The 53,474-nt window shown below is 58.3% G+C and carries 64 protein-coding genes (2 of these 64 running past the window's edge); 22 read left to right on the forward strand and 42 right to left on the reverse strand.

The genetic code is table 11. The features are described from left to right. Positions 1-365: the 5' portion of a 16S rRNA (uracil(1498)-N(3))-methyltransferase gene (locus tag ACXYMP_RS11505; protein WP_458906400.1), read on the reverse strand. 361 nt of this gene lie to the left of the window's left edge; 365 of the gene's 726 nt are visible here — the first part of the coding sequence; it begins with the start codon at positions 363-365; the stop codon falls past the left edge of the window. An 11-nt stretch (positions 366-376) separates the two neighbouring features. On the opposite strand from ACXYMP_RS11505, the gene ubiA reads away from it, so the two are divergent. The 3 genes from ubiA to ACXYMP_RS11520 all read left to right on the forward strand — a co-directional run bounded on the left by ubiA (position 377) and on the right by ACXYMP_RS11520 (position 3,825). Next, positions 377-1,345 (forward strand): 4-hydroxybenzoate octaprenyltransferase, encoded by a 969-nt coding sequence (gene ubiA, locus ACXYMP_RS11510; protein WP_458906402.1) that lies wholly within the window; start codon positions 377-379, stop codon positions 1,343-1,345. A gap of 63 nt (positions 1,346-1,408) precedes the next feature. Further along, positions 1,409-3,472: an OmpA family protein gene (locus ACXYMP_RS11515; protein ID WP_458906404.1), complete on the forward strand. Its 2,064-nt coding sequence runs from the start codon at positions 1,409-1,411 to the stop codon at positions 3,470-3,472. Positions 3,473-3,495: 23 nt separating this feature from the next. Beyond that, positions 3,496-3,825: a hypothetical protein gene (locus ACXYMP_RS11520; protein WP_298568999.1), complete on the forward strand. Its 330-nt coding sequence runs from the start codon at positions 3,496-3,498 to the stop codon at positions 3,823-3,825. Between the two features lie 7 nt (positions 3,826-3,832). Here ACXYMP_RS11520 and ACXYMP_RS11525 read toward each other — a convergent pair whose 3' ends face one another. After that, a complete protein-coding gene (locus ACXYMP_RS11525; RefSeq protein ID WP_458906407.1) occupies positions 3,833-5,875 on the reverse strand; it encodes an FAD-dependent oxidoreductase in 2,043 nt (680 codons plus the stop codon). Between the two features lie 24 nt (positions 5,876-5,899). Next, on the reverse strand, positions 5,900-7,453 hold the full coding sequence (locus ACXYMP_RS11530; protein WP_298568996.1) for a trimethylamine methyltransferase family protein: 1,554 nt from the start codon (positions 7,451-7,453) through the stop codon (positions 5,900-5,902). An 84-nt stretch (positions 7,454-7,537) separates the two neighbouring features. On the opposite strand from ACXYMP_RS11530, the gene ACXYMP_RS11535 reads away from it, so the two are divergent. The 3 genes from ACXYMP_RS11535 to ACXYMP_RS11545 all read left to right on the forward strand — a co-directional run bounded on the left by ACXYMP_RS11535 (position 7,538) and on the right by ACXYMP_RS11545 (position 12,045). Next, positions 7,538-8,155, forward strand: coding sequence for a TetR/AcrR family transcriptional regulator (locus ACXYMP_RS11535; protein WP_298569494.1), 618 nt, complete (start codon positions 7,538-7,540; stop codon positions 8,153-8,155). A 163-nt stretch (positions 8,156-8,318) separates the two neighbouring features. Further along, entirely contained in the window at positions 8,319-11,525 is a 3,207-nt protein-coding gene (locus tag ACXYMP_RS11540) for a 2Fe-2S iron-sulfur cluster-binding protein (protein ID WP_458906410.1), read from the forward strand. Positions 11,526-11,571: 46 nt separating this feature from the next. Further along, positions 11,572-12,045 carry a GNAT family N-acetyltransferase gene (locus ACXYMP_RS11545; RefSeq protein WP_298568993.1) on the forward strand — a complete coding sequence of 158 codons (474 nt, stop codon included), beginning with the start codon at positions 11,572-11,574 and terminating at the stop codon, positions 12,043-12,045. Between the two features lie 23 nt (positions 12,046-12,068). On the opposite strand, the gene ACXYMP_RS11550 is transcribed toward ACXYMP_RS11545, so the two are convergent. From ACXYMP_RS11550 to ACXYMP_RS11560, 3 genes are read right to left on the reverse strand one after another with little or no spacing between them, the layout of a single operon-like run. Beyond that, a complete protein-coding gene (locus ACXYMP_RS11550; RefSeq protein WP_458906412.1) occupies positions 12,069-13,457 on the reverse strand; it encodes a sensor histidine kinase in 1,389 nt (462 codons plus the stop codon). Between the two features lie 24 nt (positions 13,458-13,481). Continuing rightward, positions 13,482-14,852, reverse strand: a complete 1,371-nt coding sequence (locus tag ACXYMP_RS11555; protein WP_458906414.1) for a dihydrolipoyl dehydrogenase family protein — start codon at positions 14,850-14,852, stop codon at positions 13,482-13,484. Between the two features lies 1 nt (position 14,853). Further along, a complete protein-coding gene (locus ACXYMP_RS11560; RefSeq protein WP_458906524.1) occupies positions 14,854-15,597 on the reverse strand; it encodes a TVP38/TMEM64 family protein in 744 nt (247 codons plus the stop codon). Positions 15,598-15,857: 260 nt separating this feature from the next. Between ACXYMP_RS11560 and rpmH the strand changes: the two genes are divergently transcribed. The 3 genes from rpmH (at position 15,858) to yidD (ending at position 16,701) form a co-directional block, all read left to right on the forward strand. Further along, complete coding sequence (gene rpmH, locus ACXYMP_RS11565) at positions 15,858-15,992, forward strand: 50S ribosomal protein L34 (protein WP_248367959.1); 135 nt, start codon at positions 15,858-15,860, stop codon at positions 15,990-15,992. 98 nt (positions 15,993-16,090) lie between these two features. Continuing rightward, positions 16,091-16,450, forward strand: a complete 360-nt coding sequence (gene rnpA, locus ACXYMP_RS11570; RefSeq protein WP_458906417.1) for a ribonuclease P protein component — start codon at positions 16,091-16,093, stop codon at positions 16,448-16,450. Then, positions 16,447-16,701: a membrane protein insertion efficiency factor YidD gene (gene yidD / locus ACXYMP_RS11575; RefSeq protein WP_298568983.1), complete on the forward strand. Its 255-nt coding sequence runs from the start codon at positions 16,447-16,449 to the stop codon at positions 16,699-16,701. The genes rnpA and yidD overlap by 4 nt, the downstream gene beginning before the upstream one ends. 321 nt (positions 16,702-17,022) lie before the next feature. Here the strand turns inward: yidD and ACXYMP_RS11580 are convergent, their stop codons facing one another. After that, on the reverse strand, positions 17,023-17,187 hold the full coding sequence (locus ACXYMP_RS11580; RefSeq protein ID WP_458906419.1) for a hypothetical protein: 165 nt from the start codon (positions 17,185-17,187) through the stop codon (positions 17,023-17,025). A gap of 204 nt (positions 17,188-17,391) precedes the next feature. On the opposite strand from ACXYMP_RS11580, the gene ACXYMP_RS11585 reads away from it, so the two are divergent. The 6 genes from ACXYMP_RS11585 (at position 17,392) to yihA (ending at position 23,567) form a co-directional block, all read left to right on the forward strand. Further along, entirely contained in the window at positions 17,392-17,622 is a 231-nt protein-coding gene (locus ACXYMP_RS11585) for a hypothetical protein (RefSeq protein ID WP_298568979.1), read from the forward strand. A gap of 141 nt (positions 17,623-17,763) precedes the next feature. Further along, positions 17,764-18,609 carry a tRNA 2-thiocytidine(32) synthetase TtcA gene (gene ttcA / locus ACXYMP_RS11590; RefSeq protein ID WP_298569488.1) on the forward strand — a complete coding sequence of 282 codons (846 nt, stop codon included), beginning with the start codon at positions 17,764-17,766 and terminating at the stop codon, positions 18,607-18,609. A 110-nt stretch (positions 18,610-18,719) separates the two neighbouring features. Then, complete coding sequence (locus tag ACXYMP_RS11595) at positions 18,720-20,252, forward strand: putative bifunctional diguanylate cyclase/phosphodiesterase (protein WP_458906422.1); 1,533 nt, start codon at positions 18,720-18,722, stop codon at positions 20,250-20,252. A 107-nt stretch (positions 20,253-20,359) separates the two neighbouring features. Further along, positions 20,360-22,165: a membrane protein insertase YidC gene (gene yidC / locus ACXYMP_RS11600; protein WP_458906424.1), complete on the forward strand. Its 1,806-nt coding sequence runs from the start codon at positions 20,360-20,362 to the stop codon at positions 22,163-22,165. Next, positions 22,165-22,917: an MOSC domain-containing protein gene (locus ACXYMP_RS11605; protein WP_458906426.1), complete on the forward strand. Its 753-nt coding sequence runs from the start codon at positions 22,165-22,167 to the stop codon at positions 22,915-22,917. Before yidC ends, ACXYMP_RS11605 begins: the two co-directional genes overlap by 1 nt. After that, entirely contained in the window at positions 22,914-23,567 is a 654-nt protein-coding gene (gene yihA / locus ACXYMP_RS11610) for a ribosome biogenesis GTP-binding protein YihA/YsxC (protein WP_458906428.1), read from the forward strand. The genes ACXYMP_RS11605 and yihA overlap by 4 nt, the downstream gene beginning before the upstream one ends. A gap of 12 nt (positions 23,568-23,579) precedes the next feature. On the opposite strand, the gene ACXYMP_RS11615 is transcribed toward yihA, so the two are convergent. Then, positions 23,580-24,323, reverse strand: a complete 744-nt coding sequence (locus ACXYMP_RS11615; protein WP_458906526.1) for an SDR family NAD(P)-dependent oxidoreductase — start codon at positions 24,321-24,323, stop codon at positions 23,580-23,582. A gap of 108 nt (positions 24,324-24,431) precedes the next feature. On the opposite strand from ACXYMP_RS11615, the gene argB reads away from it, so the two are divergent. The 4 genes from argB to ACXYMP_RS11635 all read left to right on the forward strand — a co-directional run bounded on the left by argB (position 24,432) and on the right by ACXYMP_RS11635 (position 27,277). Further along, positions 24,432-25,292 (forward strand): acetylglutamate kinase, encoded by an 861-nt coding sequence (gene argB / locus ACXYMP_RS11620; RefSeq protein ID WP_298568969.1) that lies wholly within the window; start codon positions 24,432-24,434, stop codon positions 25,290-25,292. 67 nt (positions 25,293-25,359) lie between these two features. Further along, a complete protein-coding gene (locus ACXYMP_RS11625) occupies positions 25,360-26,154 on the forward strand; it encodes a sterol desaturase family protein (protein WP_458906430.1) in 795 nt (264 codons plus the stop codon). Next, complete coding sequence (locus ACXYMP_RS11630) at positions 26,091-26,777, forward strand: ferredoxin (RefSeq protein ID WP_458906432.1); 687 nt, start codon at positions 26,091-26,093, stop codon at positions 26,775-26,777. The genes ACXYMP_RS11625 and ACXYMP_RS11630 overlap by 64 nt, the downstream gene beginning before the upstream one ends. Further along, complete coding sequence (locus ACXYMP_RS11635) at positions 26,774-27,277, forward strand: SixA phosphatase family protein (RefSeq protein WP_458906434.1); 504 nt, start codon at positions 26,774-26,776, stop codon at positions 27,275-27,277. Before ACXYMP_RS11630 ends, ACXYMP_RS11635 begins: the two co-directional genes overlap by 4 nt. A gap of 91 nt (positions 27,278-27,368) precedes the next feature. Here ACXYMP_RS11635 and ACXYMP_RS11640 read toward each other — a convergent pair whose 3' ends face one another. The 30 genes from ACXYMP_RS11640 to ACXYMP_RS11785 all read right to left on the reverse strand — a co-directional run bounded on the left by ACXYMP_RS11640 (position 27,369) and on the right by ACXYMP_RS11785 (position 49,113). Then, entirely contained in the window at positions 27,369-28,154 is a 786-nt protein-coding gene (locus ACXYMP_RS11640; protein ID WP_298568961.1) for an amino acid ABC transporter ATP-binding protein, read from the reverse strand. Positions 28,155-28,165: 11 nt separating this feature from the next. Then, positions 28,166-29,644 carry an amino acid ABC transporter permease gene (locus ACXYMP_RS11645; protein WP_298568959.1) on the reverse strand — a complete coding sequence of 493 codons (1,479 nt, stop codon included), beginning with the start codon at positions 29,642-29,644 and terminating at the stop codon, positions 28,166-28,168. Position 29,645: 1 nt separating this feature from the next. Continuing rightward, a complete protein-coding gene (locus ACXYMP_RS11650; RefSeq protein ID WP_298568957.1) occupies positions 29,646-30,908 on the reverse strand; it encodes an amino acid ABC transporter permease in 1,263 nt (420 codons plus the stop codon). A gap of 120 nt (positions 30,909-31,028) precedes the next feature. Further along, positions 31,029-32,048 carry an amino acid ABC transporter substrate-binding protein gene (locus tag ACXYMP_RS11655; protein WP_298568956.1) on the reverse strand — a complete coding sequence of 340 codons (1,020 nt, stop codon included), beginning with the start codon at positions 32,046-32,048 and terminating at the stop codon, positions 31,029-31,031. A 210-nt stretch (positions 32,049-32,258) separates the two neighbouring features. Beyond that, entirely contained in the window at positions 32,259-32,975 is a 717-nt protein-coding gene (locus tag ACXYMP_RS11660) for an ATP12 family chaperone protein (RefSeq protein WP_458906438.1), read from the reverse strand. Further along, positions 32,972-33,661 carry an HAD-IA family hydrolase gene (locus tag ACXYMP_RS11665; RefSeq protein ID WP_458906440.1) on the reverse strand — a complete coding sequence of 230 codons (690 nt, stop codon included), beginning with the start codon at positions 33,659-33,661 and terminating at the stop codon, positions 32,972-32,974. The genes ACXYMP_RS11660 and ACXYMP_RS11665 overlap by 4 nt, the downstream gene beginning before the upstream one ends. After that, entirely contained in the window at positions 33,658-34,707 is a 1,050-nt protein-coding gene (locus tag ACXYMP_RS11670) for an RluA family pseudouridine synthase (RefSeq protein WP_298568952.1), read from the reverse strand. Before ACXYMP_RS11670 ends, ACXYMP_RS11665 begins: the two co-directional genes overlap by 4 nt. Next, entirely contained in the window at positions 34,704-35,081 is a 378-nt protein-coding gene (gene crcB, locus ACXYMP_RS11675) for a fluoride efflux transporter CrcB (RefSeq protein ID WP_298568951.1), read from the reverse strand. Before crcB ends, ACXYMP_RS11670 begins: the two co-directional genes overlap by 4 nt. A 54-nt stretch (positions 35,082-35,135) precedes the next feature. Further along, complete coding sequence (locus ACXYMP_RS11680) at positions 35,136-35,729, reverse strand: cytochrome b/b6 domain-containing protein (RefSeq protein WP_458906442.1); 594 nt, start codon at positions 35,727-35,729, stop codon at positions 35,136-35,138. Positions 35,730-35,773: 44 nt separating this feature from the next. Further along, the gene (locus ACXYMP_RS11685) at positions 35,774-37,096 is read right to left on the reverse strand and encodes a replication-associated recombination protein A (RefSeq protein ID WP_458906444.1); all 1,323 of its coding nucleotides are present in this window, start codon (positions 37,094-37,096) and stop codon (positions 35,774-35,776) included. A gap of 60 nt (positions 37,097-37,156) precedes the next feature. Next, positions 37,157-37,768, reverse strand: coding sequence for an autoinducer binding domain-containing protein (locus ACXYMP_RS11690; RefSeq protein WP_298568945.1), 612 nt, complete (start codon positions 37,766-37,768; stop codon positions 37,157-37,159). A 211-nt stretch (positions 37,769-37,979) separates the two neighbouring features. Next, positions 37,980-38,402 carry a 50S ribosomal protein L17 gene (rplQ, locus tag ACXYMP_RS11695; protein ID WP_298568943.1) on the reverse strand — a complete coding sequence of 141 codons (423 nt, stop codon included), beginning with the start codon at positions 38,400-38,402 and terminating at the stop codon, positions 37,980-37,982. Positions 38,403-38,559: 157 nt separating this feature from the next. Then, the gene (locus tag ACXYMP_RS11700) at positions 38,560-39,576 is read right to left on the reverse strand and encodes a DNA-directed RNA polymerase subunit alpha (RefSeq protein WP_298568941.1); all 1,017 of its coding nucleotides are present in this window, start codon (positions 39,574-39,576) and stop codon (positions 38,560-38,562) included. A 105-nt stretch (positions 39,577-39,681) separates the two neighbouring features. Then, entirely contained in the window at positions 39,682-40,071 is a 390-nt protein-coding gene (gene rpsK, locus ACXYMP_RS11705) for a 30S ribosomal protein S11 (RefSeq protein ID WP_298568939.1), read from the reverse strand. Between the two features lie 15 nt (positions 40,072-40,086). Then, positions 40,087-40,455: a 30S ribosomal protein S13 gene (rpsM, locus tag ACXYMP_RS11710; protein ID WP_298568936.1), complete on the reverse strand. Its 369-nt coding sequence runs from the start codon at positions 40,453-40,455 to the stop codon at positions 40,087-40,089. A gap of 287 nt (positions 40,456-40,742) precedes the next feature. Beyond that, on the reverse strand, positions 40,743-41,387 hold the full coding sequence (locus ACXYMP_RS11715) for an adenylate kinase (RefSeq protein WP_458906448.1): 645 nt from the start codon (positions 41,385-41,387) through the stop codon (positions 40,743-40,745). Continuing rightward, positions 41,384-42,739 carry a preprotein translocase subunit SecY gene (secY, locus tag ACXYMP_RS11720; RefSeq protein WP_298568932.1) on the reverse strand — a complete coding sequence of 452 codons (1,356 nt, stop codon included), beginning with the start codon at positions 42,737-42,739 and terminating at the stop codon, positions 41,384-41,386. Before secY ends, ACXYMP_RS11715 begins: the two co-directional genes overlap by 4 nt. 106 nt (positions 42,740-42,845) lie before the next feature. After that, positions 42,846-43,316: a 50S ribosomal protein L15 gene (gene rplO, locus ACXYMP_RS11725; RefSeq protein WP_298568930.1), complete on the reverse strand. Its 471-nt coding sequence runs from the start codon at positions 43,314-43,316 to the stop codon at positions 42,846-42,848. Between the two features lie 826 nt (positions 43,317-44,142). Then, entirely contained in the window at positions 44,143-44,331 is a 189-nt protein-coding gene (rpmD, locus tag ACXYMP_RS11730; RefSeq protein WP_458906451.1) for a 50S ribosomal protein L30, read from the reverse strand. A gap of 12 nt (positions 44,332-44,343) precedes the next feature. Next, positions 44,344-44,913: a 30S ribosomal protein S5 gene (rpsE, locus tag ACXYMP_RS11735; RefSeq protein ID WP_298568926.1), complete on the reverse strand. Its 570-nt coding sequence runs from the start codon at positions 44,911-44,913 to the stop codon at positions 44,344-44,346. A gap of 119 nt (positions 44,914-45,032) precedes the next feature. Then, positions 45,033-45,392, reverse strand: coding sequence for a 50S ribosomal protein L18 (gene rplR / locus ACXYMP_RS11740; protein WP_298568924.1), 360 nt, complete (start codon positions 45,390-45,392; stop codon positions 45,033-45,035). Positions 45,393-45,403: 11 nt separating this feature from the next. After that, on the reverse strand, positions 45,404-45,937 hold the full coding sequence (gene rplF, locus ACXYMP_RS11745) for a 50S ribosomal protein L6 (protein WP_298568922.1): 534 nt from the start codon (positions 45,935-45,937) through the stop codon (positions 45,404-45,406). Between the two features lie 10 nt (positions 45,938-45,947). Continuing rightward, on the reverse strand, positions 45,948-46,340 hold the full coding sequence (gene rpsH / locus ACXYMP_RS11750; protein WP_275394163.1) for a 30S ribosomal protein S8: 393 nt from the start codon (positions 46,338-46,340) through the stop codon (positions 45,948-45,950). Between the two features lie 13 nt (positions 46,341-46,353). Next, positions 46,354-46,659, reverse strand: a complete 306-nt coding sequence (gene rpsN, locus ACXYMP_RS11755; RefSeq protein ID WP_260518123.1) for a 30S ribosomal protein S14 — start codon at positions 46,657-46,659, stop codon at positions 46,354-46,356. Between the two features lie 19 nt (positions 46,660-46,678). After that, the gene (gene rplE / locus ACXYMP_RS11760) at positions 46,679-47,242 is read right to left on the reverse strand and encodes a 50S ribosomal protein L5 (RefSeq protein ID WP_298568917.1); all 564 of its coding nucleotides are present in this window, start codon (positions 47,240-47,242) and stop codon (positions 46,679-46,681) included. After that, positions 47,242-47,547 carry a 50S ribosomal protein L24 gene (rplX, locus tag ACXYMP_RS11765; RefSeq protein WP_298568915.1) on the reverse strand — a complete coding sequence of 102 codons (306 nt, stop codon included), beginning with the start codon at positions 47,545-47,547 and terminating at the stop codon, positions 47,242-47,244. The genes rplE and rplX overlap by 1 nt, the downstream gene beginning before the upstream one ends. A 1-nt stretch (position 47,548) precedes the next feature. Then, complete coding sequence (rplN, locus tag ACXYMP_RS11770) at positions 47,549-47,917, reverse strand: 50S ribosomal protein L14 (RefSeq protein WP_248368122.1); 369 nt, start codon at positions 47,915-47,917, stop codon at positions 47,549-47,551. An 84-nt stretch (positions 47,918-48,001) separates the two neighbouring features. Next, positions 48,002-48,232: a 30S ribosomal protein S17 gene (rpsQ, locus tag ACXYMP_RS11775; protein ID WP_260518120.1), complete on the reverse strand. Its 231-nt coding sequence runs from the start codon at positions 48,230-48,232 to the stop codon at positions 48,002-48,004. Between the two features lie 14 nt (positions 48,233-48,246). Beyond that, the gene (gene rpmC, locus ACXYMP_RS11780) at positions 48,247-48,447 is read right to left on the reverse strand and encodes a 50S ribosomal protein L29 (RefSeq protein WP_298568911.1); all 201 of its coding nucleotides are present in this window, start codon (positions 48,445-48,447) and stop codon (positions 48,247-48,249) included. A 180-nt stretch (positions 48,448-48,627) separates the two neighbouring features. Further along, positions 48,628-49,113: a bacterioferritin gene (locus ACXYMP_RS11785; protein ID WP_298568909.1), complete on the reverse strand. Its 486-nt coding sequence runs from the start codon at positions 49,111-49,113 to the stop codon at positions 48,628-48,630. Positions 49,114-49,234: 121 nt separating this feature from the next. On the opposite strand from ACXYMP_RS11785, the gene ACXYMP_RS11790 reads away from it, so the two are divergent. The 3 genes from ACXYMP_RS11790 to ACXYMP_RS11800 all read left to right on the forward strand — a co-directional run bounded on the left by ACXYMP_RS11790 (position 49,235) and on the right by ACXYMP_RS11800 (position 51,020). Continuing rightward, complete coding sequence (locus ACXYMP_RS11790) at positions 49,235-49,858, forward strand: TIGR02466 family protein (RefSeq protein WP_298568907.1); 624 nt, start codon at positions 49,235-49,237, stop codon at positions 49,856-49,858. A gap of 169 nt (positions 49,859-50,027) precedes the next feature. Then, entirely contained in the window at positions 50,028-50,396 is a 369-nt protein-coding gene (locus tag ACXYMP_RS11795; protein WP_458906458.1) for a hypothetical protein, read from the forward strand. 42 nt (positions 50,397-50,438) lie between these two features. Then, a complete protein-coding gene (locus tag ACXYMP_RS11800; RefSeq protein ID WP_458906460.1) occupies positions 50,439-51,020 on the forward strand; it encodes a hemerythrin domain-containing protein in 582 nt (193 codons plus the stop codon). A gap of 691 nt (positions 51,021-51,711) precedes the next feature. Here ACXYMP_RS11800 and rplP read toward each other — a convergent pair. The 4 genes in view from rplP to rpsS are tightly spaced (at most 12 nt apart) and all read right to left on the reverse strand, a layout consistent with a single transcriptional unit that may run on beyond the window. After that, a complete protein-coding gene (gene rplP, locus ACXYMP_RS11805; RefSeq protein ID WP_298568901.1) occupies positions 51,712-52,125 on the reverse strand; it encodes a 50S ribosomal protein L16 in 414 nt (137 codons plus the stop codon). Between the two features lie 12 nt (positions 52,126-52,137). After that, positions 52,138-52,845, reverse strand: coding sequence for a 30S ribosomal protein S3 (gene rpsC / locus ACXYMP_RS11810; protein WP_298568899.1), 708 nt, complete (start codon positions 52,843-52,845; stop codon positions 52,138-52,140). Continuing rightward, complete coding sequence (gene rplV, locus ACXYMP_RS11815) at positions 52,845-53,225, reverse strand: 50S ribosomal protein L22 (RefSeq protein WP_458906463.1); 381 nt, start codon at positions 53,223-53,225, stop codon at positions 52,845-52,847. The genes rpsC and rplV overlap by 1 nt, the downstream gene beginning before the upstream one ends. Positions 53,226-53,228: 3 nt before the next feature. Continuing rightward, positions 53,229-53,474, reverse strand: partial view of a 30S ribosomal protein S19 gene (rpsS, locus tag ACXYMP_RS11820; protein WP_246928015.1) — the 3' portion only. The gene runs 33 nt beyond the window's last position; only the last 246 of its 279 coding nucleotides appear in the window; its start codon lies off the right edge, out of view; its stop codon occupies positions 53,229-53,231.

A 53,474-nucleotide genomic window follows, 5' to 3' on the forward strand; every position in this document is an offset into this window, starting at 1 on the left:
CGGATACGTTCGGAATTGGTGTATTCGGTCGACATGGGCTGGATCAGCGCCGCCCCCATCTCGGCGGCCTTTTCGACGATGAAATCGGTGCGCGCCTTCTTGATCGGCGCAAAGCACAGCCACAGATCGGGCGGCATGTGCAAAGGCCGCGACTGGGCCTGACATTTCAGAACACCCTTGCGTTTGCCAGCCTCGACGATCTGCGCCGGAAACTCTCCGTCCCGCCCGTTAAACAGTGCCACAAGGTCGCCTTCGCCCAGCCGCATCACCCCAAAAAGGTAGTGCGCCTGTTCGCGTGACAGCGAAACGGTTTGCCCCTCGGCCAAGGGGTGATCTACATAGAGCCTGACTTTCGCCTGTTTCATGAGGGAAACCTATGACCCAAAACGCCAATATGCCAGAGCCAAAAGGGCAAGTCGCCGATGCCTATACCGGCAATTGGGTCGATCGTCGCGCACCGGGTTGGAGCCGCCCTTACCTGCGCCTCAGTCGCGCGGACCGGCCCATTGGCACCTGGCTGTTGCTGCTGCCGTGCTGGTGGGGGCTGCTTCTCGCTGCCAATGCGACCGGGCGGTTCGGCTGGTTCGATCTGTGGATCATACTGGGCTGCGCCATCGGGGCATGGCTGATGCGTGGTGCGGGTTGCACGTGGAACGACATCACCGACCGCGACATTGATGCACAGGTCGAACGCACCCGCAGCAGGCCCATTCCGTCCGGGCAAGTCACCGCAAAACAGGCTGCGATATGGATGGCCCTGCAGGCATTGATCGCCTTCGGGATTTTGCTGACGTTCAACGGCGCAACCATCTTGCTGGGCATTGTGTCGCTGGCCCCGGTCGCGATCTATCCCTTCGCCAAGCGATTCACATGGTGGCCGCAGGTCTTTCTGGGCATCGCCTTCAACTGGGGCGCGTTGCTGGCTTGGACCGCACATACCGGGAGCCTTGGCTGGCCCGCGGTGGTGCTATATGCCGCAGGTATCGCGTGGACACTGTTTTATGACACGATCTATGCACACCAAGACACCGAGGATGATGCCCTGATCGGGGTTAAGTCCACCGCACGGCTCTTCGGTGACAACAGCCGCAAGTGGCTGCTTTTCTTCCAGATCGCCACAGTTGCCTTGCTTGCATTGGCCTTTATTTTGGCCCTTGCACCGGGTGAAAACGTTCTTTCTCTTGCAGTGGTGCTTGGTGGGGTCTGGTTTATGGGATGGCACCTGATGTGGCAGCTCAGGCAACTTGACACGGACAGCTCCGAGACCTGCCTGCGTCTGTTTAGATCCAACCGCGATGCAGGCCTAATTCCTGTGCTATTTCTTGCCATCGCGCTGCTCGTGTGATTGCACCGGGCAAAGACACGCCCTAAGAAGCACAAGTCAACAAGCAAACGGATGCCCTTACGCATGCGCCTTTCGCACATCATTCTGGTTCCTGCCTCGTTCGCCATTGCAGCCCTGGTGTCCCTGCTGGCGGCAACGCTGTCGGTGACAGCTATTGAAACGAGCTCGCAAGACGCGGTGGAAGGACAACTGATCCTGCACGGATATGAATGGGCAAGCGTGCAATCCGATGGATTGCAGGTGGTGCTGTCCGGCACGGCCCCCAGCGAAGCAGCAAGGTTTCGCGCCTTGTCTGCTGCAGGTTCGGTGGTCGATGCGGCGCGTGTGATCGACAATATCTCGATCCCGGTGACGGAAGCGATCGAGCCGCCCCGCTTTTCCATCGAGATTTTGCGAAACGACGCGGGCATTTCGATGATCGGTCTCATTCCGGCACAAACCGACCGCGAAGCCCTGAACGAAGATGTCCAGCAGATCGCACGCGGCAGCCATGTCACCGACCTTCTAGAAGTCGCGGACTACCCGGTGCCCGCCAATTGGGCAGAGGCGCTGGAATTTGCAATGTTCGCGCTTGAAAAGCTGCCGCGGTCAAAGATTTCGATGGACGCCGGAAAGGTGGCCATTACGGCGTTGGCCGACAGTGAAAAACAAAAGGCGACCTGGGCACGGGAGCTTAAGCGCGAGGCACCCAGATCGGCGCTGCTGGCCATCGACATCGCGGCCCCGCGCCCGGTCATCACCCCCTTCACGCTGCGTTTTCTGATCGACGAAGAAGGCGCGCGTTTCGATGCGTGTTCGGCGCATGACACGGTGGGGCGCGCAAAGATTGTATCGGCGGCAACCGACGCCGGGCTAGAGGGCAGTGCGAACTGCACCATCGGCTTGGGTGTTCCCTCGCCAGATTGGCCAGAGGCCGTCGAACTGGGCATTCGCGCGATCAAGGCGCTTGAAGGCGGCTCGATCACTTTTTCGGATGCCGATGTGACGCTGGTCGCCCCCGACACGACCCCACAGGCGACGTTCGACCGGATCGTAGGAGAACTTGAAAACGATCTGCCCGACCTCTATTCGCTGCACTCCGTGTTGCCCGAACCCGTAAAGATCGACGGCAGTGGCGACGGACAGGGACCACCGGAATTCGTGGCCACGAAAAGCCCGGAAGGCACGGTACAGCTGCGTGGACGTCTGACCGATGAAACCCTGCGAAGTGCCGCAGAAAACTATGCACGCGCAAGATTCGGATCGACCAACGTGTATCCCGCGACCCGTTTGGACCCGGATTTGCCTGCCGACTGGCCGACCCGCGTGCTGGCCGCGCTTGAGGCTTTGTCACTGCTGTCCAGCGGCGCCGCAGTGGTGCAACCAGAAGTCGTCGACCTGCGTGGCATGACCGGTGACCCGGACGCCAGTGCGATGGTGTCACGTGTGCTGAGCGGAAAGCTGGGGGCGTCCGAGAACTTCCGGGTCAATGTCGTCTACAAGGAAGAACTTGACCCGCGTCACGACTTGCCCAGCCCCCAGCAATGTGCGGCCAACATCAACGCGGTCATGAACGAGGCCAAGATTACCTTTGCCCCCGGATCTGCGAATATCGAAACCTCGGCAGCGGGCACAATCGACAAGATCGCTGAGATTATGAAAGATTGCGCTGACGTGCGTATGGAGATTGCAGGCTATACCGACAGTCAGGGTCGTGAAGAAATGAACCAGGCCCTGTCGCAGAACCGGGCACAGGCCGTCCTGAACGCGCTTCTGACCCGGCGCATTCTGACGACGAACTTGACGGCGAAAGGCTATGGCGAAGACGATCCCATTGCCGACAACGGCACCGAAGACGGTCGCGAAGCCAACCGTCGCATCGAGTTTAAATTGCTAGAGGCCGACGACACCCAAGATCCTGAAACTGAGGGCGCTGCGGACGAAACAGGCGAGGGCGATCCGGCCACGCAGGCTGACCCGACCGGCGATAGCGACGATCCGGCAGCGACTGACACCGATGCCTCTGAAACACCACAGGAAGACGACACCGCCGAAGGCGACGCGGCAAGCGGCCCTCCTTTTGCCGGGCCAGCCTCCCTGACACCTGAAGACGAAGACACCCGCCCCAAGCCGCGCCCTGAACGCTGAGCGATACACAAGGACCAAAGCCGATGAACAGAACCGAGTTTATCATCGTGACCGCCATCATCCTGTTCGTGGCCTTTGTTTTGGGGTGGTTTGCTCATTGGCTGATCCACCGCTTCGTACAGGTTTCCGGGTCAGAGATGGGCGAACTGGACAAGATGGCACAAGCGCTGCACGAGGCGGAAGAGACGCGCGATCAAGCGATAACCTATCTTCAGCAGCGCGAAGCAGAGATGTCGAACCAACTGCACCAGACCGAGGCCGAGTTGAGCGCTGCCATGGACGGTCTGCGCGATGCGCGGCACGAGGCGGGCGAACTGCGCGCCTATATCGAACGCGTCCAACAGGGCAGCTAGCGCGCCCTTAGATATCCTTGACCAACCTTAGCGCGTCATAGATCGCCGCATGGGTGTTGCGCGCAGATACCGCATCACCGATCCGGAAGAGCTGAAACGCGCCGTCTGGATTGGTGCGGATCGACTGCGGGCGACCCTCGATCAGGGCGGCTTGATCCACTTCGCCACGGTTCACGGACGTCTCTTTCAGATCAAAATAAAGGTCCGCCATCGGCAACGTGCCGTAGTTGACCACCACCTGATCATAGGTCGCTTCGCGGGTGTAATCTGAATAGTCCGTGCCAAGGGTCACACGCAGGCGGTTGCCATCTCGTGCGATGTCCAGCAGCCGCTCGGTCACGGTGAACCGCACGCCTTTGGGTTGGAGCGACCGCATGTAGGGCACCAAGTTCATCGCCATGATGTCAGGGGCGAAGACGCGATCAGGCGTCATCACCTCGACTGTGGCCCCTGCCTCGGCGGCAATTTCGGCGGCTTGCAGCGCAGGATGGTCCCCGCTTTCGTCATAGATCAGCACATCGCCTGCGCATTTCGCGTCGCCCGCGATCACATCCCACGCGCTGACGGCCAGATCCTGATCGCCCTTGCTTTCAAACAGTTCAAGGTTCGGCAGACCGCCGGTGGCGATGATGACCACGTCCGGATTCAGCGCGGTCACGTCGTCGGCTTCGGCCCATGTGTTGAAATGAAACGTCACATCCCGCGCGGCACATTGCGCCATGCGCCAGTCGATGATCCCGATCATCTCGCGCCGGCGCGGGGTTTGGGCGGTCAGGCGCACCTGCCCACCGGGGTTGGGTTGCGCCTCAAAGACGGTCACATCATGCCCACGCTCGGCGGCCACGCGGGCGGCCTCCAAACCGGCAGGCCCAGCGCCGACGATCACGACTCTACGGTTCTGGGGGGCGGTTTTGACCACATGCGGCATCGTTAATTCGCGCCCGGTGGCGGCATTGTGGATGCACAACGCATCGCCCGCCTGATAGATACGGTCCAGACAGTAGGTCGCACCGACGCAGGGGCGAATGTCATCCTCGCGCCCTTCGATGATCTTCTGCACGATATGGGGGTCAGCCATGTGCGCGCGCGTCATGCCCACCATGTCGAGTTGGCCCGAGGAAATTGCATGACGCGCCGTGGCGACGTCAGGGATACGGGCGGCGTGAAAAGTGGGCATGCCGATTTCGGCGCGCACCCGCCCGGCAAAATCCAGGTGCGGCGACGAGGGCGCGCCCTGAATGGGGATCATATCTGTCATCGCTGGGTCCGTATGAATGCGCCCGCGGTTGATGTTCAGATAATCCACCTGCCCGCTATCGCGCAGCATCTTGGCAATCTCCATGCCCATTTCCGGGTCAATGCCACCGTCCTGAGCTTCGTCCGGGGCAAAACGCACGCCGAGAATAAATTCATTGCCGACGCGTCCACGCACGGCATCAATGATGTCCATTGTCAGTCGCATCCGCCCTGTCAGATCACCGCCGTAGGGTCCATCGAGACGATTGGTAAGGGGCGAAATGAACTGATCCAGCAAATGCCCATGGGTCATAATCTCGACCCCATCCATGCCACCTTCTTTCATCCGCTCAGCCGCGTCGGCAAAATCGGAAATAATCCGCGAGATATCCCAATCTTCGGCCAGTTTTGGAAAGGCACGGTGGGCCGGTTCACGGTGTGGCGTAGAACAGACCGGCGGCAACCAGTCGCCTTTGTTCCAACCCGTGCGCCGCCCAAGATGGGTCAGCTGGATCATGCAGGCCGCGCCATGTTCATGGACAGCATCGGTCAGATTTCTGATCCACGGAACGACCTCATCCTTATAGGCGAGGATGTTATTGAACACGGGTGGGCTGTCCTTCGACACCGCGGCCGACCCTGCCGTCATCGCCATCGCGACGCCAGCCTTGGCCCGTTCTGCGTGATAAGCCGCATAGCGCTCCTTGGGCATTCCATCTTCGGGATAGGCCGGTTCATGGCTGGTGGTCATGATCCGGTTGCGAAGGGTCAGGTGTCCCAGTTGATAGGGCTGCAAAAGGGGATCAGTGGACATGGTCGTCTTCCTTAAAACCAAGCATCAATACCAAGCATCGTCCATGGACGCTTTTTTGCGGGCTATGAATTCTTTCAGGGCATCGTCAACGGCGGCGTCGATGGGCGGCGCCTCATAGGCCGCCAGTTGGGCCTTCCAGCGCAAATTGGCACGAGCGGCCATATCAACCTCGCCCTGCTCATCCCACGTTTCCCATGGTTGATGGTCGTCCAAGGCACTGTCGTAATAGGCGGTTTTGTAGTGGCGCATCGTGTGGGCGGTTGAGAACAGATGCTCGCCCGGCCCCTTTTCGGCCAGCGCGTCGAAGCCCAAAGTATCCTCGTTCACCGCCACCCCGTCCAGATAGGAATGAAGCGCGCCGCACAGATCGAGGTCGAGCATGAATTTCTCGTAAGACATCGACAGAAGCCCATCGAGGAACCCTGCTGAATGCAGCAGGTAATTCGCGCCGCAATGGATGGCCGACATCATCGACATCATGGCTTGCTGCATCGCCTGCGCATCCGGCAGTTTCGAGGTCGAGAAGTTGCCTGCACAGCGCAGGGGCAGGTTCAGACGACGCGCAAGTTGGCCAAAGACCAGACTGCCCACCGCTGCCTCGGACGTTCCAAATGTGGGCGAGCCGGATCGCAATGACATGGAGCTTAGGAAACTTGCCAAGACCACTGGCGCGCCGGGGCGTTCAAGCTGGGCGATTGCGCAAGACACCATGCTTTCGGCCAAACACTGCGCCGCCGATCCCGCCATGGTTAGGGGTGACACCGCGCCACCAAGCAGGAAAGGCAAGTGAATCGACCCCTGCCCCGCCTTCGCATATTCGCGAATACCCTGCGAGGTCACACCGTCGATCACCAGAGGGCTGGTCGTGTTGAAATTGCCCATGATCACGCAGTTCTGGTCCACGAAATCTGCCCCAAACAGGATGCGGCACATCTCGACGCTATCAGCGGCACGTTCAGACGCGGTGATCGACCCAAGGAAGGGCCGGTCGGAATACCGCATGTGGGAATAGACCATATCCAGATGGCGCTTGTTCACCGGGATGTCGGTCGGCTCGCACACTGTGCCGCCAGAATGGTGCAGCCAAGGGCTCATTTGGCCCAACTTCACGAAATTCTGGAAGTCCTCAAGCGTGCCGTATCGCCGCCCCCGGTCCAGATCCATCACGAAGGGGCTGCCATAGGACGGGGCGAACACCACGTTGTCACCGCCGATTTGCACATTGTTGGCTGGGTTGCGCGCGTGCTGGGTGAATTCGGCCGGCGCTGTTTTCAATATCTCGCGGATCATGCCGGGGGCGAATTTGATGTTCCACCGTGTCGGGTCCAATTCGGTGACCTGCCCGCCTGCTTTGCGAAACATCTCGACCGTTTCCGGGTCGTCGCGAAACTCGATTCCGATCTCGGCCAGGATCCGGTCGGCGGTTGCCTCGATCTGCGCAAGCGCATCATCGCCCAGAATGTCGTAGGTGGGGATGCCCCGCTTGATGAACGGGCGTTCCAGATGCGGGTTCTGGCCCGGCTGACCATCACGCGGTTCACGGGGGCTGCGACGCCGTCGCTGTATCGTTTGGTTCATCGCAATCTCCCATTTGCGAGTCACTCTTCTGACATATCTGTCATCACGTTTGACACTTGTGTCAAGTTTTCTAATATGGCCAGCATGAACAAGATGGCCCCCACCCGCCCGCGCGCCTCGGACCAGATGTGGCTGGATGCAGCATTGGACCTATTGGTCGAAGCCGGTGTGGACGCCGTAAAAGTCATGCCGTTGGCGAAAAAGCTGGGCCTGACCCGCACCGGATTCTATCACCATTTTCGCGATCGAGAGGCCTTGCTGGACGCAATGATCGCGCGGTGGGAAGATAAGAATACCGGAAACTTGATCGCCCGGTGCGAGGCGTATGCTGAGACGATTTGCGAGGCGATGTTCAACTTGCAAGATTGCTGGGTGGACCGCAGCCTTTTTGATGCGCCTTTGGACAACGCAATCCGCAACTGGGCCCGAACGGATCCCGATCTAAAACAGCGGCTGGATCATGCAGATCATCGCCGAAAATCCGCGATCGCCGCGATGTTCCAGCGGTTCGGATATACCAAGGATGACGCCGACATACGCACCATGGCGATCCTGTATACTCAGGCCGGATACATCGCGATGGAGATCGAGGAGGATCCCGCCAGCCGGATCGGTCGTATCCCCGCCTATGTCGAGCTGTTCACCGGGCAAGCGCCAACTAAGAACGAGGCAGACCGCTTTCGCGCCAGATACGGTTACTGAATCCAATCTGGGCTGGCGCCATCCTGCAGTCCATGCTCAACTGATCAGGTCGTGATTAGACCAGATGCGGAGCAAACCATAATGATCCCTCACCAAACATCCTTTTGGTCGGCGTCCTCTTTGTTGTTGCCGCAGCAAATCCCGGCTTTGGACCCGGCCTGAGATGCGGCTTTTCTCGACCCGGAAACGCCCCGTTCATTTGGGGCCCTATCCCTTGGAACGCCTTGTCAGGCAGACCGAGATGCCCGATATGTCGCGCCTTTTACCCGCAGACCCCGTTTCATTTGAACGTGCGGAACACCCCGAAAGCATCGTGAATGCGATGGCCCCCTATCAGGCCGCACTGGACGCCACCCGCGATGGCGAGGTCAATTCGGCCCGCGCCACCATTCCCGATGACCTTGGCGAACGGAGCCGCCATCTAAAGGCTTTCGGGTATTTCTCGGACGCCTCTATGGTCGCCATCGCACCCCTGACCGACGCAGACAGGCTTGCGACTCCACTTGAAAATGACGACATCGCGGATTTGGTTGCATCGCTGGCCACCCGCGAGGTGCGCACCCTTGCGGCAGGGATCGACACCCTGATGGCCGAGCTAAGCGACAGCCTTAATGCCCCGCACCGCCCCATCACCACGCACAGCCACGCCATCGTTTTTCTGTATGAGCACCACCGCGACCCGAAGCCCGATGAGCCCGGCGCGACCTGGATCAAGGACGCACAGGACCAACGCGCCTGTTTGCTTGGCGCCGAAACGGCGGTAGTCATCGCCAACTACATTCGACTTCTTGGCTTTGATGCCAAGGCGCATACCGGCACCGCACGCGATGTTGACCTGAACCGGCTGGCCATCGCGGCAGGGCTAGCGACGCCCGAAGATGATACCATCATTGCGCCCTGGCTTGGCACGCGGTTTGGTCTGGCCGCCGTGACGACCGACCTGGCGCTGGCGAACGACCGACCACTGGCGCCTATGAACCAGCAGCCATGGCACAAAACCCACGGTCCAGCGTGGTGGCTGGGGGTTGGTTCGGCAAAATCCGCGCTGAACCGCGACCCATTTGCAAAGCGCGACTATGCCATGGGCGCGCACCCGTTCGAACGCTTAAAGCGCGTCGACACACCAACAACCTATATTGACGAACCTAACGTCGCCCGCGTGCCCAAACGTGCTGACATGTTTGCGCGGGCGCAATTCGGCGACATGGGCAAGAAGCTCCAGCAAAGCGCGGCAGGCGGTCATTATGTGCGAAAAGCGGCGCCCAGCTATGCGCAACGCCGCACCTTGGGTGTGCTGACACCCCTGCAGGATGGGCCGATCAACCACATCACGCCACGCCCTGCGGACCCGGTCGCAAACGCCGCCGCACTGAAAGCGGCCAGCTATTTTCTTGGCATTGACGCGGTCGGAACCAGCCGCTGCCCGGACTGGACATGGTATAGCCACGACGCCACAGGTGCCGAAATCGTGCCCCTGCACGACCAAGCCATCTCGATGATTGTCGATCAGGGGTTTGAAACGATGGAGGGCGCGTCGGGCGATGACTGGATCGCCGTCAGCCAATCCATGCGCGCCTATCTGCGGTTCTCGCTGCTTGGTGGGGTGATCGCGCAGCAGATCCGCAACCTTGGGTATTCCGCGAAAGCGCATACCGTGATGGACGGGACCGTTCTGCAACCTCCCTTGCTGCTTTTGGCCGGGCTGGGCGAGGTTAGCCGGATTGGCGAAGTGATCCTGAACCCATATCTTGGCCCGCGCCTGAAGTCGGGCGTGGTGACGACGGACATGCCGATGGCGCATGACAAACCCATCGACTTCGGCCTTCAGCGATTTTGCGAAGCCTGCAACAAATGCGCGCGGGAATGTCCGTCAGGTGCGATCACCGCTGGGCCGAAACTGATGTTCAACGGCTATGAGATCTGGAAATCGGACAGCCAGAAATGCACGACCTATCGCGTCACACAACCCGGCGGCGCGATGTGTGGGCGCTGCATGAAAACATGTCCTTGGAACCTTGAGGGGCTGTTTGCCCAAGCACCGTTCCGGTGGGCCGCGTCAAACCTGCCGGGGGCCGCGCCAGTGTTGGCCAAGCTGGACGACGCGGTTGGGAACGGTGGTCTGAACGATACCAAGAAATGGTGGTGGGATCTGAAGCTAGGTGAGGACGGCGGGTATCATCCGACGGACGACCCGGTGAACCGCCGCGACCTCGACCGCGATCTGGATTTGAAATACGCAGACCAAACATTGGCGGTCTATCCCGCGCCTCTGGCCCCACCGCCCTATCCATATCCCTTTCCGATGGATCGTGAGGCGGGCATTGCGGCGTATCAGGCACTGCACAGCGCCGACGACTATCGCGCACGACTTGCAGCCGGTGATCCGTCGATCATTCACCGCTACACAATTGCCGACGAAGCCCCTGTGTTGCAGCTTGTCGTCAATCGGGTCGCGCCGATGGCCAAAGGCATCACCAAATACGAGCTTACCGCGCTTGATGGCGCGCCCCTGCCGGAATGGACCGCCGGGGCGCATCTGGATGTGCTGGTCGCCCCTGATCTACTGAGGCAGTATTCCCTGTCCGGAAATCCCGCGGACCGCATGACCTATCAGATCGGTGTGCTGCGTGAAGCTGACGGGCGCGGAGGGTCCGCCCTGCTGCACCGAATTTTCACCGAAGGGCGCAAGGTGTTCGTCGCCAAGCCGATCAACCACTTTGAGCTGGACGAAAGCGCCACCAAAACCTTTCTGTTGGGCGGCGGCATCGGCATCACACCCATGATCGCCTTTGCCCACCGCCTGCACGCCATCGGTGCAGACTTCACGCTGCATTACTCGGCCAGCCGTCGCGCGGATGCGGGGTTTCTGGATGATCTTGCGGCTATGCCATGGGCTGACCGGGTGCACCTTCATTTCTCGGACGAAGGCACGCGGGCGGATTTCGATGCCATCCTGTCAGGCGCACCCGATAGCGCCCATGTGTATTGCTGCGGGGCAGACCGTTACATGACCGCAGCTATGGACGCAGCCTCTCGGCAGGGCATTCCTGAAGCCGCGCAGCATCTGGAGTATTTCAACCCACCCGAGCAACCTGACTATGAAAACCATCCTTTTACGCTGACCTTGAAAGATGGGCGCAGAGTTGCGGTCTCTGAGGATGAAAGCGCCGCTGATGCGCTGAACGCGGCCGGTATCCATGTGGATGTGAAATGCTCTGACGGGATTTGTGGAGTCTGCAAATGCGGTGTGCTTTCGGGCGCGGTCGAACATCGTGACTTCGTTCTGTCAAACGCCCAGCGCAAAACTGAAATGATCCTGTGCCAAAGTCGGGCCGCAGATCCGGACGGCGAGATCGCAATCGACCTGTAGCAAGCACCGCGGCGAAGCCAGGGAACAGTCAGATGGGAATGGGCAGATGAAGACCAGACGGGCAAAGACGGACGACGCGGCAGAAATCAGTTCGTTTTTGAAAGAACTGGCGGACCTAGGGAAACGTCAAAGGCCATGGGATGAAGCATTCGTTCGTGAGCATTACATAAGCAATCCCGATGGCATCCAGTGCAGCGTGGTGGTGGAAGACGATGGCACGATCCTTGGATTGCAAGCGCTGTCACGTGCGGCGGAGGGTAATTCCTACGATGTCACACCCGGTTGGGGCATCATCGGAACCCATGTCAAACCAAGTGCTGCCCGGCGGGGCGTTGGCAAAGCCCTGTTCGCTGCAAGCACCACGGCGGCACAGGATGCGGGCATCAGGCATATTGACGCGACCATCGGTGCCACGAACGCCGAAGGTCTGGCCTATTATGAAGCGATGGGGTTTCGAACTTACAGAACGCCGGACGGGGCGGTCTGCAAGGTATTTGACGTGCCATTGCCCACTGCCTGACGCATCCTTAACCCAGACCTTACTTATTCGGCGTGGGCGACCTCTTTCGGCAGGGTCAGAAGGAAGGTGGTGCCCTTGGGGCCGGTGTGTTCCAGCACCAGCGTGCCACCATGGCCGCGCGCGAGCTCGGCCGCAATGGCCAGCCCAAGGCCTGACCCACCCTTGCGGCTGGTGCCTGAGAAAGGTTGAAACAGGTGTTCTTGCGTCGTGACTGGCAGGCCCGGCCCGGTATCCACGACACGGATCAACCAGTCGTCTGCGGTTTCGGCTGCCTGCACGGCGATCTCGCCTGGTTTGCCGCTTGTTTCGATGGCTTGACGAGCGTTGCGCACAAGGTTCGACAAGACGCGGTAAAGCTGTTCGGCGTCGGCGCGCAAGGTCAGGCCGGTGGGAATGTCTTCTGCAAACGAAATGTCGTGATCCCCTGCCGAAAGGCGTTCGCTGTCAAGGATATCGGCAGCCAGTTCGGCCAGTGCGACCCTGCTCATCGTCGGTGCTGCTTCTTCGGCCTTACCGAAGGCCAGCGTGTTTTCACACAGGCTGACGGCGCGGTGGATCGAATTCACCAGCTTTGGGCCAATGCGTTTGACGGTCGGATCTTCGCTGGTCTCCATCCGATCCGCAAAAAGCTGCGCGGTGGTCAGGATATTGCGCAAGTCGTGACTGATCCGCGCCACGGCCCCGCCAAGTTGCGCCAGACGCTCTTTCTGTTTCAAAGCGCCGGTCAGGTCGGTTTGCAGGCTGCGTAGCGCAAGTTCGGCTTCGCGCAATTCGGTCACGCGGGTCTCGGGTTGGATGATCCGACGCGCATCTTCGGGGTCGGCGGCATAGTCTTTCATGTTGCTGACAACCGCCTTGATCGGACGCACCATCAGCCTTTGCACCGCCAGAAACAAAAGCCCCGCCGTGATCACCGAAATCACCGCCGACAGATACAGAATGTTCAGGCCATAGTCGATCATTGCCGAACGCAACTTGCCTGTCATCATCGTGATCTCGATCACCAGCCCACCTGCACGCACCGGGTCGCCAATCACGCGGATCACCTCGGGTTCGGGGCTGAACAGTCGGGCCATGGCGTCACGCACTAGGCTGATCGGCGTGGCCGAGCGCAGATCAAAGCTTTTGTCGACCGGTTCCGGCATGGGCGAAGACAACATCAACTCGCGCACCTCGTCGCGGCGCAGCACCACGTTATAGACCTCGGCGTTTTCCAGCAGTTCGGCTTCCAGTTCCGGGGCGATCATGTCGTCGGCCAGCAGCACAAGGGATGCGATTTGCGCGCGTTCCAACCGGGTTCGCAGGTAGTCTTCACGAAAGCGCGCGACCGAGGGCACGAAGATCAACACTTCGGCCAGCATGACGAACAGTGTCGTCAAGATCAGGAAACGGCCTGAAAGAGTGTTCAACACGTCGCGCGCTCCACCTTTATGCCCTCACGGCAGGACTTTTTGCACCAGTCCGACAATCCGCTTAACCCAAGGGTTACCAAACAGTCGCGGCGAGAAATAGGCCCCTGCTGCGCGTTTGCTGACTTCCGCCATCGTGGGGTATGGCGCGACCATGGCGGCAATCTGGCTCATCTTCAGGTTATTGGCCAAGGCCAGCGCCCAAAGATTGATCATTTCGCCCGCCCCCGACCCAACGATCGACACCCCCACGGGCCGCCCTTTGACCACCATCACTTTAATCAGCCCGTTGGCTTGCTGCGTCGCGATCGCGCGGTCATTGCCAGCGAAATCAAAGCGTGCGACTTCGACCTTGTCGCCATGTTCCTCATGCGCCTGTGCCTCGGTCAGACCAATTTGCGCCATTTCAGGTGAGGTGTAGGTGGCCCACGGGATATGATCCGTGCGGGATTTTGACGGCAACCCAAACAGCATTGACCGGATGATCACGCTAGCATGATAGCCCGCCACATGGGTAAACTGCAGCCCACCCGCCACGTCGCCAATGGCATAGACGCTGCGGTTGGTGGTGCGCAATCCCGCATCCACTTTGATGCCAGCACGCGTCGGCTCTACCCCTGCGGCCTCCAGATCTAGCTTGTCGGTGTTGGCTTTACGCCCCACCGCAACCAGCAGGTGCGAGCCTTTGAAGGCGCGCCCGTCTTTGACCTCGACCTCAATCGCACCGACCTTGCCACGAACCTCAGCGGCCAGCGCCTCTTCTTCAATGGCGATGCCTTCGTCTCGCAGAGCATCTAGCACCTGCGCGGCCATTTCCGGGTCGTCATTGCCCAGCGCCTTCGCACCTTCGATCACCGTCACCTCACAGCCCAGCCGCCGATGCGCCTGTGCCATTTCCATGCCAATCGGACCGCCGCCGATGATCAGCAGGTGCTTGGGCTGTTCTTTCAAATCAAAAAGGGTCTCGTTCGTTAGGTACGGCACCTTGTCCAGCCCCGGAATGGGCGGCACCAAGGGCGACGATCCGGTGGCAATCACGAAGCGGCGCGCCTCGATTATATGGTCGCCCGCTTCGACCTCGGTTGGCGAAGTAAAACGGCCATAGTCCTGAATGACCCGCACGCCCAGCCCTTCGAACCGCTCAACCGAGTCGTGCGGTTCAATAGTCGCGATGGTCTGGCGCACATGGGCGTGGGCGTCGTCCCAGCCCATTCCCGATTGTGCCGCGTGCAGCAGCGCCTTTGATGGCACGCAGCCAAAGTTCAGGCAGTCGCCGCCCATTTTGTGGCCTTCCAAGAGCACCACAGACGCCCCCATCTGGATCGCGCCTGATGCCACCGACAAACCACCTGATCCGCCCCCGATGACGCAAACATCAACCTTGATACGTTCGGCCATTTCAGGCTCCCTTTTTGAAACGCTTCAGCACCATGGGAAGGGCGGCAAGCGCGGCCAGTCCCAAGATGGGCAGAAGGATGTGAGGCTCAAAGATGACGCCAAGATCGGGGGTTTCGCCACGGGCAAAAACCTCGCCCAACCCAGCGCCGACCGAGGTGTAGACCAAACCGCCCGGAATGATCCCAAAGAAGGTCGAGATCAGGAACCGGTGTAGCGGCACGCCGACCAGCGCGGGGATCAGGTTGGCCACAAAGAATGGCACAGCCGGCACAAGGCGTATCAGGAACAGGACGGACCACTGGTTTTCGTCGATCCCGTCCTTGATCGCTTTCACCTTGCCCTCGCTGGTTTCCATCTTGGCGGCGAGTTTTTCACCCAAACCCCAACGGGCGGCCAGAAAGATGATCGTGGCCCCGATGGTGGCAGCCGTGACGTTGAACAACACGCCGGGGAAGGTCGAGAACAGAAAGCCTCCGGTAAGTGTCGCGATCGTCGCGCCGGGCAGTGAAAAGCCGACAATGACCACATAGGCCGCAATGAACGCCAGCACCGTCATCAGGTAGTTTGCATCGCGAAACGCCAAAAGCGCCTCGCGGTTTTCGGCCAGCGTTTCAAAGCTGAGGTAGTCACGCAGCGTAAATGCGCCAACCGCGGCAACGACAACAATCGCGATCAGCGGAAGACGGCGCAGGATTGGGCTTTGGGTCTTTTTCGCGGTTTCCGAATTGGGCTCGGTCATCATCATGGATCTTTCCAGTGCCGTCATGGCATAATAAGCTGGGTAGCATGTTGGTCTCGCTGCAAGATGAGCGCAAATGCGCCCCTTGCCCACCCACATCACGCGTGCTTGAACGGGGCTGACGAAAACGTTCCCGCCTGTAACAAAAGGCGTAAAAATAATGCATCGGGCATTTGACTTGCCCTCGAATGCCGCCTATAGACCGGGCTTCGAATAACACACGCTCCGAATCCACCGGGATTGGGACGCAAATACGGAGACGGGCGATGAAACGCACCTACCAACCTTCGAACCTGGTTCGCAAACGCCGCCACGGCTTCCGTGCGCGCATGGCTACTGTTGCTGGCCGCAAGATTCTGAACGCGCGCCGTGCACGCGGTCGGAAGTCGCTGAGCGCATAAGCCGTCGGGTCGCAGTCATGTCTGCGCCCAAAGCTGACACATCGAAAACCGCCGGGACCGAAGGGTCTGCGGCGGTTTCCGTTTGCGCGGGGAAACCAATGATCGCAACGCTGACCGAGCGGCGCGATTTTCTGGCCGCCGCGCGCGCGCGCCGCGCCCCTGCGCCTGCTTTTCTGTTGCAGGCCCGCCGCCGCCGCGAAGGCGAAAAAGCACCCGCCGACCAAACCCGAGTCGGCTACACCTGCTCCAAGAAGGTCGGGAACGCTGTGGCCCGCAACCATGCCAAGCGGCGGCTGCGCGCCATCGCGCGCGACGTGCTGCCCACCTTTGGCAAACCGGGCTGGGACTATGTGCTGATCGGTCGCGCGGAAAAAACCGCAAGCCGCAGCTATGTTGATATGAAAGCGGATCTTGTCCGCGCCCTGCAACAGATCCACGCCAAGCGCAAAAAGCCATGACCCCTGCTGCCTTCATTCTGTCTCTTCCCATCCGGGCGTATCGGATGATCTTCAGCCCTTGGGTTGGCTTTAACTGTCGCTATCAACCAACCTGTAGCGCCTATGCGCTTGAGGCATTGCAGAAACATGGGGCGATCAAAGGTGGCTGGCTGGCGGCCAAGCGCATAGCGCGCTGCAACCCTTGGGGGTCATGCGGCTTTGACCCGGTGCCTGACAATCGAACGGATTGCAGTCACGACCACCGGCACTGATCGGGCTGTGACTGTCAGGCCACAACTCGTGGCGCAACGGCCACCGACGTTGATTTCCAAGCTGATTGCGCTATAAGCCCCTCACCCGCAACGCTTGAGCAAGAAGGAGGCGTTTCATGACAGATACCAGCGCTTATCACCTTGCCTGTGCCTTTGCGGTGCTTTGGGGCAGCCACGCTTCGTGACCTTCGTGTCGCGACGCTGACCACCCCTCTCCATCGCCTGTAGTCAGGCAATCTCGCACCCCAAATCTCGGTTCTTCGTGACGCTCCTACTGCGTCTGCGACTTCGCCGCTTTCAGGGGTTTCAAAAACCACAACTTCAAAAAAGAGGGCCGGTGTTCGCATCGGTATCCAACCCATGATGGACTCGAATTTCCATTCTGAGCCGCTTCGGCTCAACGATCTCGTCGGCGAGCTTGTCACACATCACGGCGCTTGGCGTGTCTTGCGTGTGCTGGTCGCGCACCTTGCCACTCGGCGCCATCGGCGACCGCGCGTGGACCACATGTCAGACCACCTGCGTCGCGACGTAGGGCTTGCGCCCGGCCGCCCTCCGCCAGGGCTGCGCGATCCGCGGCTGTGATCCTTCGGGCCGTCCAAAGCGCCTGCAGCGGACGGCCCAAATTACGCCTTGACCTAAAGTTTACTTGAGGTCCGAGGATCGTAAAAAATCGCCAGGAGACCCCGTATGACATATGTTTTGACACTGCCCCCGCGCAGTCGGCACCGCAAAAGGCTGCAATCCACCCTGATTGGTTTGATCGAACGCCACGGCCGCTGGCGTGTGATCCGGGCAGCCCTGTTTGCGCGCCCGTCGCAAAAGCTGCGCTACGAGGATCTGACACCGCATATGCGCCGAGATCTGAACCTGCTGGATGCGCCCCAGTCTTTGCCGTCCCAGCGACAGCATTTTCTGTGACGCCATGGGTTCGAATCAGATCACGCTGAATGTCACCGATTTCAACGCAGGTCCCGACAGGCGTTTCCCCCCGTGGCGCATCGACCCAACGCCCGACGCCTGACCCTTGCCCGGCCACCCGTTTTCCCCTATGCCGCGCCTATGTTGGACGATCTCGACGATATTCACCCGCTGTTTCACGGCGCGCCCTCGACCACCGAGTTCAAGAAGCTGCGCAAGCGGATCATTCGCAATGTCCGCGAGGCAGTGGACCAATACGGTATGGTTGAACGCGGGGCGAAATGGCTGGTCTGCCTATCCGGCGGCAAGGACAGCTACACGATGCTCGCCGCGCTTTACGAGCTGAAGTGGCGCGGCATTTTGCCCGTCGAACTGTTGGCCTGCAATCTTGATCAGGGACAACCAGGCTTTCCAGCCACTGTCTTGCCGGAATTTCTGAAAAAGATGAAAGTGCCCAACCGGATCGAATACGAAGACACCTATTCGATCGTCATGGATAAGATCCCGCAAGGTCGGACGTTTTGTTCGCTGTGTTCGCGGCTGCGGCGCGGCAATCTGTATCGCATCGCCCGCGAAGAGGGATGTTCAGCCGTGGTTCTGGGCCATCATCGCGACGATATCCTCGAGACATTCTTCATGAACCTGTTTCACGGCGGGCGCCTTGCGACCATGCCGCCCAAACTGGTGAACGAAGAAGGGGATCTGTTCGTCTACCGCCCCCTTGCCCATGTGGCAGAGGTCGACTGCGAAAAGTTTGCCACACAGATGAATTATCCGATTATTCCCTGTGACTTGTGCGGTTCGCAAGACGGGTTGCAACGTCAACAGGTCAAGAAAATCCTCGACGGGTGGGAGGCAAACTTTCCCGGCCGCCGCCAGATCATGTTCAGATCCCTGATGAACACCCGGCCCAGTCATTTGCTGGACGCACAGCTGTTCGATTTCGCGGGGCTCGCCCGACCAAACGCTGCAAATACAGAAAATTAGCAGCAGTTTTCTCGATCCCGTTAACGGCTGATTGACCAAACGTTCCTAGTTTGTCCCTGACGGGAAAAGCGGGCGCCTTAGCGGTGGCCAACACAGCAAGGGAACATAATATGGCTGCCAAATGGGATCAGTCCTCTGCGAAAAGACACCTGCGGGCACTTTTAACGGCCCCGCATCTGGCCGCGTTCTTACCGGCCGTGATGTTTGGTGCCTATTGGTATGGTGGCGAAAACCTGATGCTTCTAATCGCCATCCTGTTTCCCGGGTTGCTGGCGCTTGCTGGCTCGCTGACGCGCACACCGCCAGTTGACGCGCGGGCAAGTGATGCCATTACCGGGCTGCCCATGAAGGGCAAGCTTCTTGAATATCTTGATCGCGGTTTCACGTCGGATGCCGAATTTGAAAAATCCTGCCTTCTGCTTGAGGTCGACGACCTTTCCGAACTGGCGCAGCAAATGGGGCACGCCGCGCGCGATCTGGTTCTGGAAACTTTGGCTGACCGCATACGGTCTGCATTGCGGCGCGACGACCTTGTTTGCTTTCTTGGCGATGGCACCTTCGGTATTGCCATCGATAAACACCAGCGCGCTGATCTGGAAGCCACCCTTCAGCTTGCCGGACGGCTGCAAACTGCTGTCAGCGACCCGATTATGGTTGATAACGCGCGCGTCCATCTTTCGGCATGCATTGGGTTTGTGCTTCCCTCGCGAGCGCCTGAGGCGACGGGCGAGGCGCTCTTTGCCGCCGCTCAGGGTGCCCTGATTGCAGCTCAGGCTGCCGGCCCGGGTAGCATTCGCGCCTTTTCCAACGGAATGCCAGGCCGATCTGCGCGGTCTGACCACACAAATGCCGACCTTGTCCAGGCGCTGGATTCGGGTCAGATCCGCCCATGGTTTCAACCCCAGATCAGCACCGATACCGGTCAACTTACCGGGGTTGAGGCGTTGGCACGCTGGCAGCACCCCAGCCTCGGCCTAATTGCCCCGGGCGCATTCCTGCCCGCCCTCGCCAAGGCTGGCTTGCTGGAGCGGCTTGGCGAAGTCATGCTTTTTGGCGCTCTCAAAGCGCTACAGGATTGGGACAAGCGTGAACTAGGGGTCCCGTCGGTTGCCTTGAACCTGTCTACGGACGAGTTGAACAATCCGAAACTATTTGAAAAAATTCGTTGGGAACTGGATCGGTTCGAAATGCCCGCAAACCGTCTGACTTGCGAAATACTTGAAAACGTCATCGCTGACGGTGACGACGAAGTCGTGACCCACAATATTGCGTCGCTCAGACGCTTGGGCTGCAACATCGACCTGGATGACTTCGGAACCGGTCATGCATCGATTGCGAACATTCGCCGTTTCGACATCAACCGGATCAAGATAGACCGCTCGTTTGTCACCCATGTAGATACTGACAGGGACCAACAAAGCATGGTCGCAGCGGTGCTGACCATGGCAGAGCAACTTGGTGTTGGCACGGTCGCCGAAGGCGTCGAAAGCCATGGCGAACATGCAATTCTGGCGCAGCTTGGTTGCGATCATGTTCAGGGATTTTCCATTGCCAAGCCAATGCCAGCCGAAAGCCTTGCCAGTTGGATTGAAAGCCACCAGACTCAAACTCCTGCTATTTCGTCCCTTCCTCGGCGGGCATAGCACTTCGTTCAGCCCAATGTTTCATAGCCGCGACGCTTAAAACTGCTTGACCTTTCGCCCCCTGCCCTGTTGAACCAGCCTGACCGAAATCTACAGTGGTGGGCCCAATGGACGACCAGAACAAGAACCTGATCCTCGCAACAGTGTTGAGCTTCCTTGTCATCACTGGCTGGATGATCTTGTTCCCACCTGCGGAACCCGTTGGCGAAACGGGTGCAGCGGTGACGGAACAGGCCGCGGGCCAAGGTCAACTGGCGCCAGCGGCACCAGTGCCGCCAAGCGCCGCAACCACCACCGACGTGACGCAACAACAAGCAAATGTCGGCCGGATCAAAATTGACACACCCGAGCTTTCTGGGTCGATTTCACTGCTTGGTGGCCGTCTGGATGATCTGAAACTCAAAGACTATCATGTCGAGCTCTCGAAGGAGAGCGACATCGTGACACTGTTGCGCCCAACCGGCGAACCCGAGGCATATTACGCCCTTTACGGTTGGACTCCCGGCGGCCAGACGGCGCTTGAAGATGTGCCCGGGCCCTCGACCATATGGACCGTAGAAAAGGGCGTAAAACTGACGCCCGAAACGCCCGTCACACTGCGCTGGGACAACAACAGTGGGCTTATCTTCCGGCGCTCCATCTCGGTTGATGAGAATTTCATGTTTACCATCAATCAGTCGGTTGAAAACGCCAGCGACAAAACGCATCGCATGGCACCCTATGGTGTTCTGGCCCGTCACGGTGAACCCACGACTCTGAAAGGGTTCTTCATTCTGCACGAAGGCGTGGTGCGCCAGGTCGATGCCGAATTGGAGGAAACTGATTATTCTGACCTCACCGATCTGTCTTATGACGAACGCGAAGGCGCGCGCGCAAGCGTGAGCCAGGTCGAGGAAAACGGCTGGATCGGTTTCACAGATCACTATTGGATGACGACCCTGATCCCTGAACCGGGCCAAGCGTTCACCTCGGTCGTTCGCTATGCTGACAATGCTGACATCTACCAGACCCAAATCCGGATGCCCACGCAAGACGTTGCGCCGGGTGCGTCGGCCAGCGTTGAAACACGATTGTTTGCCGGCGCCAAGGAATGGGAGACCATCCGCGCTTACCAAAACGATGAAGGAATCTATCGCTTCATCGACTCGATCGACTGGGGCTGGTTCTTCTTCCTGACGAAGCCGATTTTCGCCGTGCTGCACTGGCTGAATGGTGTCATCGGCAATATGGGCTGGGCCATCATCGGCCTCACCTTGGTGATCAAGGCGGTTCTATTCCCGCTCGCCTACAAATCCTATGTCTCGATGGCGAAGATGAAAGAGCTTCAGCCCGAGATGGAAAAGATCAAGGAACGCGCAGGCGACGATCGCGCGAAAGTTCAGCAGGAAATGATGGAGCTTTACAAGAGCGAGAAAGTTAACCCCGCCTCTGGTTGTCTTCCGATCCTGCTGCAAATCCCGATCTTCTTTTCGCTCTACAAGGTGATCTTCGTAACGCTGGAACTGCGTCACGCGCCTTGGATCGGCTGGATCAACGACCTTTCGGCGCCCGACCCCAGCTCGATCCTGAACTTGTTCGGCCTGCTGCCCTACGCCCCTCCGGGTCCGGAAAGCCTGCTTGCGATCCTGTCGCTCGGCGTCTTGCCGATTATTCTTGGTATCTCGATGTGGCTACAGCAGAAGCTGAACCCGGCACCCACCGATGCGACACAAGCGATGATCTTCGCGTGGATGCCGTGGGTGTTCATGTTCATGTTGGGTCAATTTGCCTCGGGCCTTGTGGTTTACTGGATTGCGAACAACACGATCACGTTCATTCAGCAATACACAATCATGCGCAGCCATGGGCACAAGCCTGACGTGTTGGGCAATGTGTTGAAGACCTTCAAGCGCAAGTCGAAGGACGCGAGTTAATGGCGCACGTCGCCGAAATATGGCGACATCCGATCAAGTCGCATGGGCGAGAAGCGCTGTTGAACGTGATGTTGAGGGCGGGCGAATGCCTGCCCTACGACCGTCATTGGGCCGTGGCACATGAAGCCGCAAAGCTGCGCGATCCGGGCCAATGGGCTCCATGCGCGAACTTCTCGCGCGGATCAAAGGCCCCTTTGCTGATGGCACTGACTGCCAGCTTTGATCCCGCCAGCAACACGGTCACTCTGACCCATCCGCACCAACCCGGCATCACGATCAACCCGGACCTGCCCGATGACAACGCGCGGTTTCTTGAGTGGATCACGCCCCTTTGTCCGCCCGACCGGGCAGCACCTGCGCGCATCGTAAAGGCGGATCGCGGCATGACGGACACGGATTTCCCCTCGATCTCTCTGATCAATCTGGCGTCGCACAAAGCGGTAGAAGCGCATCTGAACCAAGAGCTTTCACCGCTGCGCTGGCGCGGAAATTTGCAGCTTTCAGGACTTGATGCGTGGGACGAAAAGAGCTGGGTCGGCAAACACATTCGGGTCGGCGAGGCCGAGATGGAAATACGCGAAGAAATCACACGTTGTCTTGCGACCACTGCGAACACCCGCACAGGTGAACGTGACGCCGATACTTTGGGGGCTTTGAAGCAGGGCTGGGGACATCAGGAATTCGGCGTTTACGGCTACGTCACCAAACCCGGCATTGTGCATGTCGATAGCCGGGTTAAGGTGATTTCATGACCCAACTTCCATTCCCCTTAGCAGAAGAACCCGATCAGCAAGAGCGTGAGGCCGGTCGGCTATTGTTTGCCGCCGAGACTGATTTCGTCAAAGGTGTCGTCGCAATGGACGGTCTGCCCGCCCCGGACCGGATTGAAGTCTGTTTTGCAGGGCGGTCGAATGTTGGGAAGTCTAGCCTGATCAACGCCCTGACGGGCCGTAAGGGACTCGCACGCGCGTCAAACACGCCGGGCCGGACGCAAGAGATTAACTTCTTCACGACGACCAACGGCCCCTATCTGGTGGACCTTCCCGGCTATGGTTATGCCAACGCACCGGTAAAGGTGGTCGAGAAATGGCAGCGGCTGCTTAAATCTTACCTCTCGGGGCGCCAAAACCTGCGCCGCGCCTTCGTTTTGATCGACGCCCGCCACGGCGTGAAACCTGTGGACGATGAGATCATGTCGCTTTTGGACAAATCCGCTGTGACATTTCAGGCGGTTCTGACAAAGGCTGATAAGGTCAAGGAAAAAGACCGCGAGAAGATGCTGACGCAAGTGCGAAGCGCACTGTCCAAACACCCGGCGGCCTTTCCGGAAATGGTGCTGACATCCTCGGAAAAAGGCCTGGGCATCGAGACATTGCGCGCCATCATCGCGTCGCTGGACTAACCAAACGCGGGCCTACACGTGCTGGGCGCCATTCACCTCGATCTCGGTTCCCGAGATATACGAGCTGTCATTCGAACACAGGAAATAGATCGCGGCGGCGACTTCCTCGGGCTGACCGAGGCGGCGCATTGGCAGTTTCTCGACAATTTTTTCGGTTCCCGGCGACAAGATCGAGGTTTCGACCTCTCCGGGCGCAATCGCATTGACCCGAACACCCAGCGGCCCGAAATCATGCGCCATTTCACGGGTCAGCGCGGCAAGCGCCGCTTTTGAGGTCGCATAGGCCGCGCCAGCAAATGGGTGGACGCGCACGCCTGCGATTGACGTCACATTCACCACAGCCCCTTTGGCCGCCGCCAGTTCGTCTTTCAACCCCCGCGCCAGAACCACGGATGCAAAGAAGTTTACATGGAACACCTTGCCCCAATCCATCAGGTCGGTGTTCAGCGTGCTCAGCCGCTCTCCATTCGGCCCCTTCGGAGAAATACCGGCGTTGTTGACCAGCGCATCGAGGCGTCCATCCAGTTTATCTTGAATGACCCCAACAGCATTAATCGTATCTGTGGGGTCGGACAGGTCCACTTGCACGTGATCTTCACCAGCACCGCCCCAGGGACATTCTTCAGGGATCGCGTGGCGCGAACAGGTAATGACCCGCCAGCCTTCAAGATTGAACCGGCGCACGGTTGCATGGCCGATACCGCGGCTTGCACCAGTCAGAAGAAGGGTCTTTTGTCGCTCGGCCATGATCACCATTCCTGTCGGTTGGGTTCGCCGCAACCCTAGCAGCACGCGGGCCGGGCGCAATGCCCCTTGGCAGCGGGTTGCCGACGCTCTAACACGGGGTGGCACGAGGAATAAAAGATGAAGACGCAAGAAATGAACCGCGACTGGATCGCCACCGCCCGCACTCTTTCCCAGGCCCTGCCCTATTTGCAGCGCTATGCCGGGGCCACTGTTGTCATCAAGTTTGGCGGCAATGCCATGGGCGATGACGAGGCGATGGCGAGCTTTGCGCGCGACATTGTCCTGATGCGTCAGGTGGGCGTGATGCCTGTGGTCGTGCATGGCGGCGGGCCGATGATCAACTCCATGCTGGATCGGTTGCAGATCAAAAGCGAGTTTGTGAACGGCAAGCGCGTGACAGACGCCGCCACCGTGGAAGTGGTCGAAATGGTGCTGTCGGGCAGCGTCAACAAGCGGATCGTGCAGGCGATCAACGCAGAAGGCGGCAAAGCCGTCGGGCTTTCGGGCAAGGACGCGAACCTTGTGATATGCGACCAGACCAACCCCGATCTGGGCTTTGTAGGCACGCCGGTCGATGTGGACGTGTCCGTTCTGCACGATCTGGCCACCACTGAAACCATACCGGTCATCGCCCCATTGGGGGCGGGCCGCAACGGTGAGACGTTCAACATCAACGGTGACACGATGGCCGGGGCAATCGCGGCTGGCCTGAAGGCGGACCGCTTGTTGCTTTTGACTGATGTCGAGGGCGTCAAGAACGCGGACGGAGAGGTTCTGACCGAACTGACGCCCACGCAAATTCGCGAGATGACGGCCGCGGGCGTGATTGCTGGGGGGATGATCCCCAAAACCGAAACCGCGCTTGCTGCGATTGACGGCGGCGTGCGGGCGGTGGTCATCCTTGATGGACGCGCGCCCAATGCCTGCCTGCTGGAACTTTACACCGATCACGGTGCAGGGTCGTTGATCCGCGCCTAGACGTCGCGGCACAATTCGTCGCGGGAATGTGTCTTGCGCTTGGGTGGGTAGTCCATAAATACGCTGTATGGAATATGAACTCATCCTTCGCCTTGGCACGTTTCTTAGCCTATTCGCGCTTTTCGCAACTATCGAGGCCAAAGTGCCGCGACGGCCGCGCACCCAACCAAGGCAGACGCGTTGGTTCACCAATTTGTCGATCATTGTTGTCGACACCCTGACCCTGCGCTTGATGAATGTTCTTCTGCCCTTGTTGGCCGTCGGTGCAGCTTTGGATGCTGCCGCCCAAGGCTGGGGGCTGTTCAACATGATCACGCTGTCCGTCTGGGTCGAGGTCATCGCCGCCATGGTGATCCTTGATCTTGCCATCTGGGCGCAGCACCTCGTCTTTCACAAAGTGCCTGTCTTGTGGCGCCTGCACCGCGTGCATCACGCCGACCGCGATTTCGACGTGACCACCGCGCTTAGGTTTCACCCGGTCGAGATTGCGGCCTCGATGATCATCAAGATCGGGGTTGTCTATCTGATCGGCGCACCCGCGCTTGGCGTGATCTTGTTTGAGGTCGTGTTGAACGGCTCGGCCATGTTCAACCACGCCAATATGCGTCTGCCGCTGGGTCTGGACCGCTGGCTAAGGCTGATCCTCGTCACCCCCGACATGCACCGCGTGCACCATTCCGTTCACCGGGACGAAACGGACAGCAACTATGGCTTCTGTCTGTCGATCTGGGATCGTATATTCAAGACATACACGGATCAGCCCCGCGACGGGCATGACGACATGGTGATCGGGCTGCAATGGCAAGACGACAATCCATCAAAACTGGGCTGGAGCCTGATGCTGCCGTTTCGCCGGAAATGACGCTGGAGCGGCTGGCGCGGAATGCGCGTGCCGTGCAGTTGGACGTGTTCGGCGTGTTGCATGATGGGCCGGATACGGTGGTTCTGTTGGGCCCGTATGAGCCCGGTTTCTGGACGACCTTCACCGCAAGCCCTGAATACGCCGATCAAGTCGCAGACCCGATGGATCATTGGTCCAAACGCACGATCGGGGACTTGGCAAACCGCTGGCGCGGGACTGCGGTCTTTCCATCCGAAGGACCACCCTATCCACCGTTTTTCGACTGGGCGTTGCGATCTGGTCGGGCGTGGCAATCCCCCGTGGCACTATTGGTTCATGATACGGCGGGGCTGTGGGTCAGCTATCGCGGCGCGGTAAGGGTGCCGGGCCATCTGACCTTGCCAGACGCGGTGGCACACCCCTGCGACGGGTGCGCTGCCCCGTGCCGCACTGCTTGCCCGGTGGATGCGTTAGGGGCGGCAGACTACGACGCTTCGGCCTGCATCACCCATCTGAACGGGCCCGACAGCGTTGATTGCATGGGGGAAGGATGCGCGGTTCGCCGCTCTTGCCCTGTCAGTCGGTCTTATGGCAGGTTGGCCGCTCAGTCTGCCTTCCATATGAAAGCATTTAACCCGACATGACACTGACACTGATCCTGACCCGACATGCGAAATCCAGCTGGGGCGATGCTGATCTGGAAGATCACGCCCGCCCGCTGAACAAGCGGGGACGCGCATCGGCCAAGGCGATCGGGCGTTGGCTGGTCAGCAAGGCGCTTTTCCCGGACACCGTGCTGTGTTCCGACGCCGAACGCACGCGCGAAACATGGGCGCTGATCGCTGACAAATTCGTTGGTGCGCCGAAGGCTACGTATCTTCGCGAGCTTTATTTGGCTGACCCGGACACGATGCTGGCGGCACTTAAGAAAGCAAAAAGCGAAACGGCGATGATGATTGCCCATAATCCGGGCTCGGCATATATGGCGCGTCGGCTTGCCTCCGAGCCTTTTGCCCACCCGAAATTCTTTCACTATCCGACCGCCGCGACAGCCGTAATCGAGTTTGACGTGGACAAATGGGAAGACGTGGATTGGGGCACAGGCCGGGTGGTCGACTTCGTTGTGCCGCGTGAATTGATTTAGCGACGACCCACACAGGCACGGCCCAACAGCGGGCAAAGAAAAAGCCCTGCCGGATGATGGCAGGGCTTTCGATTTTCTGACTTATCAAGGCTCAGAGGATCTGGCTCAGGAACAGTTTGGTGCGTTCGTTCTGTGGGTTGTTGAAGAACTCTTCCGGTTCGTTCTGTTCCACGATCTGACCCGCATCCATGAAGATCACGCGGTTGGCGACTTCCTTGGCGAAGCCCATTTCGTGGGTGACGCACAGCATGGTCATGCCTTCTTCGGCAAGCTCTACCATGGTTTCCAGCACCTCCTTGATCATCTCGGGGTCAAGTGCTGAGGTGGGTTCGTCAAACAGCATGATACGCGGCATCATGCACAGCGAGCGGGCGATGGCCACACGCTGCTGCTGCCCCCCCGACAACATGCCGGGATATTTCAGCGCCTGTTCCGGGATCTTCACCTTCTCAAGAAAATGCATCGCAATTTCTTCCGCCTCTTTGCGGGGCGTCTTGCGCACCCAGATCGGCGCCAGCGTGCAGTTTTCCAGAATGGTCAGGTGCGGGAAAAGGTTGAAGTGCTGAAACACCATCCCCACTTCCGAACGCACCTTATCCACGTTCTTCAAGTCCGAGGTCAGCTCGGTTCCATCGACGATGATCTGCCCTTCCTGGTGCTCCTCCAACCGGTTGATGCAGCGGATCAGCGTCGATTTACCAGACCCTGATGGCCCCGCGATGACGATCCGTTCGCCTTGATAGACTTTCAGGTCGATGTCACGCAGCACGTGAAAGGCACCATACCACTTGTTCATGCCACGGATTTCGATGGCAACTTCGTCCGAGACTTCCATCTTGGAACGGTCGGCGTGGGTTTCGAGAGTAATAGACGACATAGGTCGCTCCTTTAACTATGGTCCGTGCGAAGTCGACGTTCGAGATACATCGAATAACGCGACATCGAGAAACAGAAGACGAAGAACATGAAGGCGATGAAGCCGTAAAGCTCCCACACCACCCCGTTCCAGTCCTGGTCTGCACGGATAGCATTTGACAGTCCCAACGGATCAAGCAGGCCGATGATCGACACCAGCACCGTGTCTTTGAACACGCCGATAAACGTCGACACGATCCCGGGGATCGAGATCTTCAGGGCTTGCGGCATGATGATCAGACGCTGAGCTTTCCAGTAGTCCAGCCCAAGCGCATCCGCGGCCTCGTATTGGCCTTTGGGAAGGGCCGCAAGCCCGCCCCGAACGACCTCGGCCATATAGGCTGCGGCGAACAGGGTCACCATGATCAGCACCCGTAGGATGATGTCAAAATTGGTGCCGGGTGGCAGGAAGATGTTCAAAAGCGTGGACGCCACGAACAGAAGCGTGATCAGCGGCACACCGCGAATGAACTCGATAAAGCCCACGCATAGCGCCTTGACGATCAACAGATCGGATTGACGCCCCAAGGCCAGAACGACGCCAATGGGCAACGAACAGGCAATGGCCACGACGCCGATGGTGATCGACAGCATGAAGCCCCCGAAATTTCGGCTTTCGACAGCCTCAAGCCCGATGGGGATGATGCTTTGCATAATGCTGGCAAAGCCACCTGTCAGAAACAGCCACCAGACCAGCGCTGCCAACACTGCGATGATCAACCCTGCAAGACTGCCAACGATAGGCGCAAGGAAGCGGTAGGCGAAGTAACCAACCACAAAACCCAGCGCGGCACCGACGGGCAACCAGATCGACCCACCCCACAGCAACCAAGGCGCGATGAAGGGGTAGATCGCCGAGAAGATGAAGGGGTTGGGCAGACGCTTGGCCCCTGATGCGATTTCGGCGGCACGATCCTCTTTCGACGTGGTGAAGGCCTTGAAGCCAACAAAGCCAGCCGCGCCAAGAAGCACCAGACCCGCGATGATACCCAATGCACCACCAAGATAGAGCCCCGCCAGACCAAGCACTACCAGCAGCAACACCCAGTTCATCCGACGCGAGATCATGTTGAACAGCACCGGGATCAGCGCCACGAACAAAAGCCCAAAGCCGACGATCGGGCGCCAACGCTCTGCTTCTGGATAGAAGCCGAACAATAGCTGCACCCAGCGTTCACGGATTACGCCCCAGCAGGCAGCACCATGACCGCCATCAGCGCCAAAAATCTCGCGACATTCATTCAGCGAACCGCTGTTCCAGGTCGGCGCGAAAATCCAAGGCAGAAGTGCGGACAGAATGTACCACAGGAAAATGAGCGACAGGATGGTCAGGATCGAGTTGCCAACTCCATTGAACAGATTGGCGCGGATCCAGCCGACAAACCCAATCTGCGATGCAGGTGGAGCGCGTTCAGGCAACATTTCAGAGCGAACGTAGGACATATCAGACATATCAGCGCTCCTTCAGCTTCACGGATTCATTGTACCAGTTCATCACCGCCGAAATCGTCAGCGAGATGGTCAGGTAGACCAGCATCAGCAACAAAACCGTTTCAAGCTCGCGGCCTGTCTGGTTCATCGTGATGCCACCCAAAGTGCCCGTGATGTCCATGTAACCCACGGCAATCGCCAGCGAGCTGTTCTTGGTGAGGTTCAGGTAATTCGAAATGAGCGGCGGGATGATCACCCGCAGCGCTTGGGGCAGAACCACAAGGCTCATGGTGCGGTTTGGACGCATGCCCAAGGCACTGGCGGCTTCGGTCTGTCCTTTTGACACGGCCAGAATACCAGACCGCACGATTTCGGCGATGAAGGCCCCGGTGTAAAGCGACAGCGCCAACCAAAGCGCAATAAGCGAGTTGCGCAGGTGCGTGCCGCCTTTGAAGTTGAAGCCCTTCAGCTCGGGATAGCCGAGGTAGAACCCCAAAACGGCCAGAACCAAAATGAACGGAACAACAATGGCGCCAAGGCGCAAGTGCCATGTGCGCGGGCGCTCACCCGTTGCCTCTTGAATAACATCGGCGCGACGTTTGATCAGCACTGAGGTCAGAATGCCCGCGATCAAAACTGCCAGAAGCGCCAGCAAGTCAAGGCTGACATCAAATCGCAGGGCAGAGGAGCCCAGAACGTGGATATCACCCAAGCTGCGCGAGAAAAGCGGCTCGGGGATATAAACACCCCGGTTCGTAATGGCCACAGTGTCCCACAGGGACATGCTGGCCTCGCCTTTGCGGAACGCGCTTGGTTGCGGCAGTGTTTCGATCAGCACCGCCATTATGAACACGATCCACAACAGAACCGGGACATTGCGGAAGCCTTCCACATACACAGCGGACAGGCGCGCGACGATCCAGTTTGGCGACAAGCGCAAAACGCCAATGATCACGCCGATGACTGTTGCAGCAATGCAGCCCATGGCTGCCACAAGAAGCGTGTTCAGAAGCCCCATAAGGGACGCGCGCAAGTGCGAATCCTGCGAATTGTAGTCGAGCAAGCGCTGATTGATGTCATAGCCCGAGGGTTCAAGCATAAAGCTGAAGCCGGGCTCTTTCCCAAGATCTGCAAGGTTTTGTGCTGTGTTGGACAGCAGCCAGCCGATCAGCATCAGAAAGCCAATCAACGCGACAATCTGAATGGTCATCGAGCGGTACCGGCTGTCATACAAAAGCATGGATAGCCGGAACTGGCCCTGATGAGGGTCGGTTGTAGTTGTCATAGAAGACGTCCCCGTTGCCCTTGGCTATTTTTATAAGACGGCGGCTTTTGCCGCGGTGCCAAGGTGCGTTCAGTTAGAAAGGAAAAGGGCGTGGATGAACCACGCCCTTCCCAATTGGTTTTACCGGAACGGCGGCGAGTAGATCAGACCGCCATCTGTCCACTGAGCGTTCAGGCCACGGGCCAGAGCGATCGGTGTGCTTTCGCCGATGTTCTTGGCGAAGACTTCACCGTAGTTACCGCCCGCCATGATGGCGCGCTTCGCCCAGTCAGCGTCAAGGCCGAGCATTTCGCCCAAGTTGCCTTCGGTGCCGAGGATCCGGTTGATTTCCGGGTTGTCGCCTGCAGCCGCCGACAGTTCGCCGATATTGGCCGAGGTGATGCCCATCTCTTCAGCCGAGATCAGCGCGTTCAGCGTCCAGCGAACGATGTCGCCCCACTCGTTGTCGCCGTGACGGACCAGCGGGCCCAGCGGCTCTTTCGAGATGATTTCAGGCAGAACGACGTGGTCCGACGGGTTTTCGAAGGTGGCGCGCGTTGCGGCCAGACCCGAAGCGTCGGTGGTGTAGGCGTCGCATGCACCAGCAAGATACTGCTGCTGACCTTCAGCGTTGGTTTCGATCGGCACGGGTTCGTAGCTGATGTTGTTTGCGCGGAAGAAGTCCGCCAGGTTCAGCTCGGTGGTGGTGCCGGTCTGGATGCAGACGGTTGCGCCGTCCAGATCCTTGGCCGAGCTTACGCCCATCTCTTTCGAGACAAGGAAGCCCTGGCCGTCATAGTAGTTCACGCCAATGAAGTCGAACTTCAGGTCGACATCGCGCGACAGCGTCCAAGTGGTGTTACGAGCCAGCATGTCAACCTCGCCCGAAGCAAGGGCGGTGAAGCGCGTTTTGCCGGTGGTCGGCACAAACTCGACTGCGTTGGCGTCGCCAAGCACTGCAGCTGCGACTGCGCGGCAAAAGTCAACGTCGAAACCTTCCCATTTGCCGTTTGCGTCCGGCGCGGCGAAGCCGACAAGACCGGTGGTCACACCGCAGTTCAGCTTGCCACGCGCCTTGACATCATCAAGGGTCGCCGCAGCCGATGCGCCAGCTGCCAAGCCAGCGACAGTCAGTGCGCCAAGAAAAACGGTTCTTTTCATGTTTACCTCTTCCTGAATATTTTACCCGCAGTTTCGGGTCATTAAGCAGCCGTTGTGACTGCGGTCATGTTTGCGAAAGGAAAGACCCCTCTCAACATGGGAAAGAGTTTGAAAGATTTGATTTGTTTTCGTCAAGGGTAACATCATCAATTGAGATGATTAACCTAGGGGAAAGATACAATGTTAGCCTAACCTAAGGTATTGGTTGCGTTATGTTTCGCGGCGACAGGCCCGAAAAAACCAAGCGGCGTTCACAAAGTCGGCACGTTTCTTTTCAGAAAGCGCAGATGCCTCTTCGTCGCTTCCCCACTGTTCTTCTTGCCAAGCCTCATCCAGCCGAGCGATCTTCCATGCGTGTTCTACGGGCAGATATTCGTCCACAACGGCCAGTGCCAGCACCAGCGAACCAGAAATCGCCACGAGATCGTGGAAAGCCGCGAGTTCAAAATTCGTCAGTCTGTGGACACGATCTTTCAAAGGCACCAATGCACTCGCAGATTGGGGCTGGTGCATCACGCCCGCAACGGGCACCAGATGCGCACTCAATGCCTGTTTTGCCCAGTCAAGAACCGGATCCCATTGATCTGCCTGACGCTGCACAAGCTCTGCCGGCGAAGTCGCGCGATAGCACAGCAAATCACTGTCGCCATAGGCGGCCAGCATTTCGGCCACGTCCTTGAATTGAACCGCCACCTTGTCGATCGCCGAATTTGCCGTGCGAGTCACGGGCATCATCGCCGGGTCGATGATTTCGACCTGCGCGTCCCATTCGTTTGCAATCGCTTGGGCTAAGGTATGGGTTGGCACGACAAGCGGGGCTTTGGCCGGCGTTTTGACAGAACGACCGTCAAGTTCGACGGAATAACCCCCATCGACCTTGATGGTGTCTGCGTGGTTCCAAAACCGTTTCGCTGTCCAAACGCTCATCCCTGCCCCCAAAGCTGTGCCAGCGCAGCCGGCAGTTCGTCAAACGCCTCGATCAACAGATCGGCGCCAGCGGCCAAAAGCCCTTCACGCGGGTGATAGCCCCATGTCACACCAATCGTGCGAAAACCTGCGGCGTGTCCCATCTCGATATCGAAGCTCGTGTCGCCGATCATCACGGCCTGAACCGCCTCGGCGCCCGTTTCCTTCAGCGCAGCATGAAGCATGGACGGATGAGGTTTCGAAGGATGGTCGTCGGCTGTTTGGCTGGTCATGAAGAAGTGGCGCAAATCGTGCGCGTCATAGGCGTGGTCAAGCCCGCGCCGCGCCTTGCCAGTTGCGACGCCAAGCAGCACCTCATCCTGCGCGTGAAGCTGTTCCAGTGCAGCACGCGCACCGGGGTATAGTGGGGCGGCAGCCTCGCCCCCTTTTTCGGCGCGCAATTTGATGAACATGTCCTTGTATCGCTGAGCGGCGATTGCCACGTCGGCCTTCGACATCGCAGGTACAAGTCGCCCGATGGCTTGATCAAGCGACAAACCCACGATTGCCAGCACCTCGGCCCGCGTAGGCAGGGGCACTGCCATTTCGCCAAAGGCACGGTTCATTGCCTCGACGATGAAGTCCTGACTGTCGATCAGGGTGCCGTCTACGTCGAACACCACAAGACGCAAGGGCGTTTCCGTCATTCCAGATCCTCAAATGGATCGGCAGGCACATCACCGTCTTGCCAGCCCATGTAGTCCCACGTGCGCTGCATGTGATCGGGCAGCGGCGCGGTGATGGTCACGGGCTTGCCTGTGGCCGGATGGGTAAAGCTGATCGAGCGTGCATGAAGGTGCAGCTTCTTCGACAGCTCGCCACCCAGTTGGGCACCCCACCCATCACCAAGGTTTTCCTGACTGGACCCACCATATTTTCCGTCACCCGCGATCGGATGACCCAGTTCAGCCATATGGGCGCGCAATTGGTGGGTTCGCCCAGTGACAGGCACCAGCGCCACCCATGCAGCGCGGCTGGCGAGCGTCGTCAACACGGCGTAATCCGTGGTTGCGCGCTTTGCACCGGGCGTTTCGTCGACATGGCGCGGATGCACGCAGATCATCTTTTCAGCCTCGCCCTTGCCGCCATGACCCGGCGCCTTGACCAGCCCCCAGCGCAGCGTTCCCCAACGCGGTTGCGGCACACCGGCAACAAGCGCCCAATAGATCTTGCGGGTGTCGCGTGCACGAAAGGCTTGCGTCAGCTCTCCGGCCATTTTCTGTGTGCGGGCCAGAAGCAGCACGCCCGACGTGTCTTTGTCGAGCCGGTGCACAAGACGTGGCTTGTCCTCGCGGCCAAATTTCAGCGCCTCGGCCAGCCCGTCTACGTGGCGGGTCTGCTTGCTGCCACCCTGACTGGGCAGGCCGGGCGGTTTGTTCAGCGCGATGATATGCTCGTCACGATACAGAACGCAGCTTTGGATAAGTTTCGCATCGGCGTCCGACACACGGGGTTGCGGCTTGGGCCGGTCTCGATCTTCTCCGGCATCCGGCAGGGGCGGCAAGCGCACCTCAGTCCCCGGTCCAACCCGCGACGACGGTTTGACCTTGGCACCATCAACCCGGATTTCGCCCTTGCGACATGCCTTCTCAATTCGCCCCTGCCCGACATGTGGGAAGTTGCGCCGCACCCAGCGGTCAAGCCGCTGTTCGGCTTCATCTTCGGCGACCGTGATCGTTTGAACACCGCTCATGCCAGTACCATTCGGGCCACGAATAGCCCGCCCAAAAACCCAAGAAGAGACAGCACCACCGAGCCGACCACATAACCGCTTGCCGTTCCGATCTGGCCACGTTCAAACAACGTGACTGCGTCCAGCGAAAAAGCAGAAAAGGTGGTGAAGCCGCCAAGCACCCCGGTCATCAGGAATGGCGCCGCAGCTTGTCCCCCCTTACGCGCCAAGACCACAACCAGAACACCCATCAGGATCGAGCCAAGCACATTCACAACCATCGTTCCCGCAGGAAAGCCATGCCCCAGCGCCCGCGTCACCGCGTTTCCGGTCAAATACCGGGCCGAAGCGCCAATCGCGCCACCAAGAGCGACTTGAAGAAGGGGTGTCATCATGGGGCTTAACTCGGATGCACGGGGCCGGTTGTCAAGCATTGCGTCTGTTTTTGGCTAGGCCTCAGGGTGGTCCTCGCGCACTTCTTTCCAGCCGGTGATCATAGGGCGGACCAGATCCTCGCCTTTCCAAAAGCGGTAATACAGAATTGCGCCAAGATGCAGGACCACAAGGGCCAACAGGAGCTTGGAAGAAAGCCGGTGCGTGTTTGCCGCCCAGCGCGCGGTGTCAAAATCCACCCAACCGGCAAGCGGTCCGGCATTCACGAAATCATCGGGATCAGCAAACAGCCCCGTCCCCACTTGCAGCGCCAAAACCGCCAGCATCGCAAAGACCGATAAGGCGCCAACCGGGTTATGTCCCGGCCAATGGCTTGGCACGCGTTTTGTCATGCGTTTGACATAGGCCCATGTGGCGCGTGGCCCGTAGATGAACGACCGAAAGCGGATCGGCTTAGGCCCCCGAAAGCCCCAATAGAGCCGCAGAGCCAACAAGCCAGCGACGGTGTAGCCCATGTAATAATGCAAGGACAGAACCGTCGGGCCAAACCGACCCAGGAACCAACCCGTCACGACAGCAATGACCAGCGACCAGTGAAACAGGCGTGTGACCGGGTCCCATATCCGTTTTTTAGGTGCGCTATGTTCCATCGTGGCTATTTCTTTCCATTTGGCTTGCCGCCTTGCGCCCGCACTTATTCGCTGCGCTTCGTCCTCAGGCGCGCAAAATAATCGACGCGCTTCTTCAATTCCCGCTCGAACCCGCGCTCAACCGGTAGGTAATAGACACCGCGCTTCATCCCGTCGGGAAAGTAGTTCTGGCCGGAAAATCCGTCCGGCGCATCGTGATCATAGGCATAGCCTTCGCCATAGCCCTGATCCTTCATCAACTGGGTTGGCGCGTTCAGGATGTGACTGGGCGGCGGCTCTGATCCGGTTTTTTTCGCCGCTGACATTGCCGATTTGTAAGCGGCATAGGCAGCGTTCGATTTCGGTGCCAATGCCAGATAGGCGACGGCCTGTGCCAGTGCCAACTCTCCTTCAGGGCTGCCAAGACGTTCGTAGGTTTCCCATGCGTCAAGACACACGCGATGGGCTTGAAGGTCTGCTAGCCCGATATCTTCGACCGCCATCCGCGTGATGCGCCGCGCCAAATAGCGGGGGTCTTCGCCCCCGGTCAGCATCCGCGCCAACCAGTAAAGCGCCGCATCCGGGTCCGAGCCGCGCACAGATTTGTGCAGGGCCGATATCAGGTTGAAATGCTCATCCCCGGACTTGTCATAGATGGCCGCGCGGCGCATCAGCCGGGACGACAGCCCTGCGACATCCAGCTTTTCGTCAACATTCCAGGCTGCGACTTGTTCGACCAGGTTCAAAAGGGCCCGACCGTCTCCGTCCGCCATTTCAAGCAAGGCTTCGCGCGCCTCGCCTGTCAGCGGTAGCGCCTGCCCCAATTCCTGCTCTGCCCGCTGAACCAGACGTTCAAGATCCGCGAGCGTCAAACGCTTCAACACCAAGACCTGCGCGCGCGACAAGACAGCCGCGTTCAGCTCGAACGATGGGTTTTCAGTCGTGGCGCCGACCAGAAGGATGGTGCCATCCTCCATATGCGGCAGAAACCCATCTTGCTGCGCCTTATTGAAGCGATGGATTTCGTCAACGAACAACAGCGTGCCCTGCCCGTTGGACCGGCGGTGACGGGCTGCTTCAAAAACCTTGCGCAGCTCGGGCACACCGGTGAAAATCGCGCTGATCTGGATGAAATGCAGATCGGTTTCGCGCGCGAGCAGGCGCGCTATCGTCGTTTTGCCAACCCCCGGCGGACCCCAAAGAATCAATGACCCAAGGCTGCCTGACGCCAACATGGTGCCCAACGGCGCATCCGGCCCCAAAACTTGCTCCTGCCCGATCACGTCACCCAACGACTGAGGGCGCAATCGATCCGCAAGCGGTCGCGGGGCGGGTTTACCGCCCTCACGTTGCGTGTCATTTTCCGTGGTATCGAACAGATCTGCCATAGAGCAAATCTAAGGGGCCGCGCCACCGGTTGAAAGATGTAATGATGCGGTTTGGCTGCATCAGAGCAGATTGTATTCCTGCGCGCGCTGAATGGCTTCGGCGGTCGTGCGCACAAACAGCCGCTCGCGCGCGCTGCGCAACCGCGCTTTGAATGCGCTTTCCGATATGCCAAGCAACGCGGCCGCTTCAGCGTGGCGGCTGCCCTTGGCGATCAGCCGCAACGCCATGCGCTGTGCCGCTGTCAGTTGCTCGGGCGGCGTGGATCTATCATGTAGGTCACAAACGATTTGGTGGATCGTAGCGATCTCTGCGTCGGAAAATTCCCGATCTTCGCGCGCAAAACCACAAATGGTGCGCGACGAGGTGGGGCCGTGTGCCACCGCTATACCGTATTTCAAGCCAAAGTTGGCCGCTTGCGCCAAAATCCCATGAGGGTCGGGCAGGTCAAGTTCGCTCCACCGGATGGTGCCGGCATTGCCAAACCCCCAGAACACCATTGGATCCGCAAGCATATAGCCCTTTTCGGTGTAAATCTGGCTCCAACGCGGGTCGTAGGTTTGGATCATGATATGCGCCGAGGCATAGCGAATATGCAGCCCCAGAGCATAGCCCTTTGGCGCCAAGTCGGACAACTTGGCCAACCCCTGATCCAGTCCAAAATGTTCTTCCATTGATGGTTCGATTCCCAAACCCCTGCACCTATCCTTTTAGACAGTGGGGGCAAAGTCAAACAACCATTAATTGTATTTTAACGCCTTTTTGGCCTCATCGCTCGAAAAGGCGTCGAATTCAACGCGCGCGCGATGCCGCCCCTTTGAAACGAAAAACCCCGCGCCAACAAGAGCGCGGGGTTCAAGAAAACCGAACAAATCGGCGAAGTGCTTAAGCGTTTTCCGCTTCTTCCTCTGCCTCAAGGCGGGCACGATCAGCAGCGCCTTTGGCGTCGGCATCGCGGTCAACGAATTCGATGATCGCCATCGGCGCCATGTCGCCATAACGGAAGCCAGCTTTCAGAACGCGAACATAACCACCTTGGCGCTCAGCGAAGCGCGGGCCCAGAACGTCGAACAATTTGGCGACGTGCTGGTCTTGCTTCAGACGCGACGCAGCCTGACGACGGGCGTGAACGTCACCGCGTTTGGCCAGCGTGATCATTTTTTCAATGATCGGGCGCAGTTCTTTTGCTTTCGGCAGGGTCGTCTTGATCTGTTCATGTTCGATCAGCGAACCGGCCATATTTGCGAACATCGCCTTGCGGTGTTCATGTGTGCGATTCAGGCGGCGGTAACCACGAGCGTGACGCATTTTCTTAATCCTTCTTTGGTGCTCTTAGGTGAGCGGTGCTTTGTCCGAGAACCGATGCGTGTCGGTCCCTCTCCTTGGGGCAGGATTGCCCAGATATTCCCCTCATCAAGAGGGCATTTTTGGGGGCCAGATACCCGGCCCCCGAAACAGAGTCAAATCAGAACTGGTCTTCGAATTTCTTCGCCAGTTCTTCAATGTTCTCAGGCGGCCATTCCTCGACATCCATGCCAAGGTGCAGACCCATGCCCGAAAGCACTTCCTTGATCTCGTTCAGCGACTTGCGGCCGAAGTTCGGAGTGCGCAGCATCTCGGCTTCGGTTTTCTGGATCAGATCGCCAATGTAAACGATGTTGTCGTTCTTCAGGCAGTTTGCCGAACGCACCGACAGCTCCAGCTCGTCCACTTTCTTCAGCAGAAGCGGATTGAACTCGAGCCCATCGTCTTCGTCCTGACGGCCAGCGGCTTCCGGCTCGTCGAAGTTCACAAAGATCGACAGCTGGTCCTGAACGATGCGCGCGGCAAAAGCCACGGCGTCTTCCGGGGTGACCGAACCATCGGTTTCCAACTTCAGTGTCAACTTGTCATAGTCCAGAACCTGACCTTCACGGGTCGGCTGAACGTCATAGCTGACCTTCTTGACCGGCGAATAGATCGCATCGACCGGGATCAGGCCAATCGGCGCATCTTCCGGCTTGTTCTTGTCCGACGCGACATAGCCCTTACCGGTATTCACGGTCAGTTCCATAAACAGATCGGCGCCATCGTCGAGGTGACAGATCACGTGATCCTTGTTCAGAATCTCGATACCAGCGGTTTCCGAGATGTCACCAGCAGTGACAACCATCGGGCCTTTGGCTGAAATCGACAGGCGCTTGGGCCCTTCGACTTCCATGTTGATCGCGACACCTTTGAGGTTCAGAACGATGTCGGTCACGTCTTCACGCACGCCGGCAACCGAGCTAAACTCGTGCAGCACGTTGTCGATCTGCACCGACGTTACAGCCGCACCTTGCAGGCTGCTCATCAGCACGCGGCGCAGGGCGTTGCCCAAGGTCAGACCAAAGCCACGCTCCAGCGGCTCGGCTACAACAGTTGCCTGCCGTGCGGGATCATTGCCCGGCTTAATGTCCAGCTGTGTCGGCTTGATCAATTCAGCCCAATTTTTATGGATCATGCGTCCCTCCATACCAGTCCTGTCCCCATGTCCAAAGGGCAGGACGCCCGAGGTTAAAATGACGGAAAACCGGGCGGCGACTATCGCAGCCCGGTGAAAACTTGATTATACGCGGCGGCGCTTCGGCGGGCGGCAGCCGTTGTGGGCAATCGGGGTCACATCACGGATCGAAGTGATGTTGAAGCCGACAGCAGCCAAAGCACGCAGAGCCGATTCACGGCCCGAACCGGGGCCTTGCACTTCGACTTCCAGCGTCTTGACGCCGTGTTCCTGGGCCTTCTTGCCAGCATCTTCTGCCGCCATCTGAGCCGCATAGGGGGTCGATTTGCGCGAACCCTTGAAGCCCATGGTGCCAGCCGATGACCAGGCAATTGCGTTGCCTTGCACGTCCGAGATCAGGATCTTTGTGTTGTTGAACGAAGAGTTCACATGAGCAACGCCAGAGGCAATGTTTTTACGCTCTTTACGCTTGGTACGAGTCTTTTCGCGAGCCATTGGTCAAACCCTCCCTTATTTCTTCTTACCGGCAATAGCCTTTGCGGGGCCTTTGCGGGTACGAGCGTTGGTGTGAGTACGCTGACCGCGCACAGGGAGGTTGCGGCGATGACGCAGGCCGCGATAGCAACCAAGATCCATCAAACGCTTGATGTTCATCTGCGTTTCACGACGCAGGTCGCCTTCGACGGAATAGGTCGCGTCAATGTGCTCGCGAATGGCAAGGACTTCCGCGTCCGACAGTTCGTTGACACGACGGGTTTCGTCGATCTTGACTGCTTCGCAAATGGCTTTGGCCGAAGTATGACCAATTCCGGTGATATATGTCAGGGCGATCGGGACCCGTTTGTGGGTCGGGATGTTTACGCCGGCGATACGTGCCACGTGTCACTTTCCTTTTCGTTGCGGTTCCGTAGCTCCGGAACCTTTTTTCACAACGGAAGCCCGCCGGATTTTTCCTGCGGGCCGCGCTGAATTTCTGGTCTGGCGGCCTAGGGGAGCGACCCCCGAACACACGCCGATTCCCATTAGGGATGGGGTGACTTAGATGGGAATGCCTTGGGCGTCAACCCGTCATGTCCTTCGGGCCGGGGATTCCGGCATCCATCCCAAAAAAAGAACAAGCGCCGCTTGAAACTTGCGGCGCTTGGGTTGTTCTTGGTCGGAAAAGATCAGGCGTCCAGAACGCCCGCGATTTCGGCCTTCACCTCGTCAATCTCGCCCAGCCCATTCACCGACTGCAAGTCGCCCTTGGCATGGTAATACCCAATCAACGGCGAGGTCTTCTTGTAGTATTCCATCAGGCGCGTGCGCAGGCTTTCTTCGTTGTCGTCTGCGCGGCGCTTGAAATCAGTTCCACCGCAGTTCGCGCATTTGCCATCTGCCGGGATTGGCTTTGAGATATCGTTATATCCCTCGCCGCAAGTGCCGCAGGTCGACCGGGCCGTGATCCGCGATACCAACGCGTCATCATCGACGCGCATTTCGACCACCGCATCTAGCTTGGCTCCATGCTTTTTCAGCAATGCGCCCAACGCATCCGCTTGGGCCAATGTGCGCGGGAAGCCGTCAAAGATGAAACCGCCCGCTTGGTCACCTTCCAGCTTCTCGTCGATCAGGCCGATGACGATCTCGTCTGTGACAAGCTCGCCCGCATCCATGATCGCGGCAACCTTCTTGCCCATCTCGGTGCCCGAGGCTTTTGCCTCACGCAACATGTCGCCGGTCGACAGTTGGATCATGCCACGCTCATCAACCAGGATACGGGCTTGCGTGCCTTTGCCGGCACCGGGCGGTCCAAGCAGAATGATGTTCATCGACGCGACGGAGCCTTCTTCGAGCGTTTCTTGCCGCGAAGCTGCGACTTCTCGATCAGACCCTCATACTGGTGCGCCAGCAGATGCGACTGAACCTGTTGGATCGTGTCCATCGTCACCGACACCACGATCAGCACCGAGGTGCCGCCGAAGTAGAACGGGATTGCCAATTGGCTGCGCAGAATTTCCGGCAGAAGACAAACAGCGGCCAGATAGCCCGACCCCAGAACCAGCAGTCGTGTCACGACATAGTCCAGATACTCGGCAGTCTTTTTGCCGGGGCGAATACCGGGCACGAAACCATTTTGGTTCTTCAGATTGTCGGCGACCTCGTCCGTCTTGAATGCGACTTCCTTGGTGTAGAAGAACGTGAAAAACACGATCATCGCCGTGAAGAACAGCAGATACAGCGGTTGGCCGGGACCGAAATAGGCAAGGACGGTCGACATGACCGGGCCTGCCTGACCGGACGAAAAGGTCGAGATCGTGGTCGGCAGCAGCAACAACGCCGAGGCGAAGATCGCAGGGATAACCCCTGCCGGGTTCACCTTGATCGGCAAGTGGCTGGAGCCACCGTCATAGACCTTCATGCCGACCTGACGGCGCGGATATTGAATGTGGATCTTGCGCAGCGCGCGTTCCATGAACACCACGAATGCAATCACCGCAACGATCATTACCATGACGCCAATGATCACCGCGGGGCTGATGGCGCCTGAGCGGCCCGAAGCCAGGAATTGGCCCAAAGCGGCCGGGATCTCGGCGACGATGCCGACGAAGATGATCAGGGAAATACCGTTGCCGATACCGCGCGCCGTGATCTGCTCGCCGAGCCACATCAGGAACATGGTGCCGCCCACAAGGGTGATCACGCAAGCTGCGATGAAGAACATGCCGGGGTCGGTGACCAGATCACCAGCCTGAAGGCTATTTGCCAAAGCAAATGCCTGCCCGGTCGCCAACAGCACAGTGCCATAGCGGGTGTATTGGTTGATCTTCTTGCGGCCCTGCTCGCCTTCTTTCTTCAGCTGCTTCAGCGGTTCCCACATGGAACTGAGAAGCTGCACGATGATCGAGGCCGAGATGTAGGGCATGATGCCAAGGGCAAACACACCCATACGGCTCAGCGCGCCACCGGTGAACATACCAAGCACGCCAGCGATGCCGGACTGGGCTTGCTCCATGAATTCCCGCAGGGCTGCTCCGTCGATCCCCGGAATGGGGATATACGTGCCGATACGATAGATGATCAGAAGCCCGATCGTGAAGAAAATCCGCTGTCGAAGCTCGGTCGCCTTACCAAAGGCGCCCCAGCTCATGTTTGCGGCCATTTGTTCTGCTGCAGATGCCATAAGGCCCCCTAGATCCAAGTAAAACGCCGCCGGACCGTTCCCGGCTCCGGCGGCGCTTGAAAACATAGCAAGATATGTAAGGGGCAGCGACGCCCCTCACAAGGTCTTATTCAGCTGCAGCCGGAGCAGCGACGGTCAATTTACCGCCAGCTTTTTCGACAGCTTCAACAGCCGATTTCGACGCGCCGGTTACGGTGATGGTGGCTTTGGCGGTCAAGTCGCCCTTCGCCAGCACGCGAACACCGTCCAGCTTGCGGCGCACCAGACCCGAAGCAACCAATGTGTCTTCGGTGATGTCTTTGGCGTCCAGCTTTTTCTCGTCGATGAATTTCTGGATCAGACCCAGGTTGATCACAGCGAACTTCTTGCGGTTCGGCTTGTTAAATCCACGCTTGGGCAGACGTTGATAGAGCGGCATTTGGCCGCCTTCGTAGCCTTTGATGGCCACACCCGAACGGGATTTCTGACCTTTGATACCGCGGCCACCCATTTTACCGGTGCCGGAGCCCGGACCACGGCCAACGCGTTTGCGGGGTTTGGTTGCGCCGGGATTGTCGCGCAGTTCGTTCAGTTTCATGTCGCTTCTCCTTGCCGGAACTGACCCATGAAGCGTAGGGGGCCAAACACGGCTTTTCTTGGTTTTGATTCTGTGACGCAACACGCCACCGGGGGCGTATAGACCCAAGTAGACCGCCACGCAAGCCTTGCATCGGCAAGATCGCCTGCCAATGGAGCGGAAGGACTAGGAGGGCGTTCATGTTGGTCGCCCAGAAAAACAAGTGGCGTGCTGGCGAACACAATGGAGCGGGCCGGCCTGATCAACACCCGCGATTGGGAGCGGCCGGGGTGCGGGGAGCCGTTAAGGGCAGTGCCTGACCCTGGGGGGGGGCGAAGCGCCCTCCCAGGGCGAGGGTCGGGCGCTGCCCGGCGATGCCGGGTGAAATTAACAGCTTCGAGGCGTCTGTGAAAATTCGGTGTTCCAGCAGAGGTCTGTCATTTCGTTCGATGCCACTTTTGCACGGTGGCAAAGACCAGAAAGATAATCAATGAAGCAGCCGACCAGACCAGTTGCAGAAAGAACCCCATAAACGCAGTGAGATCGGAGCCTACTGGCAGTTCTCGCTCATACAGTTGTTTCAAGAGAAGCTGCTCCAGACCGATGATCTAAAACGTATATCCATTCAGAAAAAGCCAAGGCCAAAACCGCTTCAAAACAAATGGCGCAAGCAACGTGATGAGTGGATTAATTGGCATCACCAAGAATGCGACAAAAGCCTCAGCGTCAAAAAAAAAGAGCATTCCACATAGACCAACCCAATCAATTGCCAGTGGCGTAAAAGAAACACCCCGGCCATCTCTGACCGGGGTGCTTTAAATCTTCAAGAGATGGTCTAAGCCTTAGCTCAGCCCTTCTCCTCGATGATTTCAACCATATGCGGGATCTTGGCGATCATGCCGCGCACGGCTGGGGTGTCTTCCAGCTCGCGGGTCTTGTGCATCTTGTTCAGGCCCAGGCCGACCAGCGTTTGATGCTGCTTGGCGGGGCGGCGGATCGGAGAGCCGATCTGCTTGACGACGATGGTTTTGGCCATGGATCAGTCTCCTTACGCGTCTTCGGCTTCGGCAGCTGCCGGAGCTTCAGATTTTGCACCCAGGATGTCGGCGACCTTCTTGCCGCGACGTTGAGCGATCATGCGGGGGCTGGATTCTTTTTGCAGCCCGTCGATGGTGGCGCGGATCATGTTGTAAGGGTTCGCAGACCCCAACGACTTGGAAACCACGTCTTTGATGCCCAGCATTTCGAACACGGCACGCATCGGACCACCGGCGATGATACCAGTACCTTCCGGGGCGGTCCGCATAACAACTTTACCAGCGCCATGACGGCCTTCGATATCGTGGTGCAGGGTGCGGCCTTCACGAAGCGGCACGCGGATCATTTGGCGCTTGGCTTGCTCGGTGGCTTTGCGGATGGCCTCGGGGACCTCTTTCGCTTTACCTTTACCAAAGCCGACACGGCCTTTTTGGTCGCCAACAACGACAAGCGCGGCGAAGCCAAAGCGCTTACCACCCTTAACGGTTTTCGATACGCGGTTGATCGCAACCAGACGATCGGCGAATTCCGGAGTTTCATCGCGGTCGCGACGGCCCCGGCGGTTATCACGTTCTGCCATCAGGCATTCCTTTCATGGTGGCGCGGTATGGCGCCTTTATTGTCAATCCTGGTGGGCCACGCGACGGATCGAGTGGCCCCCGGATCATCGGGAGGGCGTCACCGCCCCCCACAGGTTTCTTAGAACTTCAAGCCGCCTTCACGCGCAGCGTCGGCCAATGCCTTCACTTTGCCATGAAACAGGAAGCCACCGCGGTCGAAATAGCAGTCTTCGACACCGGCTTTCTTGGCCCGCTCTGCGATCGCAGCGCCCACTTTCGTGGCCGCATCGACGTTGTTTTTGCCAACCACGCCCAGATCCTTCTCGAGAGAAGAAGCCGAAGCCAGAGTGACGCCATTCACGTCGTCGATCAGCTGAACGCTGATGTTCTTGTTCGAGCGATGCACCGACAGGCGCATTTTGCCCACGTTGTGCTTGCGCAGTCTGTTCCGGACGCGCAGGCGGCGCTTGAGGAACAGGGTCCGTTTGCTGTTTGCCATCTGTCTGGTCCTTACTTCTTCTTACCTTCCTTGCGGAAGATATACTCGTCTTTGTATTTGATACCTTTGCCTTTGTAGGGCTCGGGTTTCCGCCAGGCGCGGATGTTGGCCGCGACTTGGCCGACGAGTTGTGGATCAATGCCTTCAACGACGATTTCGGTCTGCTTCGGAGCGGTCACGGTGACGCCCTCCGGTGGAACGAAATCAACGTCATGCGACAGGCCAAGGTTCAGCTTCAGAACATTGCCCTGCATTTGGGCACGGTAACCAACACCGTTGATTTCCAGCTCTTTCTTGAAACCGTCGGTGACACCGGTGACCATGTTGGCAACCACTGTGCGGCTCATGCCCCACTGCTGACGGGCGCGCTTGGACTTGCCACGCGGCGCGACGTTCAGCTGGTTGTCCTCTACGGTGATGGTGACATCATCGGTTGCGGTGAAGCTCAGGACGCCTTTCGGGCCCTTCACTTCGACGGTCTGACCAGACTGCGTGACGGTTACGCCAGCAGGCAGCTCGACCGGTTTTTTACCAATACGAGACATACAGACCTCCTTAGAAGACGGTGCAAAGCACTTCGCCACCAACATTCTGGTTGCGAGCGTTTGCATCGGACATGACGCCTTTGGGGGTCGAGACAATCGAAACGCCAAGGCCCTGACGGACCTGCGGGATGTCTTTCACGCCCATATAGACGCGACGGCCAGGGGTCGAAACCCGCTGAAGTTCACGGATAACCGGAACACCGTCAAAGTATTTCAGGCTGATTTCGAGGGTGGGGTGCCCACGCTCGTCTGTGCCTTTTTCGTAGCCGCGGATGTAGCCTTCGTCAGCCAGAACATCCAAAACCCAAGCGCGCAGCTTGGAAGCCGGTGTCGAAACAACCGATTTGCCGCGCATTTGCGAGTTGCGGATACGGGTGAGCATATCGCCGATAGGATCGTTCATATCTATCTCTCCCTTACCAGCTTGATTTCACCAGGCCGGGGATTTGGCCATTCGAGCCAAGTTCCCGCAGCGCGATCCGCGACACTTTGAGCTTACGATAGTAAGCGTGCGGACGACCGGTCAGCTGGCAACGGTTGTGCAGCCGGGTCGCCGAGCTATTGCGCGGCAGTTTTGCAAGCTTCAGGCGGGCGGTGAACCGCTCTTCCATCGTCTTGCTCTCATCGTTTGCGATCTCTTTCAGCGCAGCACGCTTGGCGGCGTATTTTTCCACCAGCTTCTGACGCTTCTTCTCGCGTTCGATCATTGCTTTTTTAGCCATGTCTATTCCTTCCCGCGGATCAGCTGTTAAAGGGCATGTTGAAATGCTTCAGCATGCTCTTTGCTTCCGCGTCGGTTTTCGCGGTGGTGGCAATTACGATATCCATGCCCCAGTTTTCATCGACCTTATCAAAGTCGATTTCCGGGAACACGATGTGCTCTTTCAGGCCCATGGCATAGTTGCCACGGCCGTCGAACGAGTTACCCGAAACGCCACGGAAGTCGCGGATACGGGGCATCGCAATGGTGATCAGACGGTCCAGAAATTCATACATCCGGTCGCCGCGAAGGGTCACTTTCGCACCCAGCGGCATTTCCTCGCGAACGCGGAAACCAGCGATGGATTTCTTGGCTTTCGTCGACACGGCCTGCTGACCAGCAATCGCGGTCAGGTCAGCCACAGCGGACTTGGCTTTCTTCGAGTCACGAACAGCTTCGGCACCACAGCCGATGTTCAGAACGATCTTGTCCAAACGAGGGATCATCATTTCGTTCTTGTAGCCGAACTCTTCCTTCAGGGCAGCACGGATGCTGTCCTTGTAGGCTGCCTTCAAGCGGGGGGTGTAGTTTGCGGTATCCAGCATCAGACAGTCTCCCCGGTCGATTTGGCGAAACGCACTTTCTTGCCGTCTTCCTCGCGGAAGCCAACGCGCGTTGCTTTGCCGTTTTTGTCCAGAAGGGCCAGGTTCGACAATTGGATCGGCATCGCTTGCGGGATGCGGCCACCTTGTGCGTTCTGGCTCTGGCGGGTGTGGCGGATTGCGATGTTCACACCATCAACGATGGCTTTGCCGGCTTTCGGGTTAACCGAGGTGATCTCACCTTGCTTGCCCTTGTCTTTGCCAGCCAGAACGACAACCTTGTCGCCTTTTTTCAACTTAGCAGCCATCTTACAGCACCTCCGGAGCCAGCGAGATGATCTTCATGAAGTTCTTCGCGCGAAGTTCGCGAACAACCGGGCCGAAGATACGGGTTCCCATAGGCTCGTTGTTGTTGTTCAGAATAACCGCGGCGTTGCGGTCAAACCGGATGGCAGTGCCGTCATCACGACGGACTTCTTTGGCGGTGCGAACGACGACGGCCTTACGGACATCACCTTTCTTAACGCGACCGCGTGGAATGGCTTCCTTAACCGAGACGACAATGATGTCGCCAACGGATGCGTATTTACGCTTGGAACCACCCAGAACCTTGATGCACTGAACACGGCGAGCGCCGCTGTTGTCAGCTACATCCAGATTTGTTTGCATCTGGATCATGTGGTTTCTCCCGACCTTTGGGGCGCCGATGCTTGGCGGAACCCCCAGGGTTTCGACTTGTTAAGTCGTCCGGGAAGGCTTGTTTTAGCCTTCCAGAACTTCCCAACGCTTGGTTTTCGACTTCGGCGCGCATTCAATGATGCGAACGGTGTCGCCAGCCTTATAGGCATTCTTCTCATCGTGAGCCCGATACTTCTTGGACTTACGGATGGTTTTCTTCAGAACCGGGTGGGTGAAGCGGCGTTCAACCGACACGGTGACTGTTTGTTCGTTGGCGGCGCTTGTTACAGTGCCTGACAGGATACGTTTGGGCATTCTCAGGGCTCCTCTTACTCAGCCGCAGCTTTGGCTTGTTCGTTCAGAACGGTTTTGACGCGAGCAGCGTCGCGACGGACCTTACGCATACGGGCAGTGTTTTCGAGGGCACCAGTGGCCTGCTGGAAACGCAGGTTGAAAGCCTCTTTTTTCAGATCGGCCAGTTGCTCACGCAGCTGATCCGGCGTCTGATCACGCAGTTCCTTGGCGTTCATTCGCCTTTTCCTTTCCTTGCACCAGAGAGCTCTGCCCTTGTTGTTGGCAGGTCACCCCATGTCTGGTGGGTGAATGTCAAAACACACGAATCCCGTTGCCGGAATCCGTGAGATGTGGGTCTATATGAAACAACAGCGCTTATAGCAACAGCAAAGCGCCTGTTTCTGTTCAGATAGCGATTAAGTTTCTTCTTCGGTGGTGCCACTGACGAATTTGGACGCATAGCGTTGCTCGCCGATCCGCTCGATCAGGCTCAGCTGAAGCTCAAGCCATCCGCGATGTCCGACTTCGTCAATTGCGATCTCTTCGAACAGGGCTTTTGTCGCCAGGTCGTCTGCATCATAGGCAGCCTTGGAGGATTGCGTATAGAACGCGATGGCCTCTTTCTCGTCCTTCAAGTCGGCTTCGAACATTTCCTTCAACGTCTTGGCTGTTTTCGGCGTGGCGGCAAAGGCAATTTCCGGCTCACCACCCAGTTCCAGAATGCGTGTCATGAAGCGGCTGGAATGGACCAGCTCTTCTTCAAACTCGCCGCGCATCGTCTGAGCCAGCTTGTCCAGCCCCCAATCATCCAGCACATGGGCGTGTAATTGATACTGGTGTGCTGCGGTCATCTCCATTTGAAGAGCTGCATTCAAGTGTTTGCAAATCGTTTCGTTAGACATGTCCCAACTCCTTTTTCCGTGTTCCCCCTCAACGTAAGCATCTGCAAAATGCCTTCAACCAGCGTGCAAATATGTCGCATTAAGGCTCGCCCATTTTTGGCAACTGTTCTACAACGCCCCCATGCCCAAAATATCCTCCCTCTTCGTGACCCGCCTTTACCACGCTCACCTGTCCGAGTTTGACCCGAAGGTCAGCCAGGACGAGCTTTATGACAGCTGCTATTCTATCGCCGAGGATGACGAGGCAGGACAGGAATGGTGCGAGGCCGAGGGGTATCCCGGCTACACCTCCTATGCCTCGCTGACCGACCTGCCTTGGCGGTTCCCGATCTTCAAGGATCTGGTGGACAGCTTGGACAGGCATGTCGCGGCCTTTACCGAGGATCTGGAGTTCAATCTGGACGACCGCGAGCTGGTGCTGGAAGACATCTGGATCAACATTCTACCCCCCGGAGGATACCACTCGGCCCACATCCACCCGCATTCCGTGATCTCGGGCACCACCTATCTGGCCTTGCCCGAAGGTGCGGGCGCGCTGCGCTATGAAGACCCCCGTCATGCCATGATGATGGCCGCCCCTCCGCGTCGCAAGGACGCCCGCGAGGATCTGCAAAGCTTCATCACCAAACGCCCCGCCGAGGGCGATGTGCTGTTGTGGGAAAGCTGGCTGCGCCACGAGGTGATGCAGAACACGGGTGACGAAGAGCGGCTGTCGGTGAGTTTTAATTATAGATGGGGTGAGTAGGCGCGTTCATCAGAGCCTTCTACGGCGGAAAACCGCAACCCGTGTTAGATGCCTAGCACGTGATATTGTATATCAACCCAGCCCTGCGCAATTTCACTCCAATTGTAAGCTGAAAGATGGCGGTCCGTAATCTATCTAGGACCGCCTCAACTAACGAACGGAGAGAATGATGAATACCATTGCGAAGGCTGCTTTGGTCCTTGTTCTGGTCCCATTGATGGCGACGGCAAGTCTTGCCGGAAACGGCAAGGGCCACGGTAAGGTAAAAGGCAACGCGACCAACAAGGGCGTCGCCACAAAGTGGTGCCCACCCGGACTGGCCAAAAAGAACCCGCCCTGCATTCCACCGGGCCTCGCGAAACCGCGGATTGGCGATGATCTGGACGATTATGAGTATTATCACTTCACCGATTACGACCGTTATCGGCTTGACCCAAGCTATCGCTACTATCGTGTGGGAGAGATGATTTATCGCGCCGATCCGACGACTTTCAGAATTCTTGAAGTGATCGGCCTGATGGATGAATTATTGCGCTAGTGCTCCGTGGTCGTTGTGGCCCGCGGTGCGGTAGAGGACACCATGAACACGCTTCACGACACACCACTGGCGGACCTGACGGTTGAGTTTGGCACGCGCCCGGAAATGCCTGCCCTGCCCGAGGCAACTGAACAGGACCGCCGTATGGGCCGGCGGTTGGCCGCGATCCATCGGATGCATCTGAATGATGTGGGTCGGATCGGGATTGTGTTGGACAGGATTGAGGTAGATGAGGCGTCGGGTGAAGACCTTTCGGCTGCACTCCTCTCGGCTAGTTTCGCACAGAATGTCCGGCAGTTCGGATCACTCTGCGGGCGGGAATGCAAAGTGCTGACCTTCCACCACGACGCCGAGGAATATAGCCTGTTTCCCGAGCTTGCAGGCAAAGGTAACGACGCCCTGCGCGCCGTGGTCGCGCGGTTGGTCGAAGAACATAAGGTCGTGCACGAGTTGCTGATCCGGCTTGAACGCGCCGCGATGGCGCTAATGTTCGAGGTGGACGCAGAAAAGTTCAACGAGGCCCGTGCGGTGTTCCGACAGCTGGAAAGCGTTGTGCACTCGCATTTCGGCTATGAAGAGACCCAACTGGAAGAGGCGATTGGGGTCTTGGGGGTTGGGGTGTAGGACCACGCCGCGCGCGCCTGCCTAATACGACCCAACAAAGGGCCACGCCCGACCCTGGGTGAGCGTTTCACCAACGCTGCATTACGCGCGGCAGCTCTTCAATCACAACGGTGCAATTGTCTGGAATGCCGCAATACGCCCTCCCGGGGGGGGAGGGTCGGGCGTGGCCCGTGCTGGCACGGGACGGTGTTCGCCAAATTGATTTAAGTACCTATTGCCTACCAAAAACAGAATGAAGACCGCTCGTTCACCCAACACGCTTCATTGCGAATGAGATCGAACTGACTGTTGTGTGCATGGCTCGCGTATGGCTCTCCGTTCCAGAAGACTTCCCCAACACCTTTCGACACCACATTCAGATGCCCCCAGAATTGGCCATTGTAAGTCTTAAAGTGAAACGACCCGTCTCTTTCGCTAGGTGTGAATTCGCAGATCCCGTCCACAAATCGCGTTCCGTCTTCTATGACAAGGCATTTGGCCTCACGACCGACGCCGATCTCGGCTGTGGCCGATTGAAGGGTTGCGGCAAGAACGAATGGAACAAATACAAGGGATCGCATAGCGGACACTTTCAAATAGATTAATTTCACCTAGAGATAGAAGTGTCACCTCAAACAATCCAGCAAAAACCCCCGCCGATTTCTCGACGGGGGTTTTAATCATTTCACCAGAATTTTCGCGTCAGCGAAAATTACCAGTCCTCACGAACCACAATGCGCGATTTGATTGGCAGCTTCATCGCGGCCAAACGCAGGGCTTCACGCGCCACGTCGTCCGTTACGCCATCAATCTCGAACATCACGCGACCCGGTTTCACACGGCACGCCCAGTAGTCCACGGAACCTTTACCTTTACCCATACGGACTTCGGTCGGTTTCGAGGTCACCGGAGTGTCCGGGAAGATGCGGATCCAGACACGGCCCTGACGCTTCATGTGACGCGTCATGGCACGACGAGCGGCTTCGATCTGACGGGCGGTTACGCGTTCAGGCTGGAGAGCCTTCAGGCCGTAAGTGCCGAAGTTCAGATCCGATCCACCTTTGGCCAGACCTTTGATCCGACCTTTGTGCATCTTGCGGAATTTAGTACGCTTTGGTTGCAGCATATCTCAGGCTCCTTAGCGACGGCCGCCAGCGCCACGAGGCGCGGGACCTTCCTGAAGCTCTGCCTGGCGACGATCACGAGCAGCAGGGTCGTGCTCCATAATCTCACCTTTGAAGATCCAGGTTTTGATGCCGATGATGCCGTAAGGCGTCATTGCTTCAGCATGTGCATAATCGATGTCAGCGCGCAGAGTGTGCAGCGGCACACGGCCTTCGCGATACCATTCGGTCCGCGCGATCTCGGCACCACCAAGGCGGCCCGCGACGTTTACACGGATGCCCAGAGCGCCCATACGCATTGCGTTCTGCACGCCGCGTTTCATGGCACGACGGAAGGACACACGGCGCTCAAGCTGCTGAGCGATCGATTCTGCGACCAATGCGGCGTCCAGCTCGGGCTTGCGAACCTCAACGATGTTGAGATGCAGTTCCGAGTCCGTCATCTTGGCGATTTTCTTGCGCAGAGTTTCGATGTCTGCGCCTTTCTTGCCGATGATGACGCCGGGGCGGGCAGTGTGGATCGTGACGCGGCACTTTTTGTGCGGACGTTCGATGATCACACGGCTGATGCCGGCTTGCTTGCATTCGGTTTTGATGAAGTCACGAATTTTCAGATCTTCCATCAGAAGATCGCCGTAATCTTTCGTGTCTGCATACCAGCGGCTGTCCCAGGTGCGGTTGACCTGAAGGCGCATGCCAATCGGATTTACCTTTTGACCCATTAGGCTTGCTCCTCAACTTGACGCACCTTGATGGTGAGTTCCGAGAACGGTTTGATGATTTTGCCGAAACGACCACGGGCGCGCGGACGTCCGCGTTTCATGGTCAGGTTCTTGCCGACATAGGCTTCGGCGACGACCAGTTCGTCAACATCCAGATTATGGTTGTTCTCGGCATTGGCGATGGCGGACTGAAGGCATTTCTTCACGTCCTGCGCGATCCGCTTGTTCGAGAAGGTGAGGTCCGTCAGGGCCTTGTCCACCTTCTTGCCGCGGATCATGCCAGCAACCAAGTTCAGTTTCTGCGGGGACGTACGAAGCATGCGGGTTTTCGCCATTGCTTCGTTATCGGCCACGCGGCGGGGATTTTTATCCTTACCCATGGCTTACTTCCTCTTCGCTTTTTTATCAGCCGCGTGACCGTAGTAGGTCCGCGTCGGCGAATACTCACCGAACTTCTGGCCAATCATGTCTTCGGTCACATTCACAGGGATGTGCTTGTGGCCGTTATAGACGCCAAAGGTCAGACCCACGAACTGGGGCAGAATGGTCGAACGACGCGACCAGATCTTGATGACCTCGTTTTTACCCGACTCGCGGGTTTTCTCGGCTTTTTTGAGGACGTAAGCGTC

The organism is Aliiroseovarius sp. CAU 1755 (assembly GCF_054482655.1).

What these genes read in the sequence shown, in the direction of transcription:
- rplV (WP_458906463.1), bottom strand. Translation starts at nt 53,225, where the DNA reads ATGGGTAAGGATAAAAATCCCCGCCGCGTGGCCGATAACGAAGCAATG.
- ACXYMP_RS11585 (WP_298568979.1), top strand. Translation starts at nt 17,392, where the DNA reads ATGACATATGTTTTGACACTGCCCCCGCGCAGTCGGCACCGCAAAAGG.
- ACXYMP_RS11525 (WP_458906407.1), bottom strand. Translation starts at nt 5,875, where the DNA reads ATGTCCACTGATCCCCTTTTGCAGCCCTATCAACTGGGACACCTGACC.
- ACXYMP_RS11650 (WP_298568957.1), bottom strand. Translation starts at nt 30,908, where the DNA reads ATGACAACTACAACCGACCCTCATCAGGGCCAGTTCCGGCTATCCATG.
- ubiA (WP_458906402.1), top strand. Translation starts at nt 377, where the DNA reads ATGACCCAAAACGCCAATATGCCAGAGCCAAAAGGGCAAGTCGCCGAT.
- ACXYMP_RS11540 (WP_458906410.1), top strand. Translation starts at nt 8,319, where the DNA reads ATGCGGCTTTTCTCGACCCGGAAACGCCCCGTTCATTTGGGGCCCTAT.
- ACXYMP_RS11555 (WP_458906414.1), bottom strand. Translation starts at nt 14,852, where the DNA reads ATGGCCGAACGTATCAAGGTTGATGTTTGCGTCATCGGGGGCGGATCA.
- rplN (WP_248368122.1), bottom strand. Translation starts at nt 47,917, where the DNA reads ATGATCCAGATGCAAACAAATCTGGATGTAGCTGACAACAGCGGCGCT.
- rpmC (WP_298568911.1), bottom strand. Translation starts at nt 48,447, where the DNA reads ATGAACGCCAAGGAACTGCGTGATCAGACGCCGGATCAGCTGCGTGAG.
- argB (WP_298568969.1), top strand. Translation starts at nt 24,432, where the DNA reads ATGAAGACGCAAGAAATGAACCGCGACTGGATCGCCACCGCCCGCACT.
- ACXYMP_RS11795 (WP_458906458.1), top strand. Translation starts at nt 50,028, where the DNA reads ATGAATACCATTGCGAAGGCTGCTTTGGTCCTTGTTCTGGTCCCATTG.
- ACXYMP_RS11545 (WP_298568993.1), top strand. Translation starts at nt 11,572, where the DNA reads ATGAAGACCAGACGGGCAAAGACGGACGACGCGGCAGAAATCAGTTCG.
- ACXYMP_RS11640 (WP_298568961.1), bottom strand. Translation starts at nt 28,154, where the DNA reads ATGTCGTCTATTACTCTCGAAACCCACGCCGACCGTTCCAAGATGGAA.
- ACXYMP_RS11700 (WP_298568941.1), bottom strand. Translation starts at nt 39,576, where the DNA reads ATGATCCATAAAAATTGGGCTGAATTGATCAAGCCGACACAGCTGGAC.
- ACXYMP_RS11790 (WP_298568907.1), top strand. Translation starts at nt 49,235, where the DNA reads ATGCCCAAAATATCCTCCCTCTTCGTGACCCGCCTTTACCACGCTCAC.
- yidD (WP_298568983.1), top strand. Translation starts at nt 16,447, where the DNA reads ATGACCCCTGCTGCCTTCATTCTGTCTCTTCCCATCCGGGCGTATCGG.
- ACXYMP_RS11630 (WP_458906432.1), top strand. Translation starts at nt 26,091, where the DNA reads ATGGCAAGACGACAATCCATCAAAACTGGGCTGGAGCCTGATGCTGCC.
- ACXYMP_RS11535 (WP_298569494.1), top strand. Translation starts at nt 7,538, where the DNA reads ATGAACAAGATGGCCCCCACCCGCCCGCGCGCCTCGGACCAGATGTGG.
- ACXYMP_RS11615 (WP_458906526.1), bottom strand. Translation starts at nt 24,323, where the DNA reads ATGGTGATCATGGCCGAGCGACAAAAGACCCTTCTTCTGACTGGTGCA.
- yidC (WP_458906424.1), top strand. Translation starts at nt 20,360, where the DNA reads ATGGACGACCAGAACAAGAACCTGATCCTCGCAACAGTGTTGAGCTTC.
- ACXYMP_RS11520 (WP_298568999.1), top strand. Translation starts at nt 3,496, where the DNA reads ATGAACAGAACCGAGTTTATCATCGTGACCGCCATCATCCTGTTCGTG.
- rpsE (WP_298568926.1), bottom strand. Translation starts at nt 44,913, where the DNA reads ATGGCAGAACGTGATAACCGCCGGGGCCGTCGCGACCGCGATGAAACT.
- rplO (WP_298568930.1), bottom strand. Translation starts at nt 43,316, where the DNA reads ATGAAACTGAACGAACTGCGCGACAATCCCGGCGCAACCAAACCCCGC.
- yihA (WP_458906428.1), top strand. Translation starts at nt 22,914, where the DNA reads ATGACCCAACTTCCATTCCCCTTAGCAGAAGAACCCGATCAGCAAGAG.
- ACXYMP_RS11645 (WP_298568959.1), bottom strand. Translation starts at nt 29,644, where the DNA reads ATGTCTGATATGTCCTACGTTCGCTCTGAAATGTTGCCTGAACGCGCT.
- ACXYMP_RS11605 (WP_458906426.1), top strand. Translation starts at nt 22,165, where the DNA reads ATGGCGCACGTCGCCGAAATATGGCGACATCCGATCAAGTCGCATGGG.
- ACXYMP_RS11715 (WP_458906448.1), bottom strand. Translation starts at nt 41,387, where the DNA reads ATGAACATCATTCTGCTTGGACCGCCCGGTGCCGGCAAAGGCACGCAA.
- rpmD (WP_458906451.1), bottom strand. Translation starts at nt 44,331, where the DNA reads ATGGCCAAAACCATCGTCGTCAAGCAGATCGGCTCTCCGATCCGCCGC.
- ACXYMP_RS11625 (WP_458906430.1), top strand. Translation starts at nt 25,360, where the DNA reads ATGGAATATGAACTCATCCTTCGCCTTGGCACGTTTCTTAGCCTATTC.
- ACXYMP_RS11580 (WP_458906419.1), bottom strand. Translation starts at nt 17,187, where the DNA reads ATGGCGCCGAGTGGCAAGGTGCGCGACCAGCACACGCAAGACACGCCA.
- ACXYMP_RS11530 (WP_298568996.1), bottom strand. Translation starts at nt 7,453, where the DNA reads ATGAACCAAACGATACAGCGACGGCGTCGCAGCCCCCGTGAACCGCGT.
- rpmH (WP_248367959.1), top strand. Translation starts at nt 15,858, where the DNA reads ATGAAACGCACCTACCAACCTTCGAACCTGGTTCGCAAACGCCGCCAC.
- ACXYMP_RS11785 (WP_298568909.1), bottom strand. Translation starts at nt 49,113, where the DNA reads ATGTCTAACGAAACGATTTGCAAACACTTGAATGCAGCTCTTCAAATG.
- rplQ (WP_298568943.1), bottom strand. Translation starts at nt 38,402, where the DNA reads ATGCGTCACGCTCGTGGTTACCGCCGCCTGAATCGCACACATGAACAC.
- secY (WP_298568932.1), bottom strand. Translation starts at nt 42,739, where the DNA reads ATGGCATCTGCAGCAGAACAAATGGCCGCAAACATGAGCTGGGGCGCC.
- crcB (WP_298568951.1), bottom strand. Translation starts at nt 35,081, where the DNA reads ATGATGACACCCCTTCTTCAAGTCGCTCTTGGTGGCGCGATTGGCGCT.
- ACXYMP_RS11660 (WP_458906438.1), bottom strand. Translation starts at nt 32,975, where the DNA reads ATGAGCGTTTGGACAGCGAAACGGTTTTGGAACCACGCAGACACCATC.
- ACXYMP_RS11595 (WP_458906422.1), top strand. Translation starts at nt 18,720, where the DNA reads ATGGCTGCCAAATGGGATCAGTCCTCTGCGAAAAGACACCTGCGGGCA.
- ACXYMP_RS11560 (WP_458906524.1), bottom strand. Translation starts at nt 15,597, where the DNA reads ATGATGATGACCGAGCCCAATTCGGAAACCGCGAAAAAGACCCAAAGC.
- rpsN (WP_260518123.1), bottom strand. Translation starts at nt 46,659, where the DNA reads ATGGCTAAAAAAGCAATGATCGAACGCGAGAAGAAGCGTCAGAAGCTG.
- ACXYMP_RS11665 (WP_458906440.1), bottom strand. Translation starts at nt 33,661, where the DNA reads ATGACGGAAACGCCCTTGCGTCTTGTGGTGTTCGACGTAGACGGCACC.
- ACXYMP_RS11635 (WP_458906434.1), top strand. Translation starts at nt 26,774, where the DNA reads ATGACACTGACACTGATCCTGACCCGACATGCGAAATCCAGCTGGGGC.
- rnpA (WP_458906417.1), top strand. Translation starts at nt 16,091, where the DNA reads ATGATCGCAACGCTGACCGAGCGGCGCGATTTTCTGGCCGCCGCGCGC.
- rpsC (WP_298568899.1), bottom strand. Translation starts at nt 52,845, where the DNA reads ATGGGTCAAAAGGTAAATCCGATTGGCATGCGCCTTCAGGTCAACCGC.
- ACXYMP_RS11685 (WP_458906444.1), bottom strand. Translation starts at nt 37,096, where the DNA reads ATGGCAGATCTGTTCGATACCACGGAAAATGACACGCAACGTGAGGGC.
- ACXYMP_RS11670 (WP_298568952.1), bottom strand. Translation starts at nt 34,707, where the DNA reads ATGAGCGGTGTTCAAACGATCACGGTCGCCGAAGATGAAGCCGAACAG.
- rpsH (WP_275394163.1), bottom strand. Translation starts at nt 46,340, where the DNA reads ATGAACGATCCTATCGGCGATATGCTCACCCGTATCCGCAACTCGCAA.
- ACXYMP_RS11680 (WP_458906442.1), bottom strand. Translation starts at nt 35,729, where the DNA reads ATGGAACATAGCGCACCTAAAAAACGGATATGGGACCCGGTCACACGC.
- rplR (WP_298568924.1), bottom strand. Translation starts at nt 45,392, where the DNA reads ATGGCAAACAGCAAACGGACCCTGTTCCTCAAGCGCCGCCTGCGCGTC.
- rpsK (WP_298568939.1), bottom strand. Translation starts at nt 40,071, where the DNA reads ATGGCTCGCGAAAAGACTCGTACCAAGCGTAAAGAGCGTAAAAACATT.
- rpsQ (WP_260518120.1), bottom strand. Translation starts at nt 48,232, where the DNA reads ATGCCCAAACGTATCCTGTCAGGCACTGTAACAAGCGCCGCCAACGAA.
- ACXYMP_RS11515 (WP_458906404.1), top strand. Translation starts at nt 1,409, where the DNA reads ATGCGCCTTTCGCACATCATTCTGGTTCCTGCCTCGTTCGCCATTGCA.
- rplP (WP_298568901.1), bottom strand. Translation starts at nt 52,125, where the DNA reads ATGCTGCAACCAAAGCGTACTAAATTCCGCAAGATGCACAAAGGTCGG.
- ACXYMP_RS11800 (WP_458906460.1), top strand. Translation starts at nt 50,439, where the DNA reads ATGAACACGCTTCACGACACACCACTGGCGGACCTGACGGTTGAGTTT.
- ACXYMP_RS11690 (WP_298568945.1), bottom strand. Translation starts at nt 37,768, where the DNA reads ATGGAAGAACATTTTGGACTGGATCAGGGGTTGGCCAAGTTGTCCGAC.
- rplX (WP_298568915.1), bottom strand. Translation starts at nt 47,547, where the DNA reads ATGGCTGCTAAGTTGAAAAAAGGCGACAAGGTTGTCGTTCTGGCTGGC.
- rplE (WP_298568917.1), bottom strand. Translation starts at nt 47,242, where the DNA reads ATGCTGGATACCGCAAACTACACCCCCCGCTTGAAGGCAGCCTACAAG.
- ttcA (WP_298569488.1), top strand. Translation starts at nt 17,764, where the DNA reads ATGTTGGACGATCTCGACGATATTCACCCGCTGTTTCACGGCGCGCCC.
- rplF (WP_298568922.1), bottom strand. Translation starts at nt 45,937, where the DNA reads ATGTCTCGTATTGGTAAAAAACCGGTCGAGCTGCCTGCTGGCGTAACC.
- ACXYMP_RS11655 (WP_298568956.1), bottom strand. Translation starts at nt 32,048, where the DNA reads ATGAAAAGAACCGTTTTTCTTGGCGCACTGACTGTCGCTGGCTTGGCA.